At 73.2% G+C, this 56,369-nt stretch carries 48 protein-coding genes (2 of these 48 cut by a window edge); 12 read left to right on the forward strand and 36 right to left on the reverse strand.

Annotation, left to right across the window (positions count from 1 at the left end; all coding sequences use genetic code 11):
- Positions 1-266, forward strand: the final stretch of a protein-coding gene (locus tag ACLJT4_RS28360) for a lysozyme (protein WP_411126449.1). It extends 778 nt beyond the left edge of the window; only the last 266 of its 1,044 coding nucleotides appear in the window; its start codon lies beyond the left edge, outside the window; its stop codon occupies positions 264-266.
- On the opposite strand, the gene ACLJT4_RS28365 is transcribed toward ACLJT4_RS28360, so the two are convergent.
- The gene (locus tag ACLJT4_RS28365; RefSeq protein WP_411126451.1) at positions 253-1,521 is read right to left on the reverse strand and encodes an MFS transporter; all 1,269 of its coding nucleotides are present in this window, start codon (positions 1,519-1,521) and stop codon (positions 253-255) included. The two genes, ACLJT4_RS28360 and ACLJT4_RS28365, sit on opposite strands and share 14 nt — an antisense overlap.
- A 96-nt stretch (positions 1,522-1,617) precedes the next feature.
- Here ACLJT4_RS28365 and ACLJT4_RS28370 point away from each other — a divergent pair, with 96 nt between their 5' ends.
- Both ACLJT4_RS28370 and ACLJT4_RS28375 read left to right on the forward strand, forming a co-directional pair.
- Positions 1,618-2,070 (forward strand): winged helix-turn-helix transcriptional regulator, encoded by a 453-nt coding sequence (locus tag ACLJT4_RS28370; RefSeq protein ID WP_016579240.1) that lies wholly within the window; start codon positions 1,618-1,620, stop codon positions 2,068-2,070.
- A 225-nt stretch (positions 2,071-2,295) separates the two neighbouring features.
- On the forward strand, positions 2,296-3,906 hold the full coding sequence (locus tag ACLJT4_RS28375) for a carboxylesterase/lipase family protein (protein WP_411126454.1): 1,611 nt from the start codon (positions 2,296-2,298) through the stop codon (positions 3,904-3,906).
- Between the two features lie 50 nt (positions 3,907-3,956).
- On the opposite strand, the gene ACLJT4_RS28380 is transcribed toward ACLJT4_RS28375, so the two are convergent.
- The 6 genes from ACLJT4_RS28380 to ACLJT4_RS28405 all read right to left on the reverse strand — a co-directional run bounded on the left by ACLJT4_RS28380 (position 3,957) and on the right by ACLJT4_RS28405 (position 11,948).
- Complete coding sequence (locus ACLJT4_RS28380) at positions 3,957-5,345, reverse strand: AMP-binding protein (protein WP_411126456.1); 1,389 nt, start codon at positions 5,343-5,345, stop codon at positions 3,957-3,959.
- A gap of 350 nt (positions 5,346-5,695) precedes the next feature.
- On the reverse strand, positions 5,696-6,841 hold the full coding sequence (locus ACLJT4_RS28385) for an RNA polymerase sigma factor (protein ID WP_411126593.1): 1,146 nt from the start codon (positions 6,839-6,841) through the stop codon (positions 5,696-5,698).
- A gap of 8 nt (positions 6,842-6,849) precedes the next feature.
- Positions 6,850-7,257, reverse strand: a complete 408-nt coding sequence (locus tag ACLJT4_RS28390; protein ID WP_016576531.1) for a YciI family protein — start codon at positions 7,255-7,257, stop codon at positions 6,850-6,852.
- A gap of 177 nt (positions 7,258-7,434) precedes the next feature.
- The gene (locus ACLJT4_RS28395; RefSeq protein ID WP_411126458.1) at positions 7,435-8,844 is read right to left on the reverse strand and encodes an MFS transporter; all 1,410 of its coding nucleotides are present in this window, start codon (positions 8,842-8,844) and stop codon (positions 7,435-7,437) included.
- Between the two features lie 198 nt (positions 8,845-9,042).
- Positions 9,043-11,238, reverse strand: a complete 2,196-nt coding sequence (locus tag ACLJT4_RS28400; protein WP_411126460.1) for a PQQ-binding-like beta-propeller repeat protein — start codon at positions 11,236-11,238, stop codon at positions 9,043-9,045.
- Positions 11,239-11,408: 170 nt separating this feature from the next.
- Positions 11,409-11,948 (reverse strand): adenine phosphoribosyltransferase, encoded by a 540-nt coding sequence (locus tag ACLJT4_RS28405; protein ID WP_411126462.1) that lies wholly within the window; start codon positions 11,946-11,948, stop codon positions 11,409-11,411.
- A 322-nt stretch (positions 11,949-12,270) separates the two neighbouring features.
- Here ACLJT4_RS28405 and ACLJT4_RS28410 point away from each other — a divergent pair, with 322 nt between their 5' ends.
- From ACLJT4_RS28410 to ACLJT4_RS28420, 3 genes are all read left to right on the forward strand, one after another.
- Entirely contained in the window at positions 12,271-12,864 is a 594-nt protein-coding gene (locus tag ACLJT4_RS28410; RefSeq protein WP_411126464.1) for a TetR/AcrR family transcriptional regulator, read from the forward strand.
- Entirely contained in the window at positions 12,861-13,706 is an 846-nt protein-coding gene (locus tag ACLJT4_RS28415) for an alpha/beta fold hydrolase (protein ID WP_411126466.1), read from the forward strand. The genes ACLJT4_RS28410 and ACLJT4_RS28415 overlap by 4 nt, the downstream gene beginning before the upstream one ends.
- Positions 13,707-13,887: 181 nt before the next feature.
- Complete coding sequence (locus tag ACLJT4_RS28420; RefSeq protein WP_411126468.1) at positions 13,888-15,405, forward strand: cellulase family glycosylhydrolase; 1,518 nt, start codon at positions 13,888-13,890, stop codon at positions 15,403-15,405.
- Positions 15,406-15,460: 55 nt separating this feature from the next.
- Here ACLJT4_RS28420 and ACLJT4_RS28425 read toward each other — a convergent pair whose 3' ends face one another.
- The 17 genes from ACLJT4_RS28425 to ACLJT4_RS28505 all read right to left on the reverse strand — a co-directional run bounded on the left by ACLJT4_RS28425 (position 15,461) and on the right by ACLJT4_RS28505 (position 36,622).
- Entirely contained in the window at positions 15,461-16,279 is an 819-nt protein-coding gene (locus ACLJT4_RS28425) for an SDR family NAD(P)-dependent oxidoreductase (protein WP_411126470.1), read from the reverse strand.
- A 109-nt stretch (positions 16,280-16,388) separates the two neighbouring features.
- Positions 16,389-16,868, reverse strand: coding sequence for a deaminase (locus ACLJT4_RS28430; RefSeq protein WP_411126472.1), 480 nt, complete (start codon positions 16,866-16,868; stop codon positions 16,389-16,391).
- Positions 16,865-17,569, reverse strand: a complete 705-nt coding sequence (locus ACLJT4_RS28435; RefSeq protein WP_411126474.1) for a RibD family protein — start codon at positions 17,567-17,569, stop codon at positions 16,865-16,867. The genes ACLJT4_RS28430 and ACLJT4_RS28435 overlap by 4 nt, the downstream gene beginning before the upstream one ends.
- Positions 17,559-18,404 carry an MBL fold metallo-hydrolase gene (locus ACLJT4_RS28440; RefSeq protein WP_411126476.1) on the reverse strand — a complete coding sequence of 282 codons (846 nt, stop codon included), beginning with the start codon at positions 18,402-18,404 and terminating at the stop codon, positions 17,559-17,561. The genes ACLJT4_RS28435 and ACLJT4_RS28440 overlap by 11 nt, the downstream gene beginning before the upstream one ends.
- Before the next feature lie 64 nt (positions 18,405-18,468).
- Positions 18,469-19,170: an alpha/beta fold hydrolase gene (locus ACLJT4_RS28445; RefSeq protein ID WP_411126478.1), complete on the reverse strand. Its 702-nt coding sequence runs from the start codon at positions 19,168-19,170 to the stop codon at positions 18,469-18,471.
- A gap of 79 nt (positions 19,171-19,249) precedes the next feature.
- A complete protein-coding gene (locus ACLJT4_RS28450) occupies positions 19,250-20,350 on the reverse strand; it encodes an HAD-IIIC family phosphatase (RefSeq protein WP_411126480.1) in 1,101 nt (366 codons plus the stop codon).
- Positions 20,347-21,459: an acyl-CoA dehydrogenase family protein gene (locus tag ACLJT4_RS28455; RefSeq protein WP_411126482.1), complete on the reverse strand. Its 1,113-nt coding sequence runs from the start codon at positions 21,457-21,459 to the stop codon at positions 20,347-20,349. The genes ACLJT4_RS28450 and ACLJT4_RS28455 overlap by 4 nt, the downstream gene beginning before the upstream one ends.
- The gene (locus ACLJT4_RS28460; protein ID WP_016575864.1) at positions 21,452-21,703 is read right to left on the reverse strand and encodes a phosphopantetheine-binding protein; all 252 of its coding nucleotides are present in this window, start codon (positions 21,701-21,703) and stop codon (positions 21,452-21,454) included. The genes ACLJT4_RS28455 and ACLJT4_RS28460 overlap by 8 nt, the downstream gene beginning before the upstream one ends.
- Positions 21,700-22,572 (reverse strand): 3-hydroxyacyl-CoA dehydrogenase family protein, encoded by an 873-nt coding sequence (locus ACLJT4_RS28465; protein WP_411126484.1) that lies wholly within the window; start codon positions 22,570-22,572, stop codon positions 21,700-21,702. Before ACLJT4_RS28465 ends, ACLJT4_RS28460 begins: the two co-directional genes overlap by 4 nt.
- A 121-nt stretch (positions 22,573-22,693) precedes the next feature.
- Entirely contained in the window at positions 22,694-28,312 is a 5,619-nt protein-coding gene (locus tag ACLJT4_RS28470) for an SDR family NAD(P)-dependent oxidoreductase (protein WP_411126486.1), read from the reverse strand.
- A complete protein-coding gene (locus tag ACLJT4_RS28475) occupies positions 28,309-30,255 on the reverse strand; it encodes a non-ribosomal peptide synthetase (protein WP_411126488.1) in 1,947 nt (648 codons plus the stop codon). The genes ACLJT4_RS28470 and ACLJT4_RS28475 overlap by 4 nt, the downstream gene beginning before the upstream one ends.
- Positions 30,252-31,520, reverse strand: coding sequence for a flavodoxin family protein (locus tag ACLJT4_RS28480; protein ID WP_411126490.1), 1,269 nt, complete (start codon positions 31,518-31,520; stop codon positions 30,252-30,254). The genes ACLJT4_RS28475 and ACLJT4_RS28480 overlap by 4 nt, the downstream gene beginning before the upstream one ends.
- Positions 31,521-31,531: 11 nt before the next feature.
- Entirely contained in the window at positions 31,532-32,566 is a 1,035-nt protein-coding gene (locus tag ACLJT4_RS28485) for a formylglycine-generating enzyme family protein (RefSeq protein WP_411126492.1), read from the reverse strand.
- Positions 32,563-33,564, reverse strand: a complete 1,002-nt coding sequence (locus ACLJT4_RS28490) for a formylglycine-generating enzyme family protein (RefSeq protein ID WP_411126494.1) — start codon at positions 33,562-33,564, stop codon at positions 32,563-32,565. The genes ACLJT4_RS28485 and ACLJT4_RS28490 overlap by 4 nt, the downstream gene beginning before the upstream one ends.
- Positions 33,561-35,258 (reverse strand): WD40 repeat domain-containing protein, encoded by a 1,698-nt coding sequence (locus ACLJT4_RS28495; RefSeq protein ID WP_411126496.1) that lies wholly within the window; start codon positions 35,256-35,258, stop codon positions 33,561-33,563. Before ACLJT4_RS28495 ends, ACLJT4_RS28490 begins: the two co-directional genes overlap by 4 nt.
- 14 nt (positions 35,259-35,272) lie before the next feature.
- Entirely contained in the window at positions 35,273-35,953 is a 681-nt protein-coding gene (locus tag ACLJT4_RS28500; protein ID WP_411126498.1) for a GTP cyclohydrolase II, read from the reverse strand.
- A 216-nt stretch (positions 35,954-36,169) separates the two neighbouring features.
- Positions 36,170-36,622 carry a transposase gene (locus ACLJT4_RS28505; protein ID WP_411126500.1) on the reverse strand — a complete coding sequence of 151 codons (453 nt, stop codon included), beginning with the start codon at positions 36,620-36,622 and terminating at the stop codon, positions 36,170-36,172.
- 402 nt (positions 36,623-37,024) lie between these two features.
- On the opposite strand from ACLJT4_RS28505, the gene haaN reads away from it, so the two are divergent.
- The 4 genes from haaN to ACLJT4_RS28525 all read left to right on the forward strand — a co-directional run bounded on the left by haaN (position 37,025) and on the right by ACLJT4_RS28525 (position 40,466).
- The gene (gene haaN / locus ACLJT4_RS28510; RefSeq protein ID WP_411126502.1) at positions 37,025-37,492 is read left to right on the forward strand and encodes a cyclophane-containing RiPP N-acetyltransferase HaaN; all 468 of its coding nucleotides are present in this window, start codon (positions 37,025-37,027) and stop codon (positions 37,490-37,492) included.
- 114 nt (positions 37,493-37,606) lie between these two features.
- Positions 37,607-38,245, forward strand: coding sequence for a LysE family translocator (locus ACLJT4_RS28515; RefSeq protein ID WP_233659110.1), 639 nt, complete (start codon positions 37,607-37,609; stop codon positions 38,243-38,245).
- A 204-nt stretch (positions 38,246-38,449) separates the two neighbouring features.
- Positions 38,450-38,947 (forward strand): carbonic anhydrase, encoded by a 498-nt coding sequence (locus ACLJT4_RS28520; RefSeq protein WP_411126505.1) that lies wholly within the window; start codon positions 38,450-38,452, stop codon positions 38,945-38,947.
- 112 nt (positions 38,948-39,059) lie between these two features.
- On the forward strand, positions 39,060-40,466 hold the full coding sequence (locus ACLJT4_RS28525; protein WP_411126507.1) for a histidine-type phosphatase: 1,407 nt from the start codon (positions 39,060-39,062) through the stop codon (positions 40,464-40,466).
- Positions 40,467-40,500: 34 nt separating this feature from the next.
- Here the strand turns inward: ACLJT4_RS28525 and ACLJT4_RS28530 are convergent, their stop codons facing one another.
- The 5 genes from ACLJT4_RS28530 to ACLJT4_RS28550 all read right to left on the reverse strand — a co-directional run bounded on the left by ACLJT4_RS28530 (position 40,501) and on the right by ACLJT4_RS28550 (position 44,963).
- Positions 40,501-40,848 (reverse strand): DUF1330 domain-containing protein, encoded by a 348-nt coding sequence (locus ACLJT4_RS28530; RefSeq protein WP_411126509.1) that lies wholly within the window; start codon positions 40,846-40,848, stop codon positions 40,501-40,503.
- Positions 40,849-40,988: 140 nt separating this feature from the next.
- On the reverse strand, positions 40,989-42,203 hold the full coding sequence (locus ACLJT4_RS28535; RefSeq protein ID WP_411126511.1) for a GDSL-type esterase/lipase family protein: 1,215 nt from the start codon (positions 42,201-42,203) through the stop codon (positions 40,989-40,991).
- 63 nt (positions 42,204-42,266) lie between these two features.
- Complete coding sequence (locus ACLJT4_RS28540; RefSeq protein ID WP_411126513.1) at positions 42,267-42,854, reverse strand: TetR/AcrR family transcriptional regulator; 588 nt, start codon at positions 42,852-42,854, stop codon at positions 42,267-42,269.
- Positions 42,855-43,137: 283 nt separating this feature from the next.
- The gene (locus ACLJT4_RS28545) at positions 43,138-44,250 is read right to left on the reverse strand and encodes a sensor histidine kinase (protein ID WP_411126595.1); all 1,113 of its coding nucleotides are present in this window, start codon (positions 44,248-44,250) and stop codon (positions 43,138-43,140) included.
- A 2-nt stretch (positions 44,251-44,252) separates the two neighbouring features.
- The gene (locus tag ACLJT4_RS28550; protein ID WP_411126515.1) at positions 44,253-44,963 is read right to left on the reverse strand and encodes a response regulator transcription factor; all 711 of its coding nucleotides are present in this window, start codon (positions 44,961-44,963) and stop codon (positions 44,253-44,255) included.
- Positions 44,964-45,075: 112 nt separating this feature from the next.
- Between ACLJT4_RS28550 and ACLJT4_RS28555 the strand changes: the two genes are divergently transcribed.
- Complete coding sequence (locus ACLJT4_RS28555) at positions 45,076-45,891, forward strand: class I SAM-dependent methyltransferase (RefSeq protein ID WP_411126517.1); 816 nt, start codon at positions 45,076-45,078, stop codon at positions 45,889-45,891.
- Here ACLJT4_RS28555 and ACLJT4_RS28560 read toward each other — a convergent pair.
- Positions 45,873-46,307: a hypothetical protein gene (locus tag ACLJT4_RS28560; protein ID WP_411126519.1), complete on the reverse strand. Its 435-nt coding sequence runs from the start codon at positions 46,305-46,307 to the stop codon at positions 45,873-45,875. The genes ACLJT4_RS28555 and ACLJT4_RS28560 overlap by 19 nt on opposite strands.
- On the reverse strand, positions 46,304-47,458 hold the full coding sequence (locus ACLJT4_RS28565; RefSeq protein WP_411126521.1) for a molybdopterin-dependent oxidoreductase: 1,155 nt from the start codon (positions 47,456-47,458) through the stop codon (positions 46,304-46,306). Before ACLJT4_RS28565 ends, ACLJT4_RS28560 begins: the two co-directional genes overlap by 4 nt.
- 113 nt (positions 47,459-47,571) lie before the next feature.
- On the opposite strand from ACLJT4_RS28565, the gene ACLJT4_RS28570 reads away from it, so the two are divergent.
- A complete protein-coding gene (locus ACLJT4_RS28570) occupies positions 47,572-49,020 on the forward strand; it encodes a glycosyltransferase 87 family protein (protein WP_411126523.1) in 1,449 nt (482 codons plus the stop codon).
- A gap of 13 nt (positions 49,021-49,033) precedes the next feature.
- On the opposite strand, the gene ACLJT4_RS28575 is transcribed toward ACLJT4_RS28570, so the two are convergent.
- The 5 genes in view from ACLJT4_RS28575 to ACLJT4_RS28595 are tightly spaced (each overlapping or abutting the next) and all read right to left on the reverse strand, a layout consistent with a single transcriptional unit that may run on beyond the window.
- A complete protein-coding gene (locus tag ACLJT4_RS28575) occupies positions 49,034-51,649 on the reverse strand; it encodes an acyl-CoA reductase (RefSeq protein ID WP_411126525.1) in 2,616 nt (871 codons plus the stop codon).
- Complete coding sequence (locus ACLJT4_RS28580; RefSeq protein WP_411126527.1) at positions 51,649-52,812, reverse strand: acyl-protein synthase; 1,164 nt, start codon at positions 52,810-52,812, stop codon at positions 51,649-51,651. The genes ACLJT4_RS28575 and ACLJT4_RS28580 overlap by 1 nt, the downstream gene beginning before the upstream one ends.
- Entirely contained in the window at positions 52,809-54,014 is a 1,206-nt protein-coding gene (locus ACLJT4_RS28585) for a GNAT family N-acetyltransferase (RefSeq protein WP_411126529.1), read from the reverse strand. The genes ACLJT4_RS28580 and ACLJT4_RS28585 overlap by 4 nt, the downstream gene beginning before the upstream one ends.
- A complete protein-coding gene (locus tag ACLJT4_RS28590; protein ID WP_411126531.1) occupies positions 54,011-55,324 on the reverse strand; it encodes an MFS transporter in 1,314 nt (437 codons plus the stop codon). Before ACLJT4_RS28590 ends, ACLJT4_RS28585 begins: the two co-directional genes overlap by 4 nt.
- Positions 55,321-56,369, reverse strand: partial view of a phenylacetate--CoA ligase family protein gene (locus ACLJT4_RS28595; RefSeq protein WP_411126533.1) — the 3' portion only. 238 nt of this gene lie beyond the right edge of the window; only the last 1,049 of its 1,287 coding nucleotides appear in the window; its start codon lies off the right edge, out of view; it ends in the stop codon at positions 55,321-55,323. Before ACLJT4_RS28595 ends, ACLJT4_RS28590 begins: the two co-directional genes overlap by 4 nt.

The following is a 56,369-nucleotide window of genomic DNA, read 5'->3' on the forward strand; positions in this document are numbered from 1 at the left end:
TCACGCCGATGATCGGTGTGAACGACGACGGTTCCACCTTCAGCCTGGCCGACGCCGCCTCGGTGGCGAGTTGGGCGGCGAGCAACGGGGTGGGCCGGATGTCCTACTGGTCCGTCAGCCGCGACCAGGCGTGCGGCTCGGTCGCGCGGACGACGCCCAAGGACCGCGTGGGCGCCGCGCAGGCCATGAAACCGGAGTCCTCCCCGGTGTGCAGCGGCGTCTCCCAGTCACCGTTCGCCTTCACCGACGCGCTCAGGAACGGCTGACGACCGCCGCGGTCGGCGGGGTGTCGGGGTGCCCACGGTGTCGGGTGAGCGCCCACAGTGCGAGCCCGGCGCCGCTGAAGGCGGCTCCCAGCGCGCATACGGCGCCCCAGCCGGCCGCCGTGTAGAGGGCGGTTGCGGCGAGGGCGCCGGTGGCGCTGCCGATCGAGTAGAAGACCATGTAGCCGCCGATGAGGCGGCTGCCCGCGTCCGGGTGCAGCGCGTAGATCAGGGTCTGGTTGGTGACGTGCACCGCCTGCACGGCGAGGTCGAGGAGGATCACGCCGGCGACCAGGGCCCAGAGGGAGCTGCGGGTGAAGGCCAGGGGCAGCCACGAGGCGGCGAGCAGCGCCAAGGCGAGGCCGGTGGTCCGGCCGGACAGTCCACGGTCGTTGAGGCGGCCCGCCACGGTCGCGGCGAGGGCGCCGGCGACGCCGATCAGCCCCAGCGCCCCGATGGCGCTGTGGGACAGGAAGTACGGGGCGCCGCTGAGCGGCAGCGCGATGCTGCTCCACAGGGTGCTGAAGGCGGCGAAGACCAGGAGGCAGAAGAGGGCCCGGAGTCGCAGCAGTCGTTCCTGTGCGAACAACGTGACGGTGGAACGGAGGAGTTGACGGTAGCTCAGCTCCGTCGCGGGAGCGGCTCCGTGGCGGGGCAGCACACGGTGGAGCACCAGGGCGAGCAGGGCGGTGAGTGACGCCGAGGCGAGGTAGACGGAGCGCCAGCCCGCGAGATCGGCCAGGAGGCCGGACACGGTGCGGGCGAGCAGGATTCCGATGACCACGCCGCTGGTGACCAGGCCGACCACCCGTCCACGCCCGGCGGGCGGGGCCAGCGATGCCGCGAAGGCCACCAGTGTCTGGGTGACGACCGCGAGGAGTCCCGTCGCGGCCATGCCCGCGAGCAGGACCGCCGCGGTGCGGGCGGTGGCCACCACGACCAACGCCACCACCAGGAGCAGTAGTTGGGCCACGATGAGCCGCTTGCGGTTGGCCACGTCGCCCAGCGGCACGAGGAAGAAGAGTCCCAGGCCGTAGCCGACGTGCGTGAGCGTGACCACGCTGCCGACGAGTGCCGGGCTCAGGGCGAGGTCGTGTCCCATGGTCACCAGGAGCGGCTGGGAGAAGTAGACGTTGGCCACCGCGGCCCCGCAGGCGACGGCGAACAGTATGACGAGGCGCCGGGACAGGGCGAACCCGGAATCCCTCTCGCCACGGGCTTCGGTCCGTCGTGTCACAGCCTCACCGTTGCCTGGCATCAGCACTCCTCCGCGATTCTGGTTTCAACTTGCTACCAGACGGGACGGTAGCCTTCTTGGTAGCATGTTGCAACCGCATTGAAAGGGAGGGCCGCCATGGTGAACCGGACGCGCTTGGACGACAGCGAATGCCCCGTCGCCCGGTCGGTGGACGCGATCGGCGACTGGTGGTCGCTGCTGATCGTGCGGGACGCCTTCGACGGGAGCCGGCGCTTCGGGGAGTTCCAACGCAGCCTCGGCGTCGCGAAGAACATCCTCACCGCGCGACTGCGGGCCCTGGTCGCCGGCGGCGTCCTGGCATCCGTTCCCGCTTCGGACGGCAGCGCCTACCGCGAGTACGTGCTGACGCCGAAGGGCGAGGCACTCTTCCCCGTCATCGTGGCCCTGCGGCAGTGGGGCGAAGGGCACTTCTTCTCCCCCGGCGAACCCCACTCGGAGTTGGTCGACCGTCAACAAGGGCGCCCCCTGCACGCGTTGGAAGTGCGGTCGGCGGACGGGCGGCGACTGGGCCCCGACGACACCGTGGTCCACAAGGTCTCCGACCAGTGATCCACGCCCGGCCATCGGTGCCGCCGAGTCGCTCTGGCCGGTGATCCGGCAGCCGGGTGGGACGCCCGGCGCGCACGGGCGCGGGAAGGCGGCCCCACCGCTCGACGGCGGATCGCAGCGGTGGCCACGACAAATGTCACGCCGGGATGCGGGTTGCCCGGCCCTACCTGAAAGGACGGTCGCGCCGGGAGTCTGGGGAGGACCACCCCATCCCTTGGAGGACCCATGAGGTTCCTGTCGCGCCGTCTCGTGCCGCCCGTCCTCGCCCTCGGCCTGACCTCCGCCGTCTGCCTCGGCGCGCCCGCGCCTCCGGCTGCCGCATCGGGTGCGTCGGGGCGCCCACTGGTGACCACCGAGGCGGGACGGGTGCGCGGCGTCGACCACGGCGCCTATCGGACGTTCGCCGGGATCCCCTACGCGGCGCCGCCGGTGGGCGAGTTGCGGTGGCGGCTGCCCGCCCCGGCCCGACCGTGGTCGGGCGTGCGCGACGCCGACCGGCCCGGCAGCCCGTGCCCGCAGGCAGCCAGCAGGGAGGTTCGCGGGGGCAGCACCGACGAGGACTGCCTCTACCTCAACGTCACCGTCCCGCGCACCGATCGGCACCAGCCGCTACCGGTCGTGGTCTGGTTGCACGGTGGCGGTTTCCTCAGCGGCGCCGGCAGCAGCTACGACGCGCACCGGATGGCCGAGCGCGGGAACGTGGTCGTGGTGACGCTCAACTACCGGCTGGGCATCTTCGGCGGCTTCGGTTACCCGGGGCTGGCCGGCTCCGGTGACTTCGGACTGGCCGATCAGCAGGCGGCGTTGCGCTGGGTCCAGCGCAACGCCGCCGCGTTCGGCGGCGACCGGCACAACGTGACGCTCGCCGGTGAATCAGCCGGCGGGATGAGCACCTGCACCCAGCTGACGTCGCCGAGCGCGGCCGGACTGTTCGCCAAGGCCATCGTCCAAAGCGGGGCCTGCACCCTCGACTTCGGCAAGAACGCCGTCTATCCGGGCGTCGGCGACTTCTCCCCGTGGACCTCGCTGCCGGCCGTGCAGTCCGCGGGCCGGCAGGCCGCCGGCACGTTGGGCTGCGCGCAGGCGTCGCGAGCGCTGTCGTGCCTGCGCGCCAAGCCCGCGGCCGAACTGCTGGGCGCCAACCAGGACTTCCAGCAGGTCTCCTACGGCACTCCCCTGGTGCCCAGGCGACCGGCGACCGCCCTGCGCGACGGCCGGTTCCACCGGGTCCCCGTGCTGCAAGGCGACAACCGGGACGAGATGCGGGCCTACGTGGCCGCCCTGCAACAGAACCAACCGATCACCGCGGAATCCTACCGCGCACTGTTGCAGGACACCTTCGGCGACCGGGCCGGGCGCTTCGCGGCGGTGTACTCCCCGACCGCGTACGGCACACCGGCACTGGCCTGGGCGGCGCTGAACACCGACCGCGTCTTCGCCTGTCCGACGCTCGCCGCAGACCGGTTGCTGGCCGGGCACACGGCCGCCTACGCCTACGAGTTCGCCGACCGCGACGCGCCCAGCATCGGCTATCCCCGGTCGCCGGAGCTGCCGTTGGGCGCGGCCCACGCCACCGAGCTCCCCTACCTGTTCGACCTGGGCGGCCGGCACGCCTCGTTCACCAGGGCACAGGACGCGCTGGCCACGGACATGATCGACTACTGGACGGCGTTCGCCCGGAACGGCGCACCGGCCGGGCGGCGCCTCGCGCCCTGGCCGCAGGTGACGGCGGGCGCCGCCGCCCCCTACGTGCAGCAGCTCGACACCGGCGCCGGCGGGATCCACCGCGTGGACCTCGCGGCCGAACACCACTGCCGGCTCTGGCCGCAGGGGTGAGGCGGGGCCGGGCACGGCCCCACCGGCGGGGTCTGCGGTGCCGGAGCTCGTCACGGACCGGGGGGAGCTTCGTGGTCGGTGCGCCGCGGTGCCTCTTCGAGGCGGCCCGTCACCACCAGGTTGCCGTCCGGGGTGCGCCGGGCGAGGGCGCCGGTGCGGAAGTAGCCGTCGGCGGTGAAGGCGCGTGCGTCGTGCTCCGGCGCGCGGTAGTGGCCGCGCGGGATGTACGGGCCGCGGGCGAGGAGTTCGCCGGTCCCTCCGTCGGGCACGTCCGCGGCCTCGCCGTCGACGATGCGGATCTCGTCGTCGGGTGAGAGGGGGCGGCCGTGGGTGGTGAGCACGGTCTCGTCCGGATCGGCGGGGCGGGTGAGGAGCAGCGGCCCCTGGGCCGTGCCGAAGACCCGTTGCAGGCCGCATTCCCACGCGGGGCCGATCCGTTCGGCGGTGGCCCGCTCCAGGGGCGCGCCGGCGACCTGCACGAGCCGCAGGCTGCGCACGTCGGCGCGTTGGCCGGGCGGTGCGTCGAGCCAGCGCCGTACGACGGCGGGCGTCACGGACGTGAGGGTGACCCGTTCCCGTTCGACGGCCGCGAGGCACTCCTCGGGGTCCGGGATGTCGGCGAGGACGACGGTGCCGCCGACGGAGAGGGTGCCGATGATGCCGGGAGCGCCGAAGGCGACGTTGGCGTCGGCCGGTAGCGCGGCGAGGTACACGTCGTGCTCGGTGAGGGAGACCAGTTCGGCGGCGGCCCGTGCCTGGTAGACGTAGTCGTTGTGGGTGCGCGGGACGAGCAGGGGCGCCCCGGTGCTCGCGCCGGCGGTCAGGAAGAACGCCACGTGGTCGGCGCTCTGCGCGCGCGGCGGCTCGGGTGGGGCGTCGACGGAGCCCAGCGGGAAGTAGTGGCAGCCCGACCGGTCGGTCGCCAGACCGCCGTACGGGGAGGAGGTGCCCGGCGCCTCATAGGTGAAGACCCGCCGCAGGAAGGGCCCTTGGGTCGCGATGTCCGCGACCATCGCGGTGTGGTCGAAACCCTGGGACGTGGCCGGGCCGACGTAGCCGGTGGCCTCGGTGACCTGCACGAGGTGGGCGACCTCGGGAGCCCGGTGCGTCAGCGGGCAGATGACGGGAACCGCGCCGACGCGCATCAGGGCGAACACGGTGAGGACGAACTCGGGGACGTTCGGCAGTTGGACGACGACCCGCTGCCCGGGCCGCAGACCACGCAGGCGGAATCCGGCGGCCGTGCGGTCCACCCGCCGGTTCAGCTGTCCGTACGTGAGGCGGTCGGGGCCGTGCACCAGCGCGGTCCGGGGGCCGTGCTCCAGGGCCCAGCCGCGCAGCAGGTTGTCGAGCGTGTTGCCGCGCCAGTGCCCGACCGCCCAGTAGCGGTCGACGAACACCTCGGGCCAGGGTGTGCAGCCGTCGAGTAGGGATGTCATGCGTGTCTTCCTGTACGAGGTGGTGCGTGGGAACGCGTGCGGGTGGTGCACCGACTCGGTCGAGGGGCAGGGGTGTTGGCCTCGGCGACCGTTGCCCGACGGGGCCGGGTGCCCGCCGTTCGGCGGGGCGGCTCGACGGCGTCGCGGGCGGTGCGGCGCTGCGGGCCCCTGCCATCCCCCTTCCCCCGCGCAGGATGCGGCCCGCGACATCGTGATCCCGACCAGCCAAACCCTCCACACCGCCGTACGCAATGCGCTGTCCCGACCATGGCGGCGGAGTTCCCTCAGCAGAAGATCCAACGCACGCCGCTGACCAGGAGGATGTCGGAGCCCGCGGGGCCCGACGCCCCTCAGCCGTGTCGGCGGGCGTTGAGCCGCGCTGCCTGGCGCATCAGGTGGTCGCGCTCGGCGCGGTTGGACGCCTTGTCGGCGGCCTCGGCGTACAGCCGGGCCGCCGTCGTCGGGTCGCCGGCGCGCTCGTTGAGGTACGCCGCCGCCGCGGCGTGGCGGGGCAGTGCGGGATCGAGCTCCGCGAGCGCCGCCAGGCCGGCGCGCGGGCCGTCCGCCTGGCCGACGGCGACCGCACGGTTGAGGCGCACGACCGGACTGTCCGTCAGGTGCGTGAGCTCGTCGTACCACTCGACGATCTGTACCCAGTCGGTCTCCTCCGCGGTGCGCGCGTCGGCGTGCAGGGCGGCGATGGCGGCCTGGGCCTGGAACTCGCCCAACCGGTCGCGGGCCAGGGCCGCCTGCAGCAGTTCGACGCCCTCGGCGATCGACCGGGTGTCCCACCGGTCGCGGTCCTGTTCGGCGAGCGGCACCAGGCTGCCGTCGGGCGCGGTCCGGGTGGCCCGTCGGGCGTGGTGGAGCAGCATGAGGGCGAGCAGGCCCGCCACTTCGGGGTGGTCGATCGCGGCCGCGAGCTGCCGGGTGAGCCGGATGGCCTCGGCGGCGAGGTCGACGTCGCCGGAGTAGCCCTCGTTGAAGACCAGGTACAGGACGCGCAGCACGGTGGCGACGTCGCCGGGCTGGTCCAGGCGCACGGCGGAGACGGTGCGCTTGGCCCGGCTGATGCGCTGCGCCATGGTCGCCTCGGGCACCAGGTACGCCCGAGCGATCTGACGGGTGGTCAGGCCGCCGACGGCGCGCAGGGTGAGCGCGACCGCCGAGGCCGGCGTCAGCGAGGGATGGGCGCAGAGGAAGTAGAGCTGGAGCGTGTCGTCCCGGCCGGGCGCGGTCCCGGGCGCCGGCTCCTCGTCGAGGCGGTCCTCGCGCCGGCGGCGGGCGGCATCCGCCCGGGCCGCGTCGAGGAACCGGCGCCAGGCCACGGTGACCAGCCACCCCTTGGGATCCCTCGGCGGGTCGTCCGGCCAGACCCGGACCGCCTCCACCAGGGCGTCCTGCACGGCGTCCTCGGCATCCGCGAAGTCGGCTCCGCGGCGGACGAGGAGGGCGAGCACGCTCGGCGTGAGGCTGCGGAGCAGGGCGTCGTCCATCGATCCGGTCACTCCGTGATGGTGGGGGGCGCGCTCAGGAAGGGGCGCAGTTCGAGCCACTCGTGGATCGGCTTGCCGCCGGCTCCGGGCGCGGCCGACAGTTCCCCGGCCAGTTCGACGGCGCGCTCGTAGCTGTCGACGTCGATCACCATCCAGCCGGCGATGAGGTCCTTGGTCTCGGCGAAGGGTCCGTCGGTGACCGGCGGGCGGCCCTCACCGTCGTACCGGACGAAGGTGCCCTCGGGGGAGAGCGCCTGCCCGTCGACGAACTCGCCGGTCTTCTCCAGCCGGGCCGCGAAGTCCTCCATGTACTGCACGTGCGCCGAGATCTCCTGCGGCGTCCAGTGGTCCATCGGCACGTCGTTGACCGCGGCCGGGGCGCCGCGGTAGTGCTTGAGCAGCAGGTACTTGGCCATGATGACTCTCCTTGGTGCTGGTGCCGCCCATTGTGGGCGCGTTCGTCACCGGGGACGAAGCCATCCGGGGGTTCTCGACATCGGCGCCGGAGATTTTTTTGTTTTCTTCGCGGGGAGTCGATGTGGCACCCCGCGGGCACGGTGCGTGTCCGGTCGGGCACGCCCCGGGCCGACCGTTCAGCGCGCGCTGCTGCGCACCGGCCGCGGGGCGGTGATCAGCACCCCGAGCAGCGCCACCGCCAGACCGCCCGCCGCGACCAGGCACCAGGCCGGTCGGACCGCCTCCTCGAAGGCGGCGACGTGGGACAGCGGCCGTTGGTGCAGTCCGGCGGCGAGGATCGCGCCGAGGACGGCGACGCCCAGGGCGAAGCCGGAGCGGCCCGCCGTGGTGAACAGTCCGGAGGCGAAGCCGGCCCGGTCGGGCGGCAGGCCGGAGACCGCGGTGCTGATCAGCAAGGGGGCGGCCAGGCCGACGCCGAGGCCGAAGAGCAGGTAGTCGACCAGGAGCAGGATCCCGGGGGCGTCGACACTCGGCAGGGCGAGCAGGGCCGCGCTGCTCGCCAGGGCCAGCCCGGCCGTCACCAGCAGGCGCCGGGTGCCGTACCGCTCGGCCAGGCGTCCGGCCAGCGGTGAACACACGCCGAGCACGATCGACGTGGGCAGCATCCACAGGCCCGCCTGGAGCGCGGACAGGCCCTGCGGGTGTTGCAGGGAGAGCGACGTGAGGAAGAAGAAGCCGCCGAACGTCCCGAAGACGCTCATGCCCCCGACGATGGCGCCGCTGAAGCGCGGATCGCGCAGCAGGTCGAGTTCGAGCAGCGGCTCGGGGCTGCGTCGCTCCCACCACAACAGCCCGCCGCTGGAGACGACGACGAGTGCCAGGCACCCCGCGATGACCGGATCCGCCCAGCCCCTGTGCGGGACCTCGATGATGGCGTAGGCCAGCGCCCCGAGGAAGACGATCACCAGGAGTTGTCCGACGACGTCCAGGCGTCGCGGCCGCACCGCCCGTGATTCCGGCACGGACCGGGCGGTGAGCACCATCGCCAGCAGCCCCACCGGCAGGTTCAGCCAGAACAGCGGACGCCAGCCGACGCTGTCCACGAAGAGACCGCCCAGGAAGGGCCCCACGGCCAGGCCCAGGCCGTAGGCGGACATCCACGCGCCCATCGCGCGGGCCCGCTCCGCCGCGCCGGGGAACGCCTGCGCGACCAGCGACAGCGAGACCGGTGACAGGCTCGCCGCGCCCACGCCCTGCACCACCCGGAAGGCCACCAGCGACTCCAGGGACGGAGCGAGCGCGCACAGCACCGAGCCGGCGGTGAAGACCGCGAAGCCGATCTGGAGCACCAGCCGCCGTCCCACCCGGTCGCCGACCGAGCCGAACAGCAGCATCAGTGCCGCCATCGCCAGGCTGTAGGCGTCCAGCACCCACTGCATGCCGGCGATCGTGGCCCCGAGTTCCGCCTCCATGGCCGGCAGGGCGACGTTGATCGCGGTGATGTCGATGCCGATCGGCAACAGGGCACCGCAACACACGGCGAGCAGCACGCGCCGTTGCCGTGTCCCGGGGACGCGCTCCGTCATGTCCGACCTACCCGTGGGTTGCCTGGCGAGGCGGTACCCGCGCCTCCCGTCCAGAATCCCGGCAGACGCCGACCGGCGCATCAGCGACACACGGTGCGGTCCGCGGGCCGGTGGGCAGGCGCCAGCCGCGGGCCGGGCGCGTCCCGCGGGAGCGTCCGGCCCGCGCCGCAGCGGGTCGCCGCGGCTACTCCGCCGGCGTCACTTGCGGCCCGGTCCCGCGGCGGTGGGAAAGGCGTGCAGGCCCAGTCTGTTGGTGAGGTAGACCAGGCCGTCGGCCACGATGGGTGCGTAGGTGTCGCCCAGGGCACCGCCCGTCTTCACGCTCCACCGCTTGGTGCCGGTGGCCGCGTCGACGGCGTGGAGGGTGCCCTGGCGATCGGTCCGGTTCCCGGCGTACACCGTGCCGTTGGCGACGGCCGGGGTCGTGGGACGGAAGTCGCCGGAGGCGCCGTAGGTCCACTTGCTCCGGCCCGTCGTGGGGTCCAGGGCGTGCAGGAGGTCGTCGCGGCCGCCGACGTAGAGGGTGTCGGCGGTGGCCACCGGGCACGAGGGGCGGTCGTTGTCGTCGGGTGTGGCGCTGCCGCCCAGGGGGGCCGACCATCGCTGTGCGCCGGTGGCCGCGTCCAGGGCGTAGAGGCGCTGGTCGTTGTTGGGGACGTAGACGGTGCCGTGGGCCACGGCGGCGGTGGCCCGGAAGGTGCCGTCGGCGCGGAAGGCCCACTTCCTGGCGCCGGTGGCCGCGTCCACGGCGTAGAAGTGCTTGTCGTCGCCGCCGACGTACACCGTCCCGCCGGACACCGTCGCGGTGGACAGGACGAAGTCGTCCGTGGGGAAGGCCCACTTCTTGGCGCCGGTGGCGGCGTCCACGGCGTAGAGGTTCTTGTCCAGACTGCCGACGTAGACCAGTCCGCCGGCCACGGTGGGAGCGCAGCCGATGTCGTTGCCGGCGGCGAAGGTCCACGCGGTGCTGCCGTCGGCGCCGTTCAGTGCGTACAGCCTGCCTTTGGCGCCGACGGCGAAGAGGGTCCCGCCGGCGGCCGCGAGCCAGCCGCTGCCGAGCGGGGAGTTCTGGACGGTGAGGGCCGCTCGTGGCGTGCCCGTGCGGGCGTCGACGGCGTGGATCGTCGAACCGTCCATGAGGTAGAGGACGCCTTGGGAGAGCACCGGCCCCTGCGGGATGATCATGGGGGCGTCGACGTGCCAGGGGCGGGCGCCGGTCCGCGCCGTGGCGGGCACGTCTCCTCCCCCGCCCGTCCCGCCCGACGCGGTGGACGGGTCCTGCCCGTCTCCCCAGGGCAGCAGTGCCAGGCCGGTGCCCGCGCCGGCCACGAGGGCCGCGCCGAGGGCGAGCCGCAGGGCACGGCGCCTGCCGAGCGACTGGGGCCGTGCCGGCTCCGGACCGGCGGCCGGCGGGTGCGGAGGTCGGGGCGGTGTGGCGGTCTGGGTGGGGAGTTGGTGCGGGTCGGCAGCCGGGTCGGGCACGGTGACCGGGGTCGGAGGCGGCGGTGAAGCGGGCGCCGGATTCGCGGACGTGGGGTTGGGGCTGGCGACCGCGGCGGCCGGGGTCGGGAGGGCGCCGGCCGTGGCGGGCGGCGTGCGCAGGGCGTCGTGGACCTCGGCCGCCGAGGCCGGGCGGTCCGCGGGGTCCTTGGCCAGCAGCCGGCCGACCAGGTCGTCGACGGCGGCCGGGATGCCGGGGCGCAGGGTGCTGGGCGCGTCGGGTGCCTGTTGGACGTGGGCGGCCATCATGGCCACCGGATCAGATGCCTGGAACGGCGGTGCGCCGGTGAGGAGTTCGTGCAGCACGCAGCCGAACGCGTACAGGTCCGTCCGGGCGTCGCCGCCGTGTTCGCGGAACCGCTCGGGGGCCATGTAGGCGAGCGTGCCCATGACCTTGCTGGACTTGTCGGTGGCCGCCATGAAACGGGCGATGCCGAAGTCGAGGACCTTGACGTCACCACCCGCGGTGAGCATGAGGTTGGCCGGTTTGAGGTCGCGGTGCACGATGCCCGCGTCGTGGGCCGCCGCCAGTGCGGCCGCGGTCTGGGCGCCCCAGTCGGCGGCGACGGGCACCGGCGGCGGGCCGTCCTGCCGCAACACGGCCGCCAGGTCCTGGCCGACCACGAATTCCATCACCAGGAACAGCGTGTCGTCGTCGCGGTCCCGGCCCACGTCGTGCACGGTGACGACGCCGCGGTGGTTCAGTCCCCCGGCGGTGCGCGCCTCGCGGAAGAACAACTCCGCACTCGCGGCGGTGCCGTGGTGCGGTGGCAGCAGTTTGATCGCGACCCGGCGTTCGATCACCCGGTCCCGGCCTTCCCACACCTCGCCCATGCCGCCCCGGCCCACGAACCTCACGAGTTCGTAGCGGTCCCCCAAAACGCGCACAGTCACCCTTTCCGCGCCGTCGTCGGCGCCACACCCGTCGCCCCGTGGACGGAGCCATTCAACCCCACCCGCATCGGACCTTGCCGAGCGGTGCGGAGCCCCGCCACCACCGGTGTCGGCCGGCCGCCGCACGGCGTACTGGCGGCCGGCCGCCGGGGCGCGCCCCGGTGCGCGGTTCAGGCGTGGTCGGGGAGGAGGGAGAACACCCGCGCGGGGGCGAGCCGGGCCGCTCCGTCGAGGCCGGCGAGGCTCATCACGACGCTGAAGCCGACGAGTTGGGCGCGGCATTTCGCCACCAGGCCGGCCGCCGCGGCGAGGGTGCCGCCGGAGGCGAGGACGTCGTCGACGATCAGGACGCGTTCGTCGGGTGCGAAGGCGTCCTGCTGGAGTTCGAGGGTGTCGGTGCCGTACGCCAGGTCGTAGGCGGCGCTGAAGACGGGGCCGGGGAGTTTGCCCTTCTTCCTGGCCAGGGCCAGTGGCCGATCCGCAACGGCGGCCACGGTCGTGCCCAGCACGAACCCGCGCGCCTCGACGGCGAGCACGCGGTCGAACTCCCCGTCGAAGGCGGTGGCCAGGGACTCGGCTATCCGGCGCAGTAACCGGGGCTGCGCGAAGACCGGGGTGAAGTCCTGGAAGTTGATGCCCGGTTTGGGGAAGTCGGGGAAGGTCCGCAGGGTGTTGCGGAGATCCTCGGCGACCGTGGTGGGCTGCTGCATGCCGGTGTCCTCTGCTGAGTGGGGCGGCCTGACGTGCCGGCCGCCTGCGGAGCAGGGCGCTCCGGAGCTGGGTGACGCCCCGCTTGGACGTGAGCGCGCGTGGCGGTGGGGCACGGTGCCAGGCGCAGCGGACGCAGCATAACCACCGCGGCGCGCCGCCCGGCCGTGAACGGTGCACCCGGCGCGGACGGGGTCCGGGAAGTCGGGTCCGACGGCGCAGGGCGGGGGCGGACCTGCCCCGACGGCACGGCTGCCGTATTCCCCTTGAACTTCCTAGGACCCTTAGGTTTAACCTAGGACCCCTAGGAACATGGGAGGGCACATGGCGCGGGCCGGATTGACGGCGGAGCGGGTGACGGTGGCGGGCGCCGAAGTGGCGGACGAGGTCGGACTCGACCAGGTGACCATGTCGCGGGTGGCGCGACGGCTCGGCGTGAAGGACGCGAGCCTGTACACGCACGTCCGCGGCCTGGCGGACCTGCGCGGGCGGATCGCCCTGCTGGCGGCGGACGAGAAGACCGTCCGGATCGCGGAGGCGACCGCGGGGCGGTCCGGCAAGGACGCGCTGGTGGCGTTCGCGAACGCCTGGCGGGAGTACGCCCGCACGCACCCGGGGCGCTACGCGGCCACCCAGGCCCCGATCGAGATCGACCCCGAACTCGTGGCGCGGGCGGCCGGCCCGCGGCGGGCGGTCGAGTTGAGCTACGGCATGCTGCGCGGCTACGGGTTGGCCGAACCGGACCTGACCGACGCGGTCCGCTTGCTGCGCAGCACGTTCCACGGGTTCGTCGCCCTGGAGGCCGCGGGCGGGTTCGCGCACGCACGTCCGGCGCAGCGCTCGTGGGAGCGCGCCCTCGACGCCCTGCACGCCCTCCTGGCCCACTGGCCCCCGTCCCTCGAAGGAGACTCCCGATGACCACCCCGACCACCCCGACCACCGGCAAGCTGCGGGTCGACGGCGCGACCCTGCACTACGAAGTGCGCGGCCGGGGACCGCTCCTGCTGCTGATCCCCGGTGGCACAGGCGGCGCCGCCGCCTTCGACGCCGTCGCCGACACACTGGCCACCACGCACACCGTGGCCACCTACGACCCGCGTGGCATGTCCCGCAGCACGCTCGACGACCCCGAGGCCGAGCAACGGGTGGCCGAGCACGCCGACGACGCGTTCCGCCTGCTGGAGCGGTTGTCGCCCGACGCGCCCGCCCGGGTGTTCGGCGCCAGCTCGGGCGGGATCGTCGCCCTGCACCTGCTCACCACCCGGCCCGAGCGCGTCGAGCGCGTCGTGGTGCACGAGCCGCCGGTGGTCGAGGTCCTGCCGGACGCCGCCGTGCACCGTGCCCTGATCGCCCACGTCCAGGCGTCGTTCCGGACCGAGGGGCTGATGCCGGCGATGGCGGCGTTCGCGGCGGGGCTGGCGAAGGACGGCGGCACGCCGGCACCGCGGGCCCAGGTCGAGCTGCCGCCGCAGGCCGCGGCGCGGGCCGAGCGGACGAGGGCCAACCTGCCCTTCTTCGTCGGGCGCATCGTCCCCGGCTTCATGTCCTACGTCCCCGACCTCGAACGGCTGGCGGCCCTGTCGGACCGGCTGGTGTTCGCCTGTGGGCAGGACTCCCGGGGCGAGTTGCCCTACCGTCCGGCCGCGCTGCTGGCCGAGCGGTTCGGCTGCGAGCTGCGGCACTTCCCCGGCGGGCACACCGGCCTGACGACGCATCCGGTCGAGTTCGGCGCACGGCTCCACCGGGCGCTCCGCGGCTGACGGCTCCGGGCGGCGGGCGAGCGCGGCGCCCGGCCCGCGAGGCTCTCCCCCTTCCTTCGGGCGCCACGGAGCACCTGCGTCACGCCTCTTCCTTCCGTGTCGTGCGTGCCGCAGAATCCCGACCGGCGGTCGGCGACCGCCGACCCGAGTGACGTCGAGCCGCTGCCATTGGAGAGCCACCATGCGTCTGCGCCGCGCCGTGACGAGCCTCGCCCTCGGGGTGGCGTTGCTGAGTGCCGTCTGTGGTGCCGGCCCCGCCGCGGGGTCGGCGGCGGCCGTGGGGCCGGTCACCCGGGACCCGTCGTCGGCCGACCGGGACGGGCGGGCGGCCGACTGGCCCGTGCCCACGGCCACCGTCACCTCGCCCGCCGGGCGGACGTTCTTCGCCGACCGGAGCGGCCGGGCGTTGCAGTTGCGCGGGCTCAACCTCGGCAAGACCGACACCGTCACCGAGCAGCACCTCGCCGACCTGGCGGGCGACGGTTTCAATCTGCTGCGGCTCAACGTCCAGTGGGAGAAGGTCGAACCGCGGCGCGGGCACTACGACATCGGCTACCTGCGTTATCTCGACCGGATCCTGGGCTGGGCCGACCGGTACCGGGTACTGGTACTGGTCGACTGGCACCAGGACGTGTTCGGGCCGACGTTCGGCCACAACGGCATTCCCGCCTGGGCCGCCCGCACCGACGGCCTGCCCTTCGAGCCCAACCCCGACGACTGGTTCGCGGAGTACTTCCAGCCGGCCGTGCAGGCCGCCTTCACCCACCTGTACGACGACGCCGACCTGCGCGCGGCGCAGCGCGCCGCGTACGCGACGGTGGCCGAGGCGCTGCGCGGTCACCGGTCCCTGTTGGGGTACGACCTGTTCAACGAGCCGTTCGGGCCCGTCCCGGGCAATCCGACCGACCCGGACAACCAGGTGCGCGCCTCCGCCACGCTGGAACGCGGGCGGTTGGCGGCCATGTACCGGCGGTTGATCGGTGCCGTCCGCTCGGTCGATCCCGATGCCTGGCTCTTCGTCGAACCCACCGTCCTGGTCGGCCAGGGCGTCCCCACCAGCCTGCCCGGCTTCCACGACCCGCGGCCCGGCGCGGCCCGGTTGGGGTACGCCCCGCACTACTACGACACCGCCGTCGAATCGGGCGCCGACTGGGACCCCTCGGGTCGCTTCGTCGAGCGCTACGAGGCCGCGATCGGCGACTACCCCACCCGTGACCGGCTGCCGGTGCTGGTCGGCGAATGGGGACCGCCCCAGGCCCGCACGCCCGGCAACGCGGAGTTGATGAAGCGTCAAGTGACCTCGCTCGAAGGCTTCGCCGCGGGATGGGCGCTGTGGTACGACTGCCGCGCCACCGGGGGCGGCGGCTACTGCGCCTACGACCACGACGGCACGCCCGCACCCGGCAAGGAACCGGCCTTCGGCCCGTACGCGCCCGCGGTGGCGGGGGTCCCCGGTTCCGAATCCGCCAGCCCCGCCACCCGGAGCTACACCCTCACCCTGACCGCCGACCGCACCACGCGACGTGCCTGGACCGTGCTGTCCTTGCCGGACGCGGCCTTCCCGCACGGCCCCCGGGTGCGCGTCACCGGAGGCGGCCCGGTCACCGTCGTGGTCGCGGACGGGCCCGGACGGACGAAGCTCCGGCTGCCTGCGGCGCGGCCGGGGGCCACGGTGCGGGTGACCGTGACGGATCGTTGACGTAGCGTCAGGCCGTCCGCGGCCCCACGCCTTGACCGCCTCGGCGACCGTCGCGCTACGGTCGCGGGCCGCGGGGAGCGATCGTGAAGTCGAACGCGGCGACTCCGGGGTCGAGCGCGGTCACTCCCCCGTCCACGGTCAGCACCGCGCCGTTGACGTAGGAGGCAGCGGGCGAGAGCAGCCAGCTGATCGCCTCGGCGACCTCGTGCGGAGCGCCCGGGCGGCCGGCGGGCGTCAGTTGCGTCGCCTCGGCGTAGGCGTCGTCGATGCCTCCTGGCAGCTCGGCCTCGTCCGCGAACCGGGTCATCCGCCGGTCGGCCATCTCGGTCCGGACCCAGCTCGGGCACACGGTGTTGGCCCGCAGGCCCTGCCGGCCGTAGTCGACGGCCAGGGAGCGGCAGAGTTGCAGCAGGGCCGCCTTGGACGTCGCGTAGGCGGCGTTGCCGGTGCCGTTGCGGAGCGCGGAGACCGAGGCGACCGCGACGACCGCGCCCCGGGTCGCCAGCAAGTGCGGCAGGGCGGCCCGCAGGAGCAGGAACGGGCCGGTGAGATTGGTCCGCAGCACCGCTTCCCAGTCCTCCACGGCCATGTCGCCGACCGCGCCGCCACGCCCGATGCCGGCGTTGAGCACCACCCCGTCCAGCCGGCCGTGGGTGCGTACCGCCGCCTCGACGAGGCCCGCTATTTCAGCGGGGTTCGCGGCGTCGGCGGGGTGGGCGAGGGCGCCGGTCTCCTCGGCGATTCGGTGGAGGGGTTCGGGGCGCCGGCCGGACACCACCACGTGGTGCCCGGCCGCGCTCAGGAGGCGTGCGGTGGCGGCGCCGATGCCGGTTCCGCCGCCGGTGACGATGACGACGCGCTGCGCTTCGGGCATGGGGTGCGCCTTTCGGAAGTGTCGGGTTGCGGTCCAAGGGACAGCGTGCGGAGGGTCGTTGGGGCGGGCGTGGGGCGGTGTGGCCGCCTGTGGCGGGGGGGGTGGGTGGTCAGGGGTCGATGCCCGGGAGGTAGGTGTTGGCGGCTCGGGCGGCGGAGGCCAGGTCGGGGATCTCGACGACGGTGATGCCGGCGGCGGTCAGGATGGCCAGGCCCTGCCGGGCGGCGACGAACAGGGACGGTTCGCGCCAGGCGTAGACGACCCGGGGGATGCCTGCTGCGGCGATGAGACGGGCGCACGGGGCGGGGCGTGACCTGCGCAGACCACAGGGTTCCAGGGAGCTGTAGAGGGTGGCGTCGGCCAGCCGGGGGTCGTGCGGGTCGAGTTTGGCCAACGCGGCCTCTTCGGCGTGTTGGTGATCGTCCGCCTCGCGCGAGTGGCCTCGGGCGATCTCCTCGCCGCGGTGGTCGACGACGACCGCGCCGACGCAGAACGCGGTGGCGGAGCGTGGGCACTTGTGGGACAGCGCGATCGCTTCGCCGAGCCAGTGCCGGTCCTGTCGGGTCGGCTGGCCGAGGTGGGTGCTCATGCTCCCTCGCTCCGACGCTTGGCCAGGTAGCGGACGAAGGCGACGTCCCCCACCTGTGTGACGTCGGCGAGGTGCAGTCGGTGGGCGGTGTCGTGCGGGAAGGCGCCGGGGCCCACGAAGCGCGGTGCGCCCGCTTCGCCGACGAAGAAAGGGGCGAGGGCGAGGTGGACCTCGTCGGCGAGGTCGTGGACGAGGAACTGGGTGTGCAGGGTCGTGCCGCCCTCGACCATGAGGGTGTGGATGCCGCGGTCGCCGAGGTCGTCGAGGAGCAGGCCGAGGTCGAGGGGGTCGCCGGCGGCGGTCACGTCGGCGACGTCGGCGAGTTCCTCCGCCAGGGTGGGCAGGGCCGGGCGGGGACAGTAGACGATCTTGTCGCCGGCGGTGGTGAAGAAGGCCAGGGACGGGTCGAGGCCCTTGGTGGTGACGGTGACCTTCGTGGGGTGTTCGGACCGTCCCTGGCTGCGGCGGTGGGCCCTTCGGGCTGCCGACCCGATCAGGAGCCGGGGGTTGTCGCGCCGGACGGTGGTGGCGCCGACCAGGATCGCGTCGCAGGTGGCCCGCACGTCGTCGACCCGGTCGAAGTCGGCGGCGTTGGACAGGCGCAGGCGCCGGTCGCTGGTGTCGTCCAGAAAGCCGTCGAGGGACATCGCGGCGCTGAGCAGGACGTAGGGGCGTGGTGCGGTGGGCGGGTCAGTCGGCATCGACGACCCAGGAGGGTGCGGTGCCGCGCATGAACGTGAGGTAGTGGGCGGTGGAGTCCTGGAGGATGCGTTGCGCGTCGCGGCGGATGGCCGGCTCCCACCAGTGGCCGTAGAGCCGGTCGAAGGGGTAGGGGCGGACGGCTTCGACGACGCGGTGCACGCCCTGTTCGGGCAGGGGCAGGCGGTTGGGGGCACTGTAGAGGAAGGCCACCCGGTCCTCGCCCGGGGAGATGTTGATGGTGTCGCCGGTGAGCAGGAGGCCGCGGCCTTCGGCGCCGGCCGCCCAGTGCAGCACCGAGCTGCCCGGGAAGTGGCCGCCGCACTGGACGAGGGTCACGCCGTCGGCGATGGGGAGGGTGCCTTCCCAGGTGGTGACCAGGGGTTCGGTGGCGGCGGGGCGGGAGAGCCAGTGGATGTCCGCCTGGGGCAGCAGGATCTCGGCGTCGAAGGCTTGGCTCCAGGCGACGATCGCGCCGTAGAAGTGGGGGTGGCTGGAGCTGATGGCGCGCAGGCCGCCGGCGTCCCGTACGGCCTGGATGGCGGCGTCGTCGATGTAGGGCGACGGGTCCCACAGGACGTTGCCTTCGTCGGTGCGCAGGAGGAGGCCGCGCTGGCCGATGCCGATCACGGGTTCGGCGCCGATGCCGACGAGGCCGGGTTCGACGTCGCGCACCTGGCTGCGGAAGCCGTCGGCCTTGAGGCGGTCGAGGGTGGACCAGCGCTGTCCGCCTGCGGGGACCCACTGCCGGTCGTCGGCGCAGATGACGCAGACGGCCGGGGGTTCGTTCCCTTCGTGGTAGTCGTGGTTTCCGCAGGTCAGGCAGATCCAAGGCACGTTGGTGTCCTCTCCTGTGGGGTGGGGTTGGGGTCACGTCGGGCGTGGTGGCCGCGGCTCGCCGTCAGGTCAACTCCAGCAGGAGCGCGGCGAGTTCCTCGGGGCGGTTGCTCGGGATCTGGTGGTTGGTGGCGATTTCGCGGTAGTGCCAGTCAGGGGACTTCGCGACGCGGTCGGCGACGGTCCAGAAGGGGCCGGGCGGTTCCGGTCGGGGTTCGCCGGTGGCTTTGACGTAGGTGCGGGTGCAGGGGTACGCCTCCGGCGGGCGGGTCAGGCGCACGGGTTCGGTGAAGGTGCCGATCGGTTGCGGGGTGCGCCGGGCGGTGGCCCAGGCACCGACTTCGGGGTCCTCGAACTCCCGCAGGGGCGGCGGGACGAGCCAGGCGTCGCCCAGGTCGGTGATGCGGGGCTGGGTGGCGCCGCCGGGGACGCCTGCGGCCTCGCCGTCGGCGGGGACGAAGGCGTCGAGGTAGACGAGGTGTCGTACCCGGTCGGCGACGTGTTCGAGGGCTCCGGTGATCACGCAGCCGCCGTAGGAGAAGCCGAGCAGCACGATGTCCTGGAGGTCTTCGTAGCGGATGCAGTTGACGACGTCGGTGATGTGGGTGGTCAGTCCGACCTGCGGGCTCGCCAGGTGGGCGCGTTCGCCGATGCCGGTCAGGCTCGGGGTGAAGACCTGGTGGCCGGCGCGTTGGAGGAGGTTGCGGACGCGACGGAAGTCGTGGGCGCCGCTCCAGGCACCGTGGACGAGGACGAAGGTTGCCATGGCGTAGTGCTCCACCCAAGGTGAGGAGTGTCCGGGCGATGGTGCCGGTGCGGTGCGGGACGGTCTGGTCGGGCCGGGGTCAGGTCGGGTCGGTCACCACGGTGAGGTGACGGGGCGGGGGTTGGACGCGGGTCAGGTCCGCTTCCAGCAGTACGGTGTCGGCTTCGCGGGCGACTTCGCGGAAGCCGGCGAAGCGGTACGTCACGAACATCATGCGGTTGCGGCCGGTCTCGACGAACTCGGCCTGGAGTCGCGCCTTGTTGTCGCGGGCCAGGGTCATGATGTGGTTGAGCAGGACCGCGCCGACGCCGCGGGACATGACGCGGCAGGACATCAACAGCAATCGCAGCCTCCAGACCGTCTCGCCGGTCTCGATCAACGCCAACCCGATCTTCCCGTACGGGCCGAAGCGGTCTTCGAGTTCGGCGACGAGCAACAGGTGGTCGGGCGACTGGCACAGTACCTTGAGTTCCTCGTAGGAGTAGGTCCTTCCGGTGGAATTCAGCTGATTCGTACGGATGGTGAGTTCCTCGGCCCGTTGGAGGTCGTCTTCCGCTGCGGGAGTGAGGGTGAAGACCATGTCGAGGGTGGCCAGGAAGTCCTCGCCGGTGGCCGTTGCCGCCTTTTCCGCCTGGTCGCGGGCGAGGCCGCTTTGGTACATCGCCCGCCGATGACGCGATTCGTCGGTGCGGAAGCGTGGCTGGAATTCTTCCCATTCCGTGAGGGCGGTGGCGGCCTCGCCGGCGTCCACGCACAGCACGTGGGGGTGGCGGAAGGCGACCTCTTCGCGTTCGAACGGCTGGTCGTCGACGAAGGCGAGGGAGTCCACTCCGATGTTGAGGGCACCGGCGATCTCCGCGATCGAGGCGGACTTGGGGTTCCAGTTGATCTGGGGGTGGAGGAAGTAGTCGGCCAGGCCGCACCGCGTGAGCGCGGCCCAGGCGGCGTCGTGGTCGTTCTTGCTGGCGATGGACTGCAGGATGCCCCGGGCGTCGAGGGCCTCGATCAGTGCGACGAGGTGCGGTCGGGGGGTGACCTCGCCGTCTTCGAGGAGGACGCCGTCCCAGAGGGTGTCGTCGAGGTCCCAGACCACGCATTTGACCCGGCCGCGGGGCGGCTTGTCGCGCGGGGTGTCGCGTCGGCCGCCGGGCACTGCGGTGCCGGGTGTCCGGCTGCTCATTTGTACGCCTCCTCCGCGATCTGGACCTCCTGGATCTGGGTGCTGCCCTCGATGATCTCCATGACCTTGGCGTCGCGGTAGTACCGCTGGACGGGGTGGTCGGTGGAGCAGCCGGCGGCGCCGTGGAGTTGGACGGCGTCGGCGGCGGCGCGGCTGGCGGCGGTGGCGGCGAAGTACTTGGCGATCCAGGTGGCCATGATGGTGTGGGGGTCGTTGTCGTCCTTGAGCCGGCCGGCTTCCCGGCACAGCAGGCGGGCGGCCCGGACGTCGGTGACCATCCGGGTGAGCATCTGGCGCACGAGTTGGTGGTCGCCGAGCGGGGCGGGGCGGTTGCCCTTCCGGCCGGTGTGCCCGGCACTGGCCTCCATGCAGGCTTGGAGGATGCCCACGCAGCCGCAGGCGACGCTGTACCTGCCGATGTCGAGGACGCCGGTGAGGACGGTGGCGAGCGCGAAGCCCTCCGGGCCGAGCACGGCGTCCGCGCCGAGGGGGCAGCGGTCGAAGTCGATCTCGGCGAGCATGCTCGCCTTGGTGCCCAACATTCCGGTGCGCGGGCGGATGGTGAGGCCGGGGGTGTCGCGTTCGACGAGGAAGGCGGTCACGCCGCGTTCGGTGCGGGCGAAGACCAGGAGCAGGGTGGCGAGTTGGCCGCCGGTGATCCAGCGCTTGTGCCCGTCGAGGAGGTGGCCGGTGGTGTCGCGGGTTGCGGTGGTGGCCAGTTGGGCGGCGTCGCTGCCGCCCTCCGGTTCGGTGAGGCAGAACGCGCCGAGGGCCTGGCCACTGGCCAGGCGGGGCAGCCACCGTTCGCGTTGGTCGGCACTGCCCCAGCGCGCGACGGCATGGGCCACCATCGAGTGCACGGTGAGCAGGCTGCGCACGGAGGAGCAGCCGCGGCCGACCTCCTCGTGCAGGGCACCGAGGGTGACCATGTCCATGCCGGCGCCGCCGACGTCGGTGGGCAGGATCGCGCCCCACCACCCCAGTTCGCCGAGGCGGGCCAGGACGTCGTCGGGGACGCGTTCGTCGCGGTCGAAGCGGTCGGCGTGCGGGGCGATCTCGGCGTCGACGACGGCACGGAAGACGGTGGCGTCGGGGGACGGGTCAGGCATCCGGCCGGGTTCCCGTCAGTCGCTCGACGAGCTTGGTCATGGCCGTCACGGTGCGGAAGTTGTCGAGTTCGAGGTCCTCGTTCGGTATCTGCACGGCGAAGTGCTTCTCCACGAACATGATCAGTTGGATGGTGAACAGGGAGTTGGCGATGCCGCGGCCGAAGAGGTCCTCGTCGTCGGCGATCGTCAGGTTGGGGAAGCTGTCGGCCAGGAACTTCGCGAGGTCGGAACGGATGTCGATCAACGGTCGGCCTCCCAGCCGTGGGACCCGTACGAGAAGAACCCCTGCTGGGTTTTGCGGCCGTGCAGTCCGGCGTCGACCATCTTCTTGAGCAGGGGGCAGGGGCGGTACTTGCTGTCGTTGAAGCTGTCGTGGAGGACTTCGATGCTGCGCAGGATGGTGTCGACGCCGATCAGGTCCGCGGTGGCCAGCGGGCCCATGGCGTGGCCGAAGCAGGAGGTGAAGACCGCGTCGACCTGTTCGGCGGTGGCGACGTTCTCGTGGACGAGGAAGGCGGCCTCGTTGATGGTGAGCATGAGGACGCGGTTGGAGACGAAGCCGGGCGAGTCGTTGACGACGATCGCGGTCTTACCCATGGTGGCCAGCAGTTCCTGGGCGATCGCCACGGTGGTCGGCGTGGTGTGGTGGCCGGGGATCAGTTCCACCACGGGCTTCATCGGGACCGGGTTCATGAAGTGGATGCCCAGGACCTGGGGGGCGCGCCGGGTCAGGGAGGCCAGGCGGGTGATGGGAAGGGCGGAGGTGTTGGCGGCGAAGACGCAGTGCGGGGGGCAGACCTCGTCGAGGACGGGGTAGACCCGTTGTTTGATCTCCCAGCTCTCGGTGACGTTCTCGATCACGAAGTCGACGTCGTGGAGGTCCGCGTAGTCGGTGGTGAAGGTGATCGCCCGGAGGGCCCGGTCGGCGTCGACGGGGTCCTTGGTCGCGCCGACCAGGCGGCTCAGGCGCAGTTCGGTGCGTATGCGGGTGGCGGTGGAATCCAGGATGTCCTTGCTGACGTCGATCAGCACGACGTCGTGACCGGCCGTCGACAGGCTCTGGGCCACTCCCCCGCCCATGATGCCCGCGCCGATCACCCCGACCCGACTCATGTCTGCCTCCTGTGGTGTCCGTGGGGGCCGACGAGGAGGGTGTCGGCCCGGTCTGCGTGCGGTGGGTTGCGGTGCGTCGGTGGATGGCTGTGTGGGTGTGCCGGTGGTGGTGCGGGTGGCGTCATGTGCGCTCCGTCCGGGGGGTCGGCTCGGTGAGGACGTCGGCGAGCGCGGCGACGGTGAGGTGGTCGAAGAGGGTCTGCAGGGTGAGGTGGACCTGGCAGGTCTCGCGGATGCGCGCGACGAGGGTGATGCCGAGGAGGGAGTGGCCGCCGAGGTCGTAGAAGTTGTCGTGGATACCGACGGGTTCGACGCCGATGTGGTCGCGCCACAGGTCGGCCAGGCGCTGTTGGAGGGGGGTCGTCGGGGCGACGTAGGGGGTGGCCAGTGGGGGTCGGGCGTGGGCCCGGGGCGGTGTGGCGGGCCGGAGGTCGGCGGGTTGGGGTCGCAGGGCCCCGACGTTGCCCATGAGGGCCGTCAAGTCCTTCGTGGCGACCGCCACTTGGGGCGTCACGTCGCGGGCCAGGACCCGGTCGAAGGCGTCGGTGCCCTCGGCGGGGAGGATGCCGGTTTCCAGGTGGGCGCGGAAGGCGTTCTCCTCGTGGGCCGGGCCGGGCAGGTGCGGGTGGGAATAGGCGGGCACCTCGTCGGAGGTGCCGTCGCGCAGCGCGACCAGCTTGCTGTCCAGGGCGCGGGCCTTCTTCATGACGAAGTCCCGGACGGTCAGCAGGACGCGGCCGTCCTCGTCGAGGAGGGTCACGTCGAAGGAGCGGGTCTCGTGCGGCGTGCCCGCCCGGTCGGTGCGCTGGGTCAGGAAGGTGTGGATGCGCGGCGGCAGGGGGGCGTGCATCTCGATGGTGCGGTAGCGCAGCGGCATGAGGTAGTCGCGTTCCAGGTACAGGCTGACGAATCCGGTGGCGACGTCGAGGAGGAAGGGGTGCAGGCCCAGGGCGGTGACCTCGTCGGTGTAGGGCTCGGGAACGGCCAGGCGGGCCAGGACGTGCCCCTCCCCCGTCCAGACGCGTTCGACGCACTGGGAACGCGGTCCGAAGGTCATCGGGCCGTGGTGGGTGACGGGTCCCGCGTCGCGGAGGGCGTGGCGCGCCAGCAGGTCGGGGACGGCCTGCGGCGGTGCGTCGGCGGGCCGGGGCGGGGCGGGCCGGACCCGGCCGGTGACGTGTTCGGTCCAGTGCGGACCGCTGGTGCCCGGGTGGTCGGCGCGGCTGGCGACGGAGAAGTGGTACGCGTCGTCCTGCCGTTCCAGGACGACGTGGACTTCGCGTGCCCGGCCGTCGCCCAGGACGACGGGGGCGAGGAAGAGGACGTCGTCGAAGTCGACCAGTTCGCCGTGGCTTTGGTCGGCCACGGCGGCCCGCACCATCTCCAGGTACGCGGTGCCGGGGATGACGGGGTGGCCGAGCATGCGGTGTTCGTCGACGAGCCAGTCGTCGGGGCTGGCGAACCGCGTGGCGTAGATCGCGTGGGTGGGGGTGGTGGCCAGGCAGGTGTGCAGGAGGGGGTGGCCGACGGGGCGGGGCTCGGGGTGGGGCGGGGCGGTGGGGGTGAGGGTGTTGACCGCCATGCCCACTTCCTGCCAGGCGTCCCAGTTGACCGCGACCGTGTGCGGGCCGTCGGCGGTGCCGCGGTACAGGGCGTAGGCGTCCAGGAAGGCGTTGGCGCTGCAGTAGTCGACCTGGCCGAGTCCGCCGCTGAAGGCGATGGTGGACGAGCACAGCAGGAGGAAGTCCAACGGGGTATCGCGCAGCAGGGCGTCGAGGACCAGCGTGCCGTGGACTTTGGGGGCCAGTACGGCGTGTGCGGTGGCGGGGTCTTTCAGTTGCATCAGGCCGCCGCCGGGGACGCCGGCGGCGTGGATGACGCCGTTGAGCGGGCCGAACCGCTCGCGGGCGGTGGCCAGGGCCGCGCGCATCTGGGGCGCGTCGGTCACGTCGGCGGTGAGCACCAGTACCTGCGCGCCGAGTTGCTCCAGGGCGGTGACTTCGCGGATCTTGGTGGTGGTGGCGTCGTGGGCGTCGTGGGTGGCGAGCCAGTCGTCCCAGTCGTTCCGGGCGGGGAGTGCGGAGCGTCCCACCAGGACGAGGCGGGCCCGGGCGGTGCGGGCCAGGTGTGCGGCGAGGGTGCGGCCGATGCCGCCGAGTCCGCCGGTGATCAGGTAGACGCCCGCGTCGCGGATGCGGGGCGGGCGGTGCGGGGCGGGCGCGAGGGGCAGCGGTTGCCAGCCGGGGGTGAAGCGGGTGCGTCCGCGGTGGGCGACGACCGGGTCGGCGGCGGGGCGGCGGACGAGTTCGGTGACGAGGCGGTCCAGGGCGCGGTCGGTGAGGTGGGGCTGGTCGGTGGCGGGGCCGACGTCGATGCTCTGGGTCGTCAGCCGGGGGTGTTCCTGCGGGGCGACCAGGCAGGGGCCGGTGACGGTGGCCTTTTCGGGGCTGATCGGCTCGCCGTCGGTGACTTGGCGGAGCCCGTTGGAGACCACGGCCAGGTGGAGCGGTTCGTCGGTGCCGAGGGCGCCCCATGCCTGGATGAGGGCGAGGAGGCTGGCGAAGCCGCGGCGCCGGTGGTCGTCGTACCGGTCGGGGCCGGGTGGTGCGGGGGCGTCGGCGGTGACGGTCCACAGGTGGGCGACGGTGTGCGGCAGGCGGTCGTGTGCGGCCAGGGTCCGCAGCAGTGCGTGGTAGTCCTCGGTGCGGTCCGGGTCGACGGTGGCGTGCCGGTCGTCGTGGTGGTAACGGGCCGCGGGCGCAACGGTGGTGACGTCGTGGCCGGTGCGGCGCAGGCGTCGGGCGAGGCGTTCACCGAGGCCGAGGTCGTCGAGGAACAGCAGCCACCGCTGGGGATGCGCGGCCAGTTCCTCGTCGTCGACGGGGGCCGGCGGTGCGGTGGAGGACCAGGTGGGGACGGAGAACCAGTCGGCGAGGTCGGGGAGCTTGCGCAGCGCGTCGGTGGACGCCGTCGTCGGAGCCTGGGTGCCGGGTGGGTGGTGGGCGCCCTGGCCCGGGGTGGGGGGCAGGTCGATCCAGTACCGCTGGCGTTGGAACGGGTAGGTGGGCAGGGGGACCCGCCCGGGTTCCGCCCCGGAGTGGACGCGCTCCCAGTCCGGTTCCAGGCCGGCCAGCCAGAGCCGGCCGAGGGTGGCCAGGAGGAAGGGGCCCGCGCCCTGGTTGTCGTGGGCGGCCGGCAGCGAGGACAGCGATGTGCGGCTGCCGCCGCCGTCCTCGGGCAGCAGTTGCAGTGCCAGGCTGCTGTACGCCTGCCCGGGCCCGACCTCCAGCAGGATGCGGTCCGGGTCCTGCCACAGCTGGTGGATGCCGCTGGAGAAGCGCACCGGCTGGCACATGTGCCGGGCCCAGTAGGTCGGATCGGTGGCTTCGGCGTCGGTGATCCAGGTCCCGGTGACGTTGGAGAGGTAGGGGATGCGGGGCGGGCGGAGGGTGAGGGTGCGGGTGAGCTCGGTGAACGGGGCGCGGGCCGGTTCCATCATCCGGGAGTGGAAGGCGTGCGTGGTCTGGAGCCGGCGGCAGGCGATCTGGTCGTCGGTGAGCCGCCGTTCGACCTCGGCGACCGCGTCGGTCGGGCCGGCCAGAACGGTCAGGGCGGGGCCGTTGAGGGCGGCGACGCACAGGCGGTCGTCGACGGCGCGCGCCTGTGCCTCGGGGAGCGACACCGCGAGCATCGCGCCACCGTCGAGGCCGTCGATGAGCAGTGCGCGCTGGGCGACGAGGCGGGTGGCGTCCTCAAGGGAGAGGACCTCGGCGACGCAGGCGGCCACCCACTCGCCGATGCTGTAGCCAATGAGGGCCTGCGGGGTGATGCCCCAGTCCCGCCAGAGCTGCGCCAACGCCCACTCGACCATGAACGTGGCGGGCTGGGCGTAGCGGGTGTGGTGGAGTTCCGCGGCTCCGGGTGACGGCGGGGCGCCGCGGCCGAGCATCCTGCGCAGGTCGAGCCCGCCGCCGTGCGCGGCCGGGTCGTCGGGGGTGCGGCCCGTGGGGTAGAGCAGGGTGCGCAGGTCGAGGTCGAGGTGGGGTCGGAAGAGTTGGGCGCAGCGGTCGATCTCCCGGCGGAAGACGGGTTCGTGGGTGTAGAGGTCGTGCGCCATGTGCGGGTACTGGTCGCCCAGGCCGGAGAACATGAAGGCGACCGGGCGGGTGCTGCGCTGGCCGGTGTGCTGCCGCAGCAGGCGGCGGGGGTCCCGGGTGGCGAGGGCGTCGGCGGCGTCGGCGGCGTCGCGGCAGACGAGGGCTTGACGGTGGGTGAAGGGGGTGCGGCCGGCCTGGAGGGTGTAGGCGACGTCCGTGAGGTGCTGGTCGGGGGTCTCGCGCAGGTGCGTGGCCAGGCGGTCGGTGGCGTCTTCCAGGGCGGTGTCGGTGCGGCCGGAGAGCAGCAGGAGGTGCCAGGGCCGGTCGGAGGTGGGCGCGGGGCGGGCGGGGGCCTCTTCGAGGACGGCGTGGGCGTTGGTGCCGCCGGTTCCGAAGGAGCTGACGCCGGCCCGGCGGGGGGTGTCGTCGGTCTTCCAGTCGGTGAGTTCGGTGCAGACGTGGAAGGGCGAGCGGACGAAGTCGATGTCGGGGTTGGGGCGGAGGTAGTGGAGGCTGGGCGGGATCCGGCGGTGGCGCAGGGCCAGGGTGGTCTTGATCAGTCCGGCGAGGCCGGCGGCGGCGTGCGTGTGACCGATGTTGGACTTGACGGAGCCCAGGGCGCAGTGGCCGGCGCGGTCGGTGCCGGCGCGGAAGGCGCGGGTGAGTCCCTCGACCTCGATGGGGTCGCCCAGTGCGGTGGCGCTGCCGTGCGCCTCGACGTAGCCGATGGTGCCGGGGTCGACGTCGGCCATCAGGTGGGCTGCGCGGATGGCGCGGGCCTGGCCGGTGACGCTCGGTGCGCTGAAACCCACCTTGGCGGCGCCGTCGTTGTTGATGGCGGAGCCCTTGATGACCGCGTGCACGGTGTCCCGGTCCGCGAGCGCGTCCTCCAGGCGTTTGAGGACGACGACGCCCACGCCGCTGGAGCTGACGGTGCCTTGGGCCTGGGCGTCGAAGGAGCGGCAGTGCCCGTCGGGCGAGAGGATGCCTCCGGGTTCGTAGCGGTAGCCCTCGGTGGGGTCGGCCCGTACGGTGCTGCCGCCGGCCAGGGCGAGGTCGCAACTGCCGCTGAGCAGGGCCTGTCCGGCGAGGTGGACCGCCACCAGGGAGGTGGAGCAGGCGGTTTGGACGTTGACGGCGGGGCCGCGCAGGTCCAGTTTGTAGGCGGTGCGGGTGGCGAGGTAGTCGGCTTCGTTGCTGAGGTGGGTGAGCAGCCAGCCGGCCGCCTCGGTGAGCTCGGGGTGGGCCTGGAGGTGGCGCAGGTAGGTGTTCTCGTAGCATCCGGCGTAGACGCCGGTGGCGGAGGGGCGGCGGTCGTTGGCGTATCCGCTGTCCTCCAGGGCTTCCCAGGCGCATTCCAGGAAGACCCGGTGTTGGGGGTCGATGAGTTCGGCTTCGCGGGGCGTGATCTGGAAGAACTCCGCGTCGAACAGGGCCGGGTCGGCGAGGATGCCGCGGGCCTTGACGTAGTCGGGGTGGTGCAGGAGGGCCGGCGGGACCCCGGCTTCGGCGAGGGCGTCCGCGTCGAAGTGGGTGAGGGATTCGACGCCGTCGCGGAGGTTCTTCCAGAACTGGCCGACGTCGTCGGCACCCGGGTAGCGGCAGGCCATGCCGACGATGGCGATTTCCAGTCCGGTGCTCATATCTCGGTGTCCTGCTGCCGGCGGCGTTGTTGGAGTTGTTGCGCCAGGCGCCGGTTGCCCGCTGCCGCGTCGTGCGCCCGGTCCGGTTCGGTGCGGTCGTCGTCGCGGGCCAGGTAGTCGGCCAGGGCGCCGACGGTGGGGCGGGCGAAGAGTTCCACGACGGGTACGTCCGTGCCGAGGGCGTCGTGCAGGCGCACCTGGAGCTGTCGGACGAGGAGGGAGTTGCCGCCGAGGTCGAAGAAGTGGTCGTGCGTGCCGACGCGTTGGCGGCCGAGCAGGTCGCACCAGATGGCGGCGATGCGGGTCTCCAGTGCCGTGCTGGGGGCGGCCGGCCGACTGGCGGTGGGGCGTGCCAGGCGGGTGGCGAGTGCGGCGCGTTGGATCTTTCCGGTGGTGGTGCGTGGGATGGCCGGCAGGCGGAAGAGGCGTCGGGGGACCTTGGGCGCGGCCAGGCGGGTGGCCAGGAACGCGGTCAGCTCGTCGTCCTCGATCCGGGTGGTGACGACGAGGGCGGCCGCCACTTCTTCCCCGAGGGTGGCGTGCGGGAGGGGGAAGGCCGCGGCCTCGGCCACGGCGGGGTGGGCCAGGAGTGCCTCTTCCACTTCCACGGGTGAGATCTTCGTGCCACCGCGGTTGATGATCTCCTTGATGCGGCCGGTCAGGAAGAGGAAGCCGTCCTCGTCGAGGTGGCCCCAGTCCCCGGTGCGGAGCCAGCCGTCGGTGAAGGTCTGGGCGTCGGCCGCGGGGTTGCGGTCGTAGCCGGCGATGACGGTGGCGCCGCGGAGCACGATCTCACCGTTCTCGCCCGGGGGCAGGAGGTCGCCGTCTTCGCCCCGGATGGCGATCTCGTTGCCGATGGACACCCCGACCGAACCGGGTTTCCGGGTGGCGGGCGGCAGCGGGTTGCTGGTGACGATGGAGCACGCTTCGGTCATGCCGTAGGAGTCGATGACCGGTGCCTGGACGGCGCGTTCCAGGGTCCGGCGCAGGTCGGCCGGGAGCGGGGCCGAGGCGGATCGGACGAAGCGCAGGGGCTGCCGGAGGGCGTCCGGGCGGGTCGTCAGGGCGCCGACGATCGCCTGGTGGACGGCGGGGACGGCGGTGTACCAGGTGGGGGTGAAGGCGGTCAGCCAGTCGGGGAAGGCGGTGGCGTCGAACCCTTCGGGGCACACGACGCTGGCGCCGGCCCACAGGGTGGCCAGCAGCGGGCTCATCAGTCCGTGTCCGTGGAAGAGCGGCAGCACGTTCAGGCAGCGGTCGTGGTCTTCGAGGCGGAGGCTGGTGGCGATGTTGCGGGCGGAGTGGCAGACGATGTCGTGCGTCTGCGGGACGAGTTTGGGGCGGCCGGTGGTACCTGAGGTGTGCATGAGGAAGGCGATGTCGGCGGCGCGCTCGGCGTCGTCGTCGGGTGCGGGTTGGGAGTGCGACCGGACGGCGGTGGTCGGGGGCGGTGCGGCGTCCGGGTCGGGGACGAGGTCGAACGTGCCGGCTGCGCCGTCGGGGACGGGGACGAGGTGGAGCAGGGTGCGGCCTTGGGCGCGGGCGACGGCGGCGGCCAGGGTGTCGGCGCCCTGTCGGACGATGACCGCGCGGGCGTCCATGTCGGTGAAGAAGGCGTCGAATTCCCGGGCCGTGCCGGTGGGGTCGAGCGGTGCGACGACGGCGGTGCGGGCCACGGTGACGAACGCGGCGGCGGCGTGCGGCCCGTGGGGCAGCGCGACGGCGACCCGGTCGCCGCGCCCGATGCCCGCGGCGGCCAGCGCGCGTGCGGTGCGGTCGGCCTGCTGGTGCAGTGCGCGGTAGGTCAGGGCGGGGGCGTCCGGACACAGGACGGCCGGTGCCTGCGGCCGGTGCCGGTTGTGGTGGTCCAGCAGGTGGCCGAGGTGGCGGATGTGCACGGCGCCCGGTTCCTGGGCGGTGGCGGCGTCCTTCGCAGGGGTCACGTGGAGTTCCTCTCGGACAAGGAGAGCACCGGCGGGCGGGGCGGCTGCGGTCCTGCTCGGCCCGCGGGCGGGGGGTCGCGCGGCGGGCCCGGGCTGGTGGCGCACCGCCCGTGCAGGCGTGCGGTCAGCCGCGCCAGGCGTTGTCCTTGGAAGGCGGCCGCCTTGACGGTGGCGTCCGCGGGTCGTGAGCCGCCCGCGGTGGAGTGCGCGGTGCCGTAGGGGTTTCCGCCGGCCGCCGCGACGGCGGGGTCGGTGTAGCCGGGGGGCACGAGGACCGCTCCCCAGTGGTGCAGGACGTCGTAGAGGGCCAGGAGGGCGGTTTCGCTGCCGCTGTGCGGGTGACTGGTGGTGACGAAGGCGGTGACGGTCTTTCCCGCCAACTCACCTGTGGTGCACAGGGGTTCGCAGGCGGCCAGGAACTGCGACAGGAGTGGTGCGACGATGCCGGCGCGGACCGGCGCTCCGAACGCGACGGCGTCGGCCCAGGCGACGTCGGCGGGCGTGGCGGCCCGGGCACCGGTCGGCGTGTGGGCGGTGCCGGGCGGTGCGAGCGGGCGGCGCCTGACCTCGGCCTGTGCGGAGCGGGCTCCGTGGGCGAGGGCGTCGGCCAGGATGCGGGTGCTGGCGCAGTCGGGATGGTGCAGGACGGCGATCCGGGTGGGGCGGGTGGTGATCCGAGCGGCGCGGGAGGCGGCGAGTTGGTGCGCGTAGTGGCCGATCCGGCGGCCCAGGGCGCCCGCGGCGCGCAGGTAGGTGTCGGGGAGGGCGCCGTCGGTGGCCGGGGGTGCGCCGACGCCGTAGGGATTGGCGCCGGTGGCGGTGAAGGAGCTGTCGGTGGGGACGGCCGACATGATCAGCGTGCCCCAGTGGTACATGCTGCGGTACAGCGCGAGCAGGGTGGCTTCGCGGCCGCCGTGGGGGCTGTTGGCGCTGGTCATGCCGGTGACCACGCGGTCGGCGAGGGCGCCGGCGCGCCACAGGTCCGAGGTCGATTCGAGGAACTGCTTCAGTGCGGCGGAGACGTTGCCGAAGTAGGTGGGCGTGCCGAGCACGATGCCGTCGGCCCACAGCACGTCGTCGTGCGTGGCGACCGGAACGGGGTGTGGTGCATTCGGTGGTGGCCCCTTGAGTGCCGGGTCCTCGACGCGGCGCAGGCGCACGGTGGCGCCGCCTGCCAGCGCACCGTCCGCGGCGGCTCGGGCGAGCGCGTGGAGGGTGCCTTTCCGGCTGTGGTAGATGACCGCGACATGAGGGGCTCGCTGCATGATTCCCTGTCTCAGGAGGACTCGGCCAGTCGGAACCCGACCGCGTAGAAGCCGCGGTCGTACAGTCCGTGTCGGCGCCGGCAGCGCGCCACGTCTCCCCGGCGGGTGAAGCTTCCGCCCCGCACGATGCGGTAGGTGCTCTGGGCGCGCAGCACCTCGTTGGCGGAGTGCATGCCGCCGGCGTACGGCAGGAGGTCGTCGGCGACGAGTTCGCCGCCCGGGTAGGGGCGGTAGTCGTCGGCGACGTACTCCTCGACGTTGCCGGCCAGGTCCAGGACGCCGAACGGGGAACGGCCCGCGGGGTAGCTGCCGATCGGGGTCGCGGACAGCGGTCCGGCTTCGGAGGTGTTGGCGCGGTCGGGGTCGAAGGTGTCGCCCCAGGGGAATTCGCGGCTCTGCCCGCCGGTTGCGGCGTACTCCCACTCGGCTTCGGTGGGCAGCCGGAAGGCCCGCCCGGTGCGGTGGGCGAGCCACTCCGCGTACGCGTCGGCCGCCTGGGCGGGGACGGTCCACACCGGGTGGTTGCCGAGGTGGTGGGGGTAGCAGCCGAAGTGCCAGGAGGTGGGGAGCCAGCGGGCGCGGGTGTCTTCGAGGAACGCCCGGTACTCGTGGTTGGTGACCGGGTAGCGCATGAGGCGGAAGGCGGCGAGGTCGACGTCGTGCGCCGGACACTCCTTGCGCAGGAAGTCCTCTTGGAGGCCGGTGTGTTGCCACTGGGCGAGGACCTCGGGCAGGCGGTCGGCTTCCAGGCCGATGCGGACGCGGGCGCCGGGGACGTCCGCCATCGGGGGGTCGTCGGGGCGGATGCGGGGGTCCCCCACCAGACCGCACAGGCTGCCGGCGGCGTAGCGGCGGGCGAAGGGGACGTCCGGGTCCTCGACGACCGCCACCAGTGTGTCGGGGGTTTCCCGCCGCAACGCGGTGGCGTGGCGGTGCAGTTCGGTGGGCCGGGTGCGTCCTTCGAACCAGGCCGGCAGCCGCATGGCGTGGCGGTCGCCGATCATGTCGGTGTTGGGGGGCACGGGGCGTCCGCTGGCGACCGTCACGCCGCGACCTCCTCGACCAGGCGGAAGCCGATGGCGTAGATCTTGCGGTCGAACCAGCCGTGCCGTCGGGAGCAGCGGGCGAGGTCGCCGAAGCGGGTGAAGCTGCCGCCGCGGGCGATGCGGTAGGAGCCGGCCGCGGTGAGGTCGTCGGCCACCGCGGCGCCGCCCGGGTAGGGGCGGTAGTCGTCGGCGACGAACTCCTCGACGTTGCCGGCCATGTCCTCGGCGCCGAACGGGGTGCGGCCGGCCGGGTAGATGCCGACGGGGGCGGTGGCGAGGGGGCCGTCCTCGACGGTGTTGGCGCGGTCGGGGTCGAAGGTGTCGCCCCAGGGGTAGGCGCGGCTCTGCCCGCCGGTTGCGGCGTACTCCCACTCGGCTTCGGTGGGCAGCCGGAAGCGGCGGCCGGTGCGAGCGGCCAGCCAGGCGGCGTAGGCGTCGGCGTCCTGCGGTCGGACGGTCCAGACGGGGTGGTTGGCGCGGTGCAGGGGGTAGACGCCGAATTCCCAGGAGGTGGGGAGCGCCTCGGCGCCGGTGTCGGCGAGGTAGGCGCGGTATTCGAGGTTGGTGACCGGGTACCGCATGATCCGGAAGGCGTCGAACCTGACCTGGTGGCGCGGGCACTCCTTGGCGATCCAGGATTCCTGCACCCCGACGTCGGCCCAGGCTTCGACGACCTGTTGGACCTGGTCCTCGGGGAGTCCGACGGCGCACTGCGCGGCGGGCAGGGCCACCGTGTCCGGGTCGTCGGGCCGGATCCGGGGGTCGCCGCGCAGTCCCAGGACGGTGCCGGCGGCGTAGCGGCGGGCGAAGTCCACGGTGGCGTCGCCGCACAGGTCGACGAGTTCGGCGGGTGCGCGGCCCAGCAGGTCGGGGTGGCGGGCGAACAGGTCGTGCGGGAGGCGTTCGGCCAGCGAGGCGGGCAGTCCCATGGCGGATCGGTCGTCGAGCCGGTTGGGGTCGGTGATGGTGGGTCGGGGCCGTCCGGTGGAGGTGGTCACGCCGTCGTCCCGGGGATCTCGTAGACCTGGCTGTCGTAGGAGCCGGCCAGGAACAGGCCCCGGTCGGGGTCGTGGGACAGGGAGGAGATGCCGGCGGTGGTCGGGCGTTCCTCGGTGGTCCACCGGTCGCGGTCGCGGTCGTAGATCTTGACGTGGCCGTGGTAGGAGCCGGTCGCGATCAGCCGACCGGAGGCGTCGGCGGCGACGCACTTGATGGAGTTGGGGTGCGTGGTGGGGATCACGCGTGAGGTGAAGTCCGGTGCCCAGAGCCGGAGTTTGAGGTCGCGTCCGACGCTGGCGAAGTGGCCGTCGGCGAGGCCCACGCAGCCGTTGGCGATGCGGTCGTGGGCGGCGTCGATGCGGTGGACGAGTTCCCTGGTGCGGGCGTCGTGCCAGGCGACGCCGGTGTCGGCGCACACGGAGAACAGCAGGTCACCGGAGAAGGCGACGCCCTTGACCGCGTTCTCGTGCAGGGGGACGTCGGTGACGTGGTGGAGTCGGCCGTCCGGGTCGAGGCGGAAGACCAGCCCCTCGCCGGTGTAGGCGCCCACCAGGAGATGGGTGGCTCCGTCCACGTCGTAGCGGACGCCGCAGTTGAGCGGCGAGCGGTGCTGGTGCAGGACGCGCCCGGTCGCGGCGTCCATCAGCTTGCCGAGTTGGCCGCCGGTGACCATGACGGTGGGGCTCAGCGGCGTGAGGAAGTTGCACAGGCTCCCCGTCTGCCCGTGCACCGCGGTGTCGCGCAGCACGATGCCGGCGTCCCCGACGGTGTAGACGCTGCCGCCGTCGGCGCAGACCGCGTTGATGCCGGGAGTGGTGGGAACGTCGGCGTCGCTCCACTGGCCGCTGAGGTAGTCGTAGGTGCGGTAGGAGGCGCCGAACGTGCCGAAGACGAGGGTGTCCTTGGCGGCGAAGGCGCAGGAGCGGGGCCAGACGTCGTCGGGGATGTCGGACTGCCCGATCTGGCGGAGTTCGCGTTCACTGGTGTCCCACAGCAGCAGTTTGCGGTCGTAGCTGAGGCTGACCAGGAGGCTGCGCTCGGCGCTGAGGACGAGGCGTTTGATGCCGGCGTCGTGTCCCTGGACGGTGGTGCGGTCCGCGCCGTGGATGACGACGATCTGGCCGCCGTCGTTGCCGGCGTAGAGGGTGCCGTCGGGGGCGCTGACGATGGTGTCGGTCTCGACGCCGCCGAGGTCGATGTCCTCCAGGAGGGCGCCGGTGGTGGCGGACCAGCGTTTGACGGTGCCGTCGTCGCTGGAGGTGACCAGTTGTTCTCCGTCGGCGGACCAGTCCACCGAGATGACGTCGGCGGTGTGGCCGACGCAGCAGTGCACGAGGGTGCCGGTGAAGTCGTAGACGCGCAGGTTGTGGTCGCGGGAGGCGGTGGCGATCCATTCCCGGGTCGGGTGGAACGCCGACATCTCCACGTCGTCGGCCTGCGCGTTGAAGACCGCGCGGAGTTTCAGGTCGGGGACGGACCACAGGCGTGCGCTGTAGTCACTGGACGAGGTGACCAGGAGGGTGCCGTCGGGACTGAAGGCGCACTGGTTGGCGAGGTGGTCGTGCAGGACGCGGTTGACCGGGCGCTTGGTGGCCTGGTCCCACAGGATCACTTGGTTGTCGTAGCCGGCGCTGGCGATGTACTTGTCCTGGTAGGCCGCAATGCCGCTGATGGGACTCCTGTGCGCGATCACGCGCACCCTCCTCGTCAGTCGATTTCGATGGAATGACCGGCGTACATGACCTTTGCTTGGAGGTACTTGCGGTTCGCGTCGGTGAGGTGGACGGCGGTGCGTCGTTGGCTGTGGACGGTGATGCCGCCGGCCTCCAACTGCCGGATCTTTTCCGGATTGTTGGAGAGGATCTCGATTTCCTTCAGGCCCATCGTGACGAGCATCTGGGCGGCCGAGGAGTAGGTGCGCTGGTCGTCGAGGAAGTTCAGGGCGCGGTTTGCCTCAAAGGTGTCCATGCCGGTGTCTTGCAGGGCATAGGCATCGATCTTGTTGTACAGACCGATGTCCCGGCCCTCCTGGCGGAGGTAGAGCAGGAGGCCGCCCTTGTCGTGCATCAAGGCCATGGCCTCGCGCAATTGCGGCCCGCAGTCGCAGCGGGTGGATCCGAGCACGTCACCGGTCAGGCACTCGGAGTGGAGCCTGACGAGCGGTACGGGTTGGGTCAGCGCGTCGCCGAACACGACCATGAGGTGTTCGCGTCCGTCGTCGAGTCCGTCGAAGGTGATGATTTCGCTCGGCGCGAGCTTGCCGTCGGATATCTTCAACGGAATGCGTACCCGCGTGCGGACACGGGGAGGTTCCGGTTTCTTTCCGGCCGATTGATCGAGTATGTGATTCTTGCTGAATGGGTAGGAAGAACGGTTTTCCAATGACATCCCCGCCATCCGAAGTTGGCTTGCGCGTCTTTCCGGAACCGCTTTTTCCGCTACCTACTGCACATGCCGCAGGCCCTTGATCCGGCGCCACACTCCCGCAAATCCCGCAGCGTCGTCAAGCGGCACAACACGTCTCACGTGGTGGCGATGGTGCCCTTGGTACGTCGTACTCGGTGCGGGCGGCCGGCCGCGCCGGAAAGGCCGCGCAGGGGGCCGTCATTCCGGAAAGTGCGCAGGTGGCGAACCGGCGTCCCGGTCCGCCCCGCTCCCCTGCTGCGCTGCCGCCGGCGGCTGGGCGGGCCGGCGCCGGGCGGCGTGTGTCGCGTGGGCGCGGGCCGCCGCGGCCTGCACGATCGTCGACGTCCACGCCAACTCGCCGTACGTGCCGCGCTGTTCCGGAATGGCGTCATGGAGTCGACGCCACAGTTCCGCTTCGTTCCACAATACGAACCTCCGGTGCGCGGTGGCGGGCGAGACGCCGAACGCCCTCGGTAGCTGACGCCAGGCACAGCCGCTGGTTAGTACGTAGACCACCGCCGTGAAGACGATCCGCTCGTCTCGCGGGGCCGTTCCGCCGCCTTGCGGACGGTGACCGAATGACGGTAATAGCGGGGCGGCTATTTGCCACAGCCCGTCGGGAACGAGTCTGGCGAACAGGTCGCTGTCCATGAGAGGCGATGGTGCCTCAGGCCCATGCCACCACATGAGACGACTCATCGCGTCTCAGCCGTCTCAAATTCACGGACACGATCTTGTCCGTCCCGCGCGGCATTACCGCAATTACCGATCACGCGAGCCTCGTCCACGCCCTTGGAGGATTCCCTCCCGTGGTCAGGGGAATGATCGACGAACGGACCCCAGCACGCCGGCAGTCGGTTATCCCCGCGCACCGCCCGGCCCCGCCGCCACCGCATCCCCCATCCCGTGGCCGGGAAAGGCCGGGTAGTTGGCCGGGACGGTGCGGTATTTGGCCGGGAGCAGCCCGACGGCCCCACCGTGCCGTGTCGCGGGGCCGCGGTCGTCCGTTGAAGGGTCACGAGTCGAGCGAGCCGAGAACGACGGGAGAAGTCGATGAGCGTGACGATCCGCCCGGCCGAGACCGGGGACGTCCCGGCGGTGGCCGAACTGGTCGAGGAGATGGACCGCTTCTACGGCGAGACCGAGGTGCAGCCCCTGGCGGAGCGGCTCCGCCAGGTGGAACGGGCCCTCTTCGGTTCGCCGCCGCTGGCCTGCGCCCTCCTGGTCGAGGACGCCGACGGCGAGCTGGTCGGACTGGCGGCCTACGGGTTCTTGTGGCCCGCGGCGGGCTCCACGCACTCCCTCTTCCTCAAGGAGCTGTACGTCCGCGACACCTGCCGCCACCAGGGCGTCGGAGCCCGGCTGATGGGCGAGCTGCGCGCGTTGGCCGCTGCCCGCCCCGGGTGCACCCGCATCGAGTGGACGACCGGCCGGGACAATCCCGGTGCGCGCGCCTTCTACGCGTCCTTGGGATTCACCGAGTTCGAAGGGAAGGTCGTCTATCGGATCGAACTGCCGTAGGCACCGAGCCGCGGCCGCCGGGATTCTCCGCCGCCGGCGCCCTTTCCGGTCGCCTTTCGGCCATGTGCACGGAAAGCCTGAAGGACAACGGGCCTGCGTGCTTACATGATCCGTATGTTATCCACAGACCGTCTCTTGGCTTTCTCGGCCATGTCGTTCCTTTTGATCGTCATTCCCGGTCCCAGTGTGCTCTTCGTGATCGGGCGGGCCCTGGCGCAAGGCCGACGGGCGGCGCTGACCACCGTCGCGGGGAACACCCTGGGCGCCTATCTCCTGGTGGTCGCCGTCGCACTGGGCGTCGGGTCCGTCGTGGAGCGTTCCGCGATCGTCTTCACCGCGCTGAAGCTGCTGGGCGCGGGGTACCTGGTGTACCTCGGGATCCGGGCGGTGCGTCAGCGCGGGACGCTCCAGGCGTCGTTCGCCGGCGAAGGGCCCGCCTACGGGGGACTGCGCACGCTGTGGGAGGGGTTCGCGGTCGGCATCGCCAACCCGAAGACGATCGTGTTCTTCGCCGCCGTCCTGCCGCAGTTCGTCGACCGCGCACAGGGGCACGTCATCATCCAGATGCTGCTGCTGGGCCTGGTCTTCAACATCATCGCGGTGGTGTCCGACAGTGTGTGGGGACTGGCCGCGTCCACCGCACGGACGTGGTTCGCCCGCTCCCCCAAGCGCCTTTCCATGGTGGGCGGCGTGGGTGGCCTGTCCATGATCGGGCTCGGCGTCATCGTCGCCGCCACCGGCCGCGCCGATTGAGCGTGCCGGGTGCGCCGGCGGGGCCCCGCCGTCCGTCGAGGACCGGTGGTGGTCGGTCGAGGACGGGCGGTTGGTCCGTCAGGGGCCACGTGATACGCGCCCGCTCGTGCCTGCGCCCGCTGGCCCGCTCCCCGCTGGAGGAACCAACGCTGGGTCAGCGGAGACCTCCACCACCCCGACCGGGATCCGAACCGGCGTCAGCTGGTGGCCCAGTTGCAGGAGCCCTTCGGGTCGATCCTCTCGTGCATCGACTCCCGGGTGCCGCCGGAACTGCTCTTCGACACCGGACTGGGCGACCTCTACGTGATGCGCACCGGCGGCCAGACGCTCGGGCCGGTGGTCACCGGATCCGTCGAGTACGGGCCGATGACCAGCGGCACTCCGCTGGTCGTGGTCCTGGGGCATCAGCGCTGCGGCGCCGTCAAGGCCGCCTATACCGCGCTGCGGGACGGCACCCCGCTGCCCGGCAACCTCCAGGCGATCGCCCTGGCCCTCAAACCCGCCTACGAGCAGGCGGTGCGCAACGGCGGCACCGACCCGGTCGAGACCATGACCCGCGCCCAGGTCACGTTGGCCTCGACCGCGCTGCGCTCGAACGCGGACCTGGCGCCGCTCGTGAAGAAGGGCGCCCTGGCGGTGGTGGGTGCCTACTACTCGCTCGACACCGGCAAGGTGGAGGTCCTCGACGGCGCGCCGTCGTGAGCCCGCGGACGCGTCGTGGGGTGCGCCGGAGGGCGCGGCAGCCGCGCTGACGGCGTCGGCCGGGCCACCTCGCGGCCATCCCCGGTTCACGTCCGGCGAAAACCATGGGGTCATGAGACGAACCCCGGCACTCCTCGGCCTCGGCCTGTGCGTCCTGTTCGCCACCACCGCCCCGGCGGACGCCACCGCCCGGCCCGCCGCACCCAGCGCCCACCACGCCCGGGAGCAGCACCCCGCAGTGCGCTACGGCGACGCCTACAGCACCAAGGCACCGTACGAGCCCCGGCAGGCTCCGGGGACCTACCAGTCCGCGCCACGGGGCTTCCGCCCGGTGTTCACCGAGAACGTTTCCCGGCACGGCTCGCGGGCCGCCTCCGACGGTGCGGACGGCGAGCTGATCCTCCGCCTGTGGGACCGGGCCGACGAGGAGCACCAACTCACCCCCCTCGGCGCGGAGTTCGGTCCCGAGGTGCGTGCCCTGCTCGCCGCCATGGAGAAGGTCGGCTACGGCAACCTCAGCGGCCGTGGCGAGCGGGAACTCCGCGGCACGGCCGTCCGGATGGCGCAGCGGCTGCCGCAGCTGTTCACGACCATCGTCGCGGAACACGAACCCCTCGACGTCGTCAGCTCCGGACAGGGCCGCGCCGTCGACAGCGGGACCGTCTTCGCCGATGCCCTCGTCGCAACCGACCCGGCGTTGAAGCCGCTCGTCGGGCCCGCCCGCACCGACAAGGACCTGCTCTACTTCCACAAGTCCGCCGGCGGTGCGGCCTACCGTGACTGGCTCGCCCACGACCAGCGCCTGGCGCACACCCTGAAGGGCGTTGCCGACCAGCCGGCCACCCGCGCCGCCGCGCGGCGGGTGCTGGCGAAGCTCTTCCGGCCGGCGTTCGTACGACGCGTCGTGGACGGGGAGTTCGCGTCGATCGGCAGCGACGTCGACGCCGCGCGGGCCGTCCACCGCCTCTACGCCATCGCACCGGCCATGAGCGCGGAGAGCCCGCACGGCCGGGGTTGGCACCTGGAGCGGTACCTCGCGCCGCGCGACGCCGACTGGTTCGGCTACGTCGAGGACGCGGCGGAGTTCTACGAGAAGGGCCCCAGCTTCGCCGACAGCGACATCACCTACACGATGGCCGGCGTGCTGCTCGACGACTTCTTCCGTCAGGTCGAGGCCAAACGGGACGGCCACAACCAACGCGGCGCGGAGCTGCGCTTCACCCACGCCGAGGAGATCATTCCGCTCGCCGCGCTGATGGGGCTGCCCGGCAGCACCAAGGCGGCCGACCCCGGGCAGCCCTACGCCTGGGCGGACAATCCCTGGCGCGGCGCGTCCGTCGCCCCGATGGCCGCCAACATCCAGTGGGACGTGTTCCGCAGGGGTGGCACCTACCTGGTGCGCATGCTCTACAACGAGAAGGAGACGGCCTTCAAGGCGGGGTGCCGACCGGTCGCCCGGGGCAGTCACTTCTACGACCTGGAGGAACTGGAGCACTGCTTCGGCCGCACGTCGGGGTGACGTGCCGACGGGGCCGGGGTCCCCGTCGGGGCGGTCAGTCGGCGGGTAGGGCGTCCCGCATCGCGCGGGCCGTGGACGTCGGGTCGTAGCCGACGGGGACGCCCTCGACCAGGAGGATGTCGCCCTCGATGTGCCGCGCGCGCAGCGGGGCGATCTCCCGGTACGCGGGCGAGTCCCACCAGGCACGCGCCTGGTCGATTCCGGGGAAGCCGATCACCACGACGTGCCCGGGCCACCGCCCTTCCTTCACTTCGTGCTGCGTCGCGTGCACCAGGAAGCGACCGCCGAACGGCTCGAAGGTGCCGGCGATCCGTTCGATGTACTCGGCGATGTCCGGGTGCGGGGCGGCGTCTTGGAGGTGCGCTATGGCGTAGGCGGTCATGGTGGCCTTCCGGTCGTTCCTGCTCGTACGCCGGTGATCGTGGCACGCGGGACGCCTGCGGGGCGATGACGTCGGAGGTAAGCGTCCGGGGCCCGCGGGCGGTGCGCCCCCGGGAGCCCCGGGGGCGCGGTCGGCCCGGGTCAGGCGGCCGGTTCGGCGGCGGAACGGGGGGCGGGTGCCCCGGTGGCGAACGGGCCGTCGGGGGCGAAGGCCCGTTCCGCGAAGCGTTCGCCCATGCGGCGGTGGGTGGCGGCGTCCGGGTGCAGTGCGTCGGGCAGCGGGAGTTCGGCGTGGTCGGCGTGGCCGTAGAGTTCGCGGCCGTCGAGGTAGTGCAGGTGGGGGTCGTCGGCCGCCCGCTGCCGAACGATCCGGGCGAGTTCGTCCCGGATGGCGTTGAGGGTCAGCTTGCCGGCCGCGCGGTCCGCCGGGTCGCCGGTGGCCTTGAAGCGCAGGCGCCCCTCCCCCAGTGCGCTGAGGTCCGGGAAGCTGGGCCCGGGGGTGTCCTCGTGGATGGGGCACAGGATGGGCGAGATGACGAGCAGTGGTGCGGTGGGGTGGCCTTCGCGGACGGTGTCGAGGAAGCCGTGGACGGCGGGGGCGAAGGCGCGCAGCCGCATCAGGTCGGCGTTGACCAGATTGATGCCGATCTTGATGCTCACGAGGTCCGCGGGGGTGTCCCGCAGCGCGCGGGCGACGAACGGGTCGAGCAGGGCACTGCCGCCGAAGCCCAGGTTGATCAGTTCCACGTCGCCGCGGGCGGCGGCGAGTGCGGGCCAGATGGTGGTGGGGCTGGCCGCGTCGGTGCCGTGGCTGATCGAACTGCCGTGGTGCAGCCACACCTTGCGGCCCCGGTCCGGCACCGGCTCGACGGGCGCGTCGGTGCGCAGGGCGAGGAGTTCGGTGGTCTCGTCGTACGGCAACCAGATCTCGACGTCCTTGACCCGGTCGGGCAGTTCGGCGAAGCGCGCGGTTCCGGACGGACCGGACGCGTGCTCGGCGGTCTGCTTGATCATGTCGATGGTCAGGGTGTTGCCGCCGGGAACGCTGGCCTGGCCTGCTGGACGGCCGTCGACGAGCAGGTCGTAGCGGCCGTCGGGGCGGGTGGGCGCCCCCACGTAGACCCGCTTGGTGGGGAGCGTGTCCAGTTCGATGGCGGTGGCCCGGGTGCGGAAGACCAGGCGGACGCCGGAGGGTTGGGATTCGGCCATGGCGAGTAGGCCGTCGTCGCACTGGGCACGGGCCCGGGCGGGCAGGCGGTGCGGGAGCACGCCGCGTTCGGTGCGCTCCAACTCCAGTGCGCCGCGCACGATGTCGTCGGTCAGGGGGGTGGTGATCCAGTGGGGGTGGGTGGTCATCGCCTCAACCTGTTCGTCGGGGTGGGGGTTGCCGTGCGGGGCGGGCGCCGTCGACTGCGGTCGTCATGGCCGCGGCGGTTCGGGCGTGGGCCAGTTGCGCAGGAGGGCGTCGAGGGCGTCCACGACGCGCGACCACGTCTCCTCGCTGTCGGGAGCGCTGTGACTGAACCCGCCGGCCAGTTCCAGGCTCACGTAGCCGTGGAAGACGCTGCCCAGCATGCGCACGGCGTGGGTCTGTTCCGGTTCCGGCAGGTCGTAGCCGCGCAGGATCGCCCGCGTCATCTGGGCGTGCCGGACGCCGGCGCTGGCGGCGGCCGTCTCCGGGTCGAGTGGGAACTGGGTGGCGGCGTAGCGGCCGGGGTGTTCCCGGGCGTAGTCGCGGTAGACGTCGGCGAAGGCGGCCAGGGCGTCCTTGCCCGCGCGGCCGGCCAGGGCCTCCGCGGCCAGGTCGGCGAGCTCCGCCAGGGCGAGCAGGCTGATCCGGGTCTTGAGGTCGTGGGAGTTCTTCACGTGCGAGTACAGGCTCGCGACCTTGACGTCGAACCGCCTGGCGAGCTCGGAGACGGTCACCTGCGCGAAGCCGACCTCGTCGGCCAGCTCCGCGCCCGCCCGGGTCAGGCGTTCCGTGGTCAGTCCTACCCGTGCCGCCATGACCGCCCTTTCCTCGTTCCTCCGTGTGCCTGAATCGATTATGCGCATGCCTAAAGCTTTTAGGCAACTGCCGAATAGGCGAGGACCCGGGCCGCGGCGGCGGTCGGTGCGGCGGCGGTCCTGGGCACGGTCGGCCCCGCGCAGGCGATGCAGGTGCGCGGCGCCCGACCCCTCCCCCTCGCCGCGCGCCGGCCGGCTCCCGGCACCCTCCCCGCGCTCGTCGGGGCACTCGGCTGACGTGGGGCCGGGCCGGGCGGCGCCCGCGTGGTCGCGGCGCGGCGGGTCAGGTCCGTGCGGCGGGGAGGGTGACCTCGAAGCGGCAGCCGCCGGCGACGTTGTGCACGGCGGCCCGTCCCGCGTGGGCCTCGACGATGCCGCGGACGATGGCCAGGCCCAGGCCGGCGCCGGCCGGTGGCGTCCGGGCCGTCGTGCCGCGCCAGCCGGTGTCGAAGACCCTGGGCAGATCGGTCTCGGGGATGCCGCCGCAGCCGTCGGTGACGGAGAGCACGACGGTGTCGGCGCGGCGTTCCGCGGCCAGCGCCACGGTTCCGTCGGCCGGGGTGTGGCGGATCGCGTTCATCAGGAGGTTGGCCAGCGCACGGGTCATCTCCTTGCTGTCGACCTCGACCGGGACGGCTTCGACCCGGTCGCCCACCAGGCGCACCCGGTGTTCCCGGGCCAGGGGGCCGACGCCGGCCAGCGCGTCGTCCACCAGGTCGTAGACCGACACCCGGGACGGGGCGAGGGCCAGCACCCCGGCGTGGATGCGGGAGAGTTCGAAGAGGTCGCCGACCATGGTGTTGAGGCGGTCGACCTCGGTGCGGATCTGACGGTGGTAGCGGGCGGGGTCGTCCGCCACGCCGTCCTCCAGGGCTTCGGACATGGCGCGCAGGCCGGCGAGCGGGGTGCGCAGGTCGTGCGAGATCCAGGCGACGAGTTCGCGGCGGGACTCCTCCAGGGCGCGCTCGCGGTCCCGGGAGGCCGCCAGGCGGGCGCTGGTCGCGGTCAACTCCGCGCTGAGCGTGGTGAGTTCGGCGGCAGCGGGGCGGGTGGGCGGCACGAAGGTGCCGCCCTCGCCGAAGTCGTGGGCGGCCCGGGCCAGTGCGCGGGAGTCGAGCACGACCCGACGCCCCAGGGCGAGCGCGGTGGCCAGGGAGACCACGGTGGCCACCGCGACCACGGTGGTGACCACGGCCAGGTCGTGCGAGGAGAGGAACATCGCCCAGGCGACCGCGAGGGTTCCGGCCAGCATCGCGCCGACCGCGACGGCCGCGACCACCGTCAGGGACACGGCGATCGAACGGCGGCGCAGCAGGTGCAGGACGCCGGCACCCAGGAGCCCGGCGCCGGCCGCGCCGGCGGACGCGTACAGGGCGATGAGCAGCACGTCCCGCACGATCACGGCCTCTCGTCGGGGTGGCTGGCGCCTTCGGGTCGGGCGTCGAAGCGGTAGCCCACGCCCCAGACGGTCTGGATCAGGCGCGGGCGGGCCGGGTCGTCCTCGATCTTGGCGCGCAGGCGGCGCACGTGGACGGTGATGGTCGACAGGTCCCCGAATTCCCACCCCCACACCTCCTGCATCAGGCGTTCGCGGCCGCAGACCTGGCCGGGGTGGCGCAGGAAGTAGCAGAGCAGGTCGAACTCGCGCAGGGTGAGGGCCAGTTCGCGGCCGTGGTGCAGGGCGCGGCGGGCCGCCGGGTCGACGTCGAATCCGGCGGCGCGCAGCACGGGGCCCGGCGTGCCGGCCGTACCGGCGCGCCGGAGCACGGAGGTCACCCGCAACACCAGCTCCCGTGGGCTGAACGGTTTGGTCACGTAGTCGTCGGCGCCCACTTCCAACCCGAGGATGCGGTCCTCCTCGTCGCTGCGGGCGGTCAGCATGATCACCGGCAGCGGGCCGTGCGACCGCAGTTCCCGGCAGACGGTCAGACCGTCCATGCCGGGCAGCATCAGGTCGAGGACCACCAGGTCGGGTCGGTGGGCGCGGGCCGAGGAGAGCGCGGCGGGGCCGTCAGCCGCCCGGCGCACGGCGAAGCCGGCGCGTTCCAGATAGCCGGCCAGGACCTCGGAGACGGTGGGGTCGTCGTCCACGACCAGCACGTTCTTCATGCGTCCAGCCTCCCACCCCGGCGGGCCGCGGCGGCGGGCACGCGGGCGACGTCCGCGTTTCGTAAGGTCCGGCGGCCCCACGGGGCGCGCTGCGGTTCGTAGCGTGAGGGCCGTGAACGACTCGATGGAACAGTGCGCGGTGGGCGCGTCCGGCCCGCCCTCCCCCCTGCGACAGACCGCTGACCCGGCCCGTGCCGCCCTCCTGGATGCGTCGGGTGGGGTGCTGCGCGCGCCGGGGGACCGCCGGGGGCCGGCGCGCGCGGAACCTGCCGCGCCCGCCGTCGGGGCCGGGGCCCGGGAGTGGCACGCCGACCCCTACGCTGCTGCGCTGCGCACCGGCCGCGGGCCGCTGTTCCTGCGGCGCGGCGACGGCTGGCTGCTGCCGCTGGAGGTGGAGCGCTGGTGCGCACCGCCCGACGAGGCCGACGCCACGGTGCTCGCCCGCTGCCGGGGCGGGGTCCTCGACGTCGGCTGCGGACCGGGCAGGCTGGTGGCCGCCCTCGCCGCGCAGGGGCATCCGGTGCTCGGCATCGACGTCAGCCGGCACGCCGTGGAACGGGCGGTGCGGGAGGGCGGTGCCGCCCTGTGCCGTTCGGTGTTCGACCCGCTGCCCGGTACGGGCCGGTGGGCGACGCTGCTCCTCATCGACGGCAACATCGGCATCGGGGGCGACCCGGCCGCCCTCCTGGCGCGGGCCCGCGAACTCGCGGCGCCGGACGGCACGGTGATCGTGGAGACGGCCGGGACGGAACTCGACGAGCGGGTCGTGGTCCGGGTGGACGACGGCCGAGGCGGGCACGGCACGCCGTTCCCGTGGGCCCGGCTCGGCACCCGTGCCCTGCTGGCCCACGGCGGGCGGGCCGGCTGGAGGGCGGTCGAGCAGTGGCGGGTGGGCGGCCGCCGGTTCGTTCAGCTGCGCCGGGGCTGAGCCCTGCGCCGCCACCGCGCGAGCAGGCGCACACCGGCGAGCGCGCCCGCCCCGGCCGTGACGGCCAGCACCGACACCAGCCAGCCGCGCGGGTAATCCAGCGGCAGGACGGAGGAGTTGGCGGGGGCCCCGGGCCTCAGCAGGGCCGGCAGGACCACTGCGGTCAGGGCGCCCGCCGCCATCAGCGCACCGCGCAGCACGCCCCGCACCGGGCCACCGCGCCCCGTCGGGCCGGGCAGCAGCCATCCGGCCCCGCACACCAGCGGCGCGAGCAGCCCGTCGTGCAGGAGCAGTGCCCCGGCCAACCAGAGCACCACGTGGCCCGCCCACCCCGTGCCCCAGACCAGGAGCAGGCCCACGGCCATTCCGGTCACGCCCAGGAGTCCCCCGGCGTACCGCATCCGTGCCGTCGTCACCGGACCTCCAGGCGCGTGACCCACTTGGTCTGGAGGACCCCGGGGCGGTTGGGTGCGATCAGGCGGGCGGGGTGGCCGTGGTCCAAGGAGAGCTCCTGGCCGTTGAGGCGGAGCGCCAGCATCGTCAGCGGATCGGCGGCGTAGGTGGCGCCCATCTCCGTGACCCGGTAGGCGCCGGACCGCTCCAGCGAGACCACGCGGACCCGGGCGGCCGGATCGGCGCCGGCCGCCCGGAGGAGGTCGCGCACCCGGACGCCCGTCCATCGGGCCGCGACGCTCCACCCCTCCACACAGGCCAGCGGTAGTTCCACCTCGTGCTGGGGCAGGGCCCGCAGGGCGGCCAGGCTCAGTTCGTACGGCCGTGGGCCGGTGACGGTCAGCCGCCAGTCAGGGCCGACCGCGGTGATACCGGCCGCCCGCGCCGTGCGGTTGACCGGGAGCCCCTGCGGTCCGTGGCCAGGGTGGCGGGGCGCGAGCAGGTCCAGTTTCCCGAGCGGGGTGACGGACTGGCCGACGGTGGTGAGCGTGACGGCGCCGACCGCCGCTCCCAGTCCCGCCAGCAGTGCGCGCCGGTCCGGTCCGTGCGCGGCCGGCAGCCGGCGCGTGCCCGGCGCGTGCCGGCTCCAATGGTCGCTGATCTGGGGCCACTTGACGGCGAGGTGCAGCACCACCGCACCGGCCAGGAGCCAGCCGACGGCGAAGTGGACCGGCACGAAGGGGAACGGCCACGGATACCACTGCACGACGTTCAGCAGGCCGCTCAGCACCTCGAAGACGCCGCTCGCCACCAGCGCCGCCACCGAGAGCCGTTCCAGGCCGTGCCGCACGGACCGCACCGGCGGCCACACGAACAGCTTCGGGTACACGGTCCACAACTTGGCGAGCAGCAGCGGGAGCGCGGCGATGCCGCAGGCGACGTGCAGTCCCTGGGTGAGCCGGTAGCCCCAGGCGGGCCGGCTGGGCAGGTGGTCGCGCAGCCAGTCCGGGGGGTGTTGGAGGAGGTGACTGACCAGACCGGTGCCGAAGCACAGTGCGACGGCCAGGCCCAGCCAGCGGCCCACCACCGTCGCGGTTCGGGCGTCGTGGAGCGCGGCGGTGCGGGCGGACACGAACGGCAGCCGGCGCGGCGGCCGGCGCGGTGACGGTTGCATGGTTCCCATCACACCGCGCGCCGGGCCGTTCGGGGCCGTGGAACTCCTTACGAAACCGGGACGGCGGGCCGTGCGCCCTCGGCACGGCGGCGGTCCGCTGCGAGGCTGCTGGCGTGATCGAACCGCGCCTCCGCCTGCCGCTCGCCGCCGTCTTGACCACCGCCCTCGCCGTCGCCCTGGTGTGGACGGTCGAGTTCGACGGCTACCACCGTGATCCCGGCGGGTTGTCCTGGCGGTACGCGCTGTGCTGGGCGCTGTTCGCGGCCGCCGCCTGGGCGGTGCGGCGGGCACCGGTGCGCCGGGCGGTGGCCCTGATCCTCGCCGGGTCGGCGCTCGTGGCCGTCACCGGCCTCGTCGCGCCGCCGCGCACCAGCACCGACGCCTACCGGTACGCCTGGGACGGTCGGGTCCAGGCATCCGGGACCTCGCCCTACGACTACGTGCCGGCCGCCCCGGAGCTCGCTCCGCTCCGCGACGCCTGGCTGTTCCCCACCGGCGCCGCCTGTGCGGGCCCGGATCGGGCGCGCCTGGCGTCCCCCGCCGCCACGCCGCACTGCACCCGACTCAACCGGCCCACCGTGCACACCATTTACCCGCCGCTCGCCGAGTCCTACTTCTACGGCGTGCAGCTGCTGTCCCCCGACGGCGCCCGCCTCAAGCCGCTGCAGATCGGTGGAGCGGTGCTGTCCGTCGCCGTCACCGGCGCCCTGCTGCTGGTCCTGCGCCGTCGTGGGGACCCCCGGACCGCGGCCTACTGGGCCTGGTGCCCGGCCGTGCCCGTCGAGGCCGTCAACAACGCCCACGTCGACGTGTTGGGCGTGCTGTTCACCGTGGCGGGGCTGGGGGCGGTGGCGGTGCGGCGGGTGCGGGGCGGCGCGCTGCTCGGGGCCGCGGTCGCCGCCAAGCTGGTGCCGGCCGTCGTCCTGCCGGGCGCGCTGTCCGGCGTGCGCCGCCCCCGCGACGCGGCCGCGGTGCTGCTGCCCGCCGCCGCCGTGCTCGCGCTCTGCTACCTCCCCTACCTGCTCGCCTCGCACGACTCCGTCCTCGGCTACCTCAGCGGCTACCTCAACGAGGAGGGCTACCGCGACGCGTCCGCCGGCAGCCGGTACGCGCTGCTGCGGCTGCTGCTGCCGGACGCCTGGGCGCTGCCGGTGCTGGTGGTCGTCCTGATCGTGCTGTGCGGCGGCGTCCTGTGGCGCGGCTCCCCCGAACGCCCTTGGTGCGGGGCCCTGTTGGTGACCGGCGCCGCCTTCCTGCTCCTCACGCCCGGCTACTCCTGGTACGCCCTGCTGCTGATCGCCCTGGTCGCGTTGGACGGTCGTTGGGAATGGCTCGCCGTGGCCGCCGCGGGCACCGTCGCGTACGTCACGGCGCGGGCCTTCCCGGCCCACGGTGCGGTGGCGACCACGGCCTACGCCCTGGCGGCCGCGGGCGTGGGGGTCGGCTGGCTGGTGCGGCGCCGGGCGGCCGCGGGGAGCCCGCGGCCGCCGGGCCGTACGGGTGCGTGCCTGGCGGTGCGGGTGCGCGGGGGCCGTGCCCGGACGGCACGACCCCCGCGCTGACGGTACCGCTCGCTCAGGAGGTCGACGTGCGGCGGTCGATGACGGTGCGGAGCTTGCCGCTGGTGGGGGTGCGTTCGAAGGCGAGGGTGGGGGCGGTCTCGACGGCGAGGGTCAGGAGGGCTTCCGGGCCGGCCGCCGAGCCGAGTTCGGGGACGTGGGTCAGGAGGGCCGCACGGGCGGCGGCCGGGTCGGGGGCGTAGTGGGCGTCGAGGCGGACCGTGAGGTGTTCGCGGCCGGCCTCGTTGGTCAGGACGAGCTGTAGTTCGCCGCGGTACCCGAGGTGTTCCTCGGCGACCTGGGTGAAACGGCGGTAGTTGAAGTGGTAGGTGCCCATCCGGAACACCTCGCCGTATCGGCCGAGGAGTTCGATGCGCGGGGTGTGGCTGCCGCAGGGGCACACTCCGGCGACGGCCCGGCCCAGGTCGCCGATCTGGTAGCGCTCCAGGCGCTGGCCCGCCCGGGTGCGGGTGGTGAAGACGAGGCGCCCCGGCTGGCCGGCGGGAACGGGGCGGTCCTCCTGCGGGTCGAGGATCTCCAGGGTGTGGAGGTCGGTCAGGACGTGGTGTTCGGTGCCCCGCGCGTGGCCGCACTGGTAGCCGAGCGGGCCGAGGTCGGTGCTGCCGTAGGCGGCGGAGCGGATGACCTGCACGCCGAAGGTCTCGGTGAGGATGCGTCGCTGTTCCCCGGTGAAGTGCTCGCCGCCGTAGAACACCTTGCGGATGCCGCCGTAGGCGCGCAGGCGCTCGCCCTGGGTGTGGAAGAGCTGCCACAGGTACGACGGCATGCCGAAGAGGGTGTCCACCCGGTAGGTGACGAGGGCCTGGGCTATCGCCTCGTGGTCGGGGCCGGCGGCCATCGGGATCTGGGTGGCGCCCAGGCGTTCGAGGATGGAGAAGAAACTGATGAAGCTGCCGTACATGCCGCCGCAGTAGAAGAGGTTGGCGGCGCGGTCGTGGGCCGGGTCGAAGCCCGCGGCGAGCAGGCCGTGCGCCGAGGCGCGCATCTGCGTGTCGTAGTCGTCGCAGGTGAAGACGGACAGGGCCGGGGCGCCGGTGGTCCCTCCGCTGCGGAAGTACAGCTGGGCGTGTTCCGGTGCCAGGGTGGCCAGTTGGGCCTGGGCCGCCGCCTTGTCCATCAGCGGTCCGGTGGGCGCCGGGGGCAGGGCGGCGGGGGCGATCAGTTCGTCCAGGCAGGGGGTGGTGGCGAACGCGGCGTGCGGGGCGCGGACGCTGACCCGGCGGCTGTAGCGCTGGAGGGCGTAGACGCCGTCGTGGGGTTCGCCGTGGTAGCCGTCGAGCATCGAGCCGAGCGGGGTGATCCGCTGGACGCCGGCGGTGAGGAGGGTGCGGGAGAGCTGGGCGACGTCGGCGGGGGCGCCGGCCACCGCGGCGGTCTGGAGGTAGCGGCGCATGGGGCGCAGGGTGGCGACGACGTCGCGGCGGGGCAGGGGTTTGATCCAGACGGTGCGGTGCAGCGGGGACGCGGTGAGCGCCGGGCGGGTGTCGGCGAAGACCCGCCAGCTCCCGTCGTCGGCGGTGATCACCTTGGTCAGGCCGAGGTGCTGCTCGGCCCGGGCGACCAGTTCGGTGGTGGTGACCTCGGCCCGCTCGGCCGCGTGGGCCAGGTCGGACCCGGCCGCCGCGTCCGCGCCGTCGGGGTCGCCGCTCGGGCCGGGGACCTTCGCGGAGACCTCGGCCAGCACCGCGGCGAACTGCTCGGCGAAGGCGAAGAGTTCGTCGCGGGTGGTGGCCGCGGTGGCGGTGTCGTCGCCCGGCTCGGCGTCCAGGTAGACGACCTGCGGGCTGGAGCACGCCTGCTGCTCGGCGCGACAGACGTCGGCGGCGAGCTCGGTGAGGGCGGCCCGGTCGGTCCGGGCGTCGCGGGTCAGGTAGGCGAACGAGATCTTGTGGCCCCATTCGACGAGCCGGCAGCCGGGCGGGACGAGGGCCGCGGCCCCTTGCACGGCGTCCTCGCCGCCCCATACGGCCACCGCGTCGGCGGGCGCGCACATCAGCCGCATCAGGTCCTGGCGGCTGGAGGGGAAGCGCAGGGCGACGATCCGGCGGGCGAGGGCCCCGGTGGGGTCGGCGGCGGCGAGTGCGGCGAGCAGGTGCGGGGCGAGTGCGGTGTCGCCGCTGCTGGTCTTGAGGACGTTCACGTTGCCCGCGAGGAGGCCCTCCACGACGCTCAGCGACGCGACCGCCGCCGCGTTGCCGGGGGCGATGTGGACGAGCAGGCCCACCGGGGCCCACGCCTCGTAGGTGGTCTCGCGGGCGTCGGGGCGGGTGAGGCGTTCCGGGCGCGGTCCGCCGAGTTCGCGCCGGAGCTTGCGCTCCAGGGCGGGGCGGGCGAGGGCGTCCGCGATCTCGGCGAGGGTGGCGGCGGCCTCCTCGGGGTCGGTCGGCGCGGCGCCGTCGGGGTCGGTCAGGTGGGCGAGGAGGCGGGTGTGCAGGTCGCCGTGCGGCTGTTGCAGGGCGCGGCTGACGGCGTCGCAGGCGAGCAGGACCGTTTCGGTGGACAGCGGCTCCGCCAGGGTGCGGGCGACCAGGTCCGGCAGGGTGGCGAGGCGTTCGGCCGCCTCGGCGTCGTCGATGAACTCGCCCTGCCAGTAGTGGAGTTCGGTCGTCATCACATGCCCTTCAGGAGTTCGGCGGCGGCCACCGCGCAGCTGCGGTTGCGGCTCACCCCGGCGCGGCCGAGGATCGTGAACCACGGGGTGTCCAGGGAGCAGGGGCACGCGTCCCCGGGGTGCAGCGAAGCCAGGTCGCCCATCACGACGCTCTGCGCCGGGACGGAGGTGATGTACGGGGAGACCAGGTGGAGGTAGCCGGGGCGGCCGTACGGCAGGGGTTGCAGGGTGCGGGTGTCGCGGACCGCGGCCCGGGACCAGACGGGCACGTGCAGGCGGTGGTGGGTGCACTCGACGTACGGCACGCAGTGCTCGACCGAGCCGTAGGTGTCCCGGATCCGCTCCGGGGGGATGCCGAGCTGTCGGGTCACCGCGTCGTGGAACTCCTCCTTGGCGATCTGCCGGTCGGCGTGGCCCTTCCAGCCGCCGCCGAGCAGCACCAGGGAGTCCGGCGGCAGTTGCAGGGGCGGAATGCCGGCGGTGCGCATCCGTTCCAGGGTGAAGTGCAGGAAGGCCGGGAAGCCCAGGATCCGGACCGGCGCTCCGTCCTCGGCGTAGCGCCGGAGGGCGTCGATGCAGCCGTGCACGTCGAAGGCGTGGCCGGTGCCGGTGTGCCGCAGGGCGTGGGTGGTGTGCCGGGCGGGCGCGAAGTCGCAGAGGTAGTTGTCGGTGAAGGAGGTGCCCAGGCGCACCTCGGGGGCGGGTTCGTAGCTGTAGAGGAGGTAGTTGACGGGCTGGTCGGGGGTGATCCAGCCGTAGTGGTCGAAGATGCGGGCCACCATGCGCTGGGCCGCGCGGATGGTCCACCGGTCGTAGAACATCTGGGACTTCTGGCCGGTGGTGCCGGACGAGGTGAGGTGCAGGAAGACCTCGTCGCGCGGGACGGAGAGCACCTCGTGGCGCTTGAAGAAGTTGGCGTGCAGGAGCGGGGTGCGGGTCCGTGCGCCGACGGTGGGTGCCGGGGTCTCCGGGGCGTCGTCGAGGAGGGCCCGGTACAGCGGGGAGCGGTCGGCGTGCCAGGCGTGCGACTCGGCCATCGCGTCGGCGAACAGGGCGTCGGCCTCGGGCCCGGTGGTGTAGGGCGACGGGAGGTCGCAGAGGCGTTGGACGCTGGCGAGGGCCGTCGGGTCGGGGACGTCGACGGGGGCGAGATGCGGGTTCACAGGACAACCTCGTGGTGGGGCAGGTAGGTCGACGCCCACGTGGTCAGGTAGGCGTTCAGGTACGGCTGGACCAGCGGGCTGACGGCCGTGGTGCGGAAGTCGATCTGCCGGTCGGTGCGGGAGAGCACGACGTAGTCGTGGAAGCGGTCGCCGACCCGGCGCATGGCCGGGTAGCTGGCGCTGGGGACGAAGCCGGCGGCCAGGAAGGCGTGCAGCCCGGCGGTGTCGGCCAGGGGCACCAGTGTCTCGACGTAGTCGGCGCCGGCCCGGGTGAGCGCGGTCATCAGGGAGTCGAGGGCCCGGGCGGCGGCCGCCGGGTAGGGGTGGACCGCGACCAGGGCGCAGCTGCTGGCCGCCAGGTCGAGGTCGGCGTAGATCTCGAACGCGCCGTCCGGCGTGGTCAGCACCGTGTTCGGGGTGCGCAGCGGCGAGTAGGCGCCCGCGGGGTCGGGGAACAGCTCGCGGAAGCGCCGACGGACGAAGCCGGGTGCGTTGATCACCTCGATGGGGGTGCGGGTGGTGGGGCGGGCGGGAGCGGTCAGGAGTGCGCCCGGGGCCGGGCTGCCCGCGCTGCCGCCCGGGAGCGGCGGGGACGCGTCGAGGTCCGTGGCGTCCGCGGGCAGGACCGCGGTGCAGGGGATGCCGATGCTCTCCTCGGCCGCGTCCAGCAGGGGCATGACGGCCCGGGGCACGGCGGTCACCCGCTCCCGGCGTCCGAGGACGCCCTCGGCGTAGCAGGCGAACAGTGCCAGGGTCTCGCAGCCGGAGACGTCGGCGGCGTTGGGCAGCAGGCCCAACGGCCGGTATCCGTTGCGGGCGACGACGCGTTGCGGGGCCTGGGTGACCATGCGGACGGTGGTGTGGATGGAGTCGAGGGTGCCGGCGGCGAGTGCGTCGGCGGTGACCGCCTCGGTCAGTCGGCCGGCCAGGCCGCACTGGCGCTGGCGCGGATGGACGGCGAGGCCGACGAGTTTGCCGACGCGGTTGCCCGGGTCGGTCTGCACGACCACGGAGCCGGCCAGTTCACCGGTGTCGGTGCGGCGGGCCGTGAGCCAGTGGCTGTGCGGGTCGGTGATCAGGCGGTGCATCTCGGTCGGGTCGCTGCCGAGGGCCACCGGGTAGCCGTGTCCGTACACCTCGAAGTACAACTGCCGCAGTTCGGCGATGTCCTGGGGTGCGGCGGGGCGGAGGGTGGTGTTCATCGAGCCTCCTCCAGTGCGGCGCCGGCGGCGGTCGCGACCGGGGCGTCGGGCGTCCCGGACGTGGCCGGGGCGTCCGCGCGTCGCCCGATCGACCACAGCGCCGCGGCGAGCGGGAGCACTCCGACGGCCTGGAGCAGGCACAGGGTCTGCGGTGACAGGTGGTCGCCGAGCGCGCCGAAGACGAGGGAGGACAGCGGGAACGTCGCGCCGAGCAGGGCCTGCATCACCGCGAAGAAGCCGGGCTTGTCGGCGGCCGGGACCAGGCGTTGGAAGAGCGCGACGAACCGCACGCCGATCGCCCCCACGCACCAGCCGGCGACGACCAGGGCGGCGACGGCCACGGACCGGTCGGCGAGCAGGCCGGGCGTTCCGAGGGCCACGGCCAGCAGTGCCAGGCAGGCCCCGCCGACGGTGGTGGCCGAGCCCGGCAGTCGCGCGCCGGTGAACGAGCCGAGCAGGGCGCCGATGCCGAGTGCGGTTTCCAGGGCGGCCGCGGTGGAACCGTGGGCGTGCAGCACCGCCCGTGTGTACAGGGGCATGACAACGTAGAGAGCGGTGGAGAAGACGTTGACCGCGGCGAAGCAGAGCAGTACCCGCCGGATGAACGGATGGTCCGCCAGGATCTGACGGAGCGTCCGGCGCGGTGGTGCGGTCTCGGCCGGTGCGGCGCCGTCCGGCGCCGTGGTGGCGCGCGGGAAGCGGGTCACGGCCACCAGGGCGGCGGCGACGAGGTAGGCGCCGGCGCAGCCGGAGACGATGCCGGTCAGCGCCCAGGCGTCCACCACGAGCGGTCCGAGGAGCCCGCCGGCCAGACCGGCGAGGGACTGGGTGGCGAGTTCGAAGCCGGTGGCGGCCTCGATGTCGGCGTCGTCGACCAGTTCCGGGACGGAGGTGGTCAGGCAGGGGTCGAACAGGGCCTGGCAGCCCGCCAGCAGCAGTGCGGCCCCGTAGGCGACCGCCATGGGCGGCGAACCGAGTTGCGTCCAACCGGCGACGGCGGCGGCGACCAGGCCCGCCACGGCGGCGGCCGAACCCAGCACCGTGCGGTGCGGGCAGCGGGCGATGACGGAGGCCACCAGGGGGGCGAGCGCCACCGCGGGCAGCGTGCTCACCGCGAGGAACACCCCCGAGGCGAGGCCGCGGTCGCCGGCGCCGTCGACGGCATGGCCCACCAGCCACCACACCACGCCGACCTGGAACATCCGGCCGGCGGCCTGGGTGAGGACCTGGGCGACCCAGACGGCGCCGAAGGCCCGGTTGCGCAGGACCACCGGCAGCCGGCGCGGGGTGGGGTTCGGGGTCGCGCTCATGAGTGCGGCCGTTCGTCGATGACCCGCATCAGCTTGCCGGTCCGGGCGTTGACGACCAGTTCGTCGTGCCGCACCCACTCCACGGCCAGCGGATGGATGCGTGCGGCGTCGACCTCCGCGGCGTACATCGGGCGGGCCGCGAGGATCTCCTTGGCGATGGCGGCGGCGAGGTGTCCGAGGTCGCGGGCGTCCCCGTCGTCACCGGTGGCCGGGTCGCCGGCGACGGCCAGCCGCAGGACGAGCCCGTCCCGCCCGTCCCAGCGGCGCACCACCAGTTGGGTGCCGAGCACTTGGCCGGTGGGGTCGGCGGCGCGGACCAGGTCGTGCACGTCCTGGGTGTAGAGGGACACCGCGCCGATGCGCACGCCCTCCTCGGCCCGGCCGAGGATGCGGAAGTGTCCGGCCGCGGCGTCGGTCCACTCCGCGCGGTCGCCCACGGGGTAGCGGAGGACCGGCATCAGCCGTCGGCGCAGGTCCGTCACGACGATGCGGCCGGCGACGCCGTCGCGGGTGATGGGCTCGCCGGTGTGCTCGTCGAGGATCTCCACGACGGTGTGCGGCGTGAACGCGCGGTGGACGCGGGGGTCGGCCCCCGGGACGGCCTGTCCGAGCAGTCCGGAGTCGACGCCGGCGTAGCCGATGGAACGGGCCTCGGCGTGCGGGAACGCCTGGCGGAGCAGCGGCCGCTGGTCCTCGAACAGGCCCTCGCCGCCGAAGAACAGCAGCCGCACGTCGGGGAGTTGGCGGTCTTCGCGCACGAGGTGGTCGGCGAGGCCGCAGAGCGTCGTGGTGGTGCCGGCGATGACGTCGACGTCGAATTCCGCCAGCGTGTGCACGGTCGAGGCGAACGGTGCGCCGCCGCCGATCGGCAGCCGGACGTTGGCGACGGGGGCCCGGTGGAGGGCGTCCAGGATGAAGGTGAAGCTGGCGTAGAGCTCACCGGCGTAGAAGAGGTCGGCGACCCGGTGGCCGGGGCGGAGGCCGGCTTCGACGAGTCCGCCACCGAACGCCTCGGTGAATTCCCGCCATTCTTCCCGGGTGTAGA

Source organism: Streptomyces sp. x-19 (assembly GCF_046549115.1).
Lineage (GTDB): Bacteria > Actinomycetota > Actinomycetes > Streptomycetales > Streptomycetaceae > Streptomyces > Streptomyces albulus_C.

Excerpts from the sequence above, each read along its gene's own strand:
- ACLJT4_RS28365 (WP_411126451.1), bottom strand. The coding sequence starts at position 1,521 with ATGCCAGGCAACGGTGAGGCTGTGACACGACGGACCGAAGCCCGTGGC.
- ACLJT4_RS28370 (WP_016579240.1), top strand. The coding sequence starts at position 1,618 with ATGGTGAACCGGACGCGCTTGGACGACAGCGAATGCCCCGTCGCCCGG.
- ACLJT4_RS28375 (WP_411126454.1), top strand. The coding sequence starts at position 2,296 with ATGAGGTTCCTGTCGCGCCGTCTCGTGCCGCCCGTCCTCGCCCTCGGC.
- ACLJT4_RS28380 (WP_411126456.1), bottom strand. The coding sequence starts at position 5,345 with ATGACATCCCTACTCGACGGCTGCACACCCTGGCCCGAGGTGTTCGTC.
- ACLJT4_RS28385 (WP_411126593.1), bottom strand. The coding sequence starts at position 6,841 with ATGGACGACGCCCTGCTCCGCAGCCTCACGCCGAGCGTGCTCGCCCTC.
- ACLJT4_RS28390 (WP_016576531.1), bottom strand. The coding sequence starts at position 7,257 with ATGGCCAAGTACCTGCTGCTCAAGCACTACCGCGGCGCCCCGGCCGCG.
- ACLJT4_RS28395 (WP_411126458.1), bottom strand. The coding sequence starts at position 8,844 with ATGACGGAGCGCGTCCCCGGGACACGGCAACGGCGCGTGCTGCTCGCC.
- ACLJT4_RS28405 (WP_411126462.1), bottom strand. The coding sequence starts at position 11,948 with ATGCAGCAGCCCACCACGGTCGCCGAGGATCTCCGCAACACCCTGCGG.
- ACLJT4_RS28410 (WP_411126464.1), top strand. The coding sequence starts at position 12,271 with ATGGCGCGGGCCGGATTGACGGCGGAGCGGGTGACGGTGGCGGGCGCC.
- ACLJT4_RS28415 (WP_411126466.1), top strand. The coding sequence starts at position 12,861 with ATGACCACCCCGACCACCCCGACCACCGGCAAGCTGCGGGTCGACGGC.
- ACLJT4_RS28420 (WP_411126468.1), top strand. The coding sequence starts at position 13,888 with ATGCGTCTGCGCCGCGCCGTGACGAGCCTCGCCCTCGGGGTGGCGTTG.
- ACLJT4_RS28425 (WP_411126470.1), bottom strand. The coding sequence starts at position 16,279 with ATGCCCGAAGCGCAGCGCGTCGTCATCGTCACCGGCGGCGGAACCGGC.
- ACLJT4_RS28430 (WP_411126472.1), bottom strand. The coding sequence starts at position 16,868 with ATGAGCACCCACCTCGGCCAGCCGACCCGACAGGACCGGCACTGGCTC.
- ACLJT4_RS28435 (WP_411126474.1), bottom strand. The coding sequence starts at position 17,569 with ATGCCGACTGACCCGCCCACCGCACCACGCCCCTACGTCCTGCTCAGC.
- ACLJT4_RS28445 (WP_411126478.1), bottom strand. The coding sequence starts at position 19,170 with ATGGCAACCTTCGTCCTCGTCCACGGTGCCTGGAGCGGCGCCCACGAC.
- ACLJT4_RS28450 (WP_411126480.1), bottom strand. The coding sequence starts at position 20,350 with ATGAGCAGCCGGACACCCGGCACCGCAGTGCCCGGCGGCCGACGCGAC.
- ACLJT4_RS28455 (WP_411126482.1), bottom strand. The coding sequence starts at position 21,459 with ATGCCTGACCCGTCCCCCGACGCCACCGTCTTCCGTGCCGTCGTCGAC.
- ACLJT4_RS28465 (WP_411126484.1), bottom strand. The coding sequence starts at position 22,572 with ATGAGTCGGGTCGGGGTGATCGGCGCGGGCATCATGGGCGGGGGAGTG.
- ACLJT4_RS28470 (WP_411126486.1), bottom strand. The coding sequence starts at position 28,312 with ATGAGCACCGGACTGGAAATCGCCATCGTCGGCATGGCCTGCCGCTAC.
- ACLJT4_RS28480 (WP_411126490.1), bottom strand. The coding sequence starts at position 31,520 with ATGCAGCGAGCCCCTCATGTCGCGGTCATCTACCACAGCCGGAAAGGC.
- ACLJT4_RS28500 (WP_411126498.1), bottom strand. The coding sequence starts at position 35,953 with ATGTCATTGGAAAACCGTTCTTCCTACCCATTCAGCAAGAATCACATA.
- ACLJT4_RS28505 (WP_411126500.1), bottom strand. The coding sequence starts at position 36,622 with ATGGACAGCGACCTGTTCGCCAGACTCGTTCCCGACGGGCTGTGGCAA.
- haaN (WP_411126502.1), top strand. The coding sequence starts at position 37,025 with ATGAGCGTGACGATCCGCCCGGCCGAGACCGGGGACGTCCCGGCGGTG.
- ACLJT4_RS28515 (WP_233659110.1), top strand. The coding sequence starts at position 37,607 with ATGTTATCCACAGACCGTCTCTTGGCTTTCTCGGCCATGTCGTTCCTT.
- ACLJT4_RS28525 (WP_411126507.1), top strand. The coding sequence starts at position 39,060 with ATGAGACGAACCCCGGCACTCCTCGGCCTCGGCCTGTGCGTCCTGTTC.
- ACLJT4_RS28530 (WP_411126509.1), bottom strand. The coding sequence starts at position 40,848 with ATGACCGCCTACGCCATAGCGCACCTCCAAGACGCCGCCCCGCACCCG.
- ACLJT4_RS28535 (WP_411126511.1), bottom strand. The coding sequence starts at position 42,203 with ATGACCACCCACCCCCACTGGATCACCACCCCCCTGACCGACGACATC.
- ACLJT4_RS28540 (WP_411126513.1), bottom strand. The coding sequence starts at position 42,854 with ATGGCGGCACGGGTAGGACTGACCACGGAACGCCTGACCCGGGCGGGC.
- ACLJT4_RS28550 (WP_411126515.1), bottom strand. The coding sequence starts at position 44,963 with ATGAAGAACGTGCTGGTCGTGGACGACGACCCCACCGTCTCCGAGGTC.
- ACLJT4_RS28565 (WP_411126521.1), bottom strand. The coding sequence starts at position 47,458 with ATGCAACCGTCACCGCGCCGGCCGCCGCGCCGGCTGCCGTTCGTGTCC.
- ACLJT4_RS28575 (WP_411126525.1), bottom strand. The coding sequence starts at position 51,649 with ATGACGACCGAACTCCACTACTGGCAGGGCGAGTTCATCGACGACGCC.
- ACLJT4_RS28585 (WP_411126529.1), bottom strand. The coding sequence starts at position 54,014 with ATGAACACCACCCTCCGCCCCGCCGCACCCCAGGACATCGCCGAACTG.
- ACLJT4_RS28590 (WP_411126531.1), bottom strand. The coding sequence starts at position 55,324 with ATGAGCGCGACCCCGAACCCCACCCCGCGCCGGCTGCCGGTGGTCCTG.